The sequence below is a fragment of the Oleiagrimonas citrea genome (assembly GCF_012395255.1).
In the GTDB taxonomy this organism is placed as follows: domain Bacteria; phylum Pseudomonadota; class Gammaproteobacteria; order Xanthomonadales; family Rhodanobacteraceae; genus Oleiagrimonas; species Oleiagrimonas citrea.
Genome location: NZ_JAAZQD010000001.1, coordinates 686878 through 744548 on the forward strand (window position 1 = coordinate 686878; position 57671 = coordinate 744548).

Genomic DNA, 57671 nt, shown 5'->3' on the forward strand with positions numbered 1-57671 from the left:
AACCGCACATGAGAACGCTGGCCGTATTCGGCGCCACCGGCTCGATCGGCGGCAGTACCCTGGACGTGGTCGCGCGCCACCCCGACCGCTTCCGCGTCGGCGTGCTCGCCGCGCACCGCAACAGCGAGAAACTCGCGCAGCTGTGCGCGCGCTTCCGGCCGCAGTGCGCCATCCTCGCCGACCCGACCATGGAGAACGACCTGCGCAGACGTCTGGCCAGCGCCGGCGTCGAGTGCGAGGTCCAGTCGGGCATGGCCGCCATCAGCGCGGCCGCCACCGACGCACGCTACGACACTGTGGTCGCCGCCATCGTCGGCGCGGCCGGCCTCGACTCCACCCTGGCCGCCGCGCGCGCCGGCAAGCGTCTGCTGCTCGCCAACAAGGAATCCGTGGTCATGGCCGGCGCACTCCTGATGCAGGCGCTGCACGAGGGCGGCGGCGAACTGATCCCGGTCGATTCCGAGCACAACGCCATCTTCCAGTGCCTGCCGGGCGAGCGTCCGCCGCTGGCCGCGGCGGGCGTGCGCAAGCTGATCCTGACCGCCTCGGGCGGCCCGTTCCGTGGACGCACACGCCGCGATCTGCACGACATCACGCCAGACCAGGCCTGCGCGCACCCGAACTGGAGCATGGGCCGCAAGATCTCGGTCGATTCGGCGACGCTGATGAACAAGGGCCTCGAAGTCATCGAGGCGCATCATCTGTTCGGCGCCGCGCCCGACATCATCGACGTGGTAGTGCACCGGCAGAGCCTGGTGCACTCGCTGGTCGAGTACGCGGACGGCTCGGTGCTGGCGCAGCTCGGCAACCCGGACATGCGCACGGCGCTGGCGCATGCGCTGGCCTGGCCCGAGCGCATCGAGGCCGGCGTGCCGCCGCTGGACCTGGCCGCCGTCGCACAACTCGATTTCGAGCCACCCGACACCACCACCTTCCGCTGCCTCGACCTGGCCTTCCAGGCCCTGCGCGAGGGTGGCGACGCGACCACGCTCCTCAATGCCGCCAACGAAGTCGCGGTCGCGGCGTTTCTCGAAGGAACGCTGCCGTTTCTCGGCATTGCCGACGTCATCGAGCAGGTCCTTGCGGAACTGCCTGCCGAAGCCGTGGTCGATATTCAGACACTCAGGGCGCGTGATCTCAAGGCTCGCGATACGGCTCGCCGCTGCATCGGCGGACGCTGCTAAGCTACACGGATCATGCCGCACCGCGGCGTGTGCCCACTTTCTGCTGCTGATTCAAGACCCAACGACTGCATGAGCACATTTTTCGGTTCCGTCTGGTGGCTGATCGTCACCCTCGGCCTGCTGGTGACCTTCCACGAATTCGGTCACTTCTGGGTGGCGCGCCGCTGTGGCGTGAAGGTGCTGCGTTTCTCGGTCGGCTTCGGGCGCGCCATCTGGAGCCGCGTCGGTCGCGACGGCACCGAATACCGCATCGCGATGATTCCCCTGGGCGGCTACGTGAAAATGCTCGACGCACGCGAGGGTGAGGTCCCCGAGGACCAGAAGGACCAGGAATTCACCGGCAAGAGCGTCTGGAAGCGCATCGCCATCGTCGCCGCCGGCCCGGGTTTCAATCTGATCTTCGCGGTGGCCGCTTTCTGGCTGATGTTCGTGATCGGCAAACCCGACGCCGTTCCGGTACTCGCCGCGCCACCGTCGCACACGCTTGCCGCGGAAGCCGGCATCCGCAGCGGCGACCGCATCGTGGCCGTGGACGGCAACAAGGTCGTGACCTGGAGCGGCGCGCTCGATGCCATCAGCGAGGATGCGCTGCTGCGCCAGCCCGTGCGACTGGATGTGCGGCATCAGGGCGAGGTGCGAACCGTCACGCTGGCGCTGAACGAGTTGCCCGCGGATACCGCCATGCAGACGGCCTTCGACCGCATCGGCCTGTTGCCGGGCGGCATCCCGCCCGTCGTCGGCAAACTGGTGCAGGACGGCGCGGCGGCGAAAGCAGGCATCCAGAGTGGCGACCGAATTCTCAGCATCGACGACACGCCGGTCCACTACTTCACCGACATCGGCACCATTCTCGACGAGCACATGAAACACGCGTCCAGCGTCGAGATCGCCATCCGTCGGCAGGACCGCACACTGAAGCTGGCCCTGACGCCGAAGCATGTGATCGATGACGGCAAGGACGTGTGGCGACTGGGGGTCTACAATGCTCCGGCCAAGCAGGAAACCGCCATCCTCCGTTACGGTCCGATCGCCGCGCTGGGTCACGCCTTCGCCACCACCTGGGACAAGACCGCGACCACGTTCCAGATGATCGGCCGCATCCTCACCGGGCAGGCCTCGGCACGCAACCTTTCCGGTGTGATCACCATCGCCCGCGTGGCCAACGCCTCGGCACAACTCGGGCTGACCTGGTTCCTGGGCTTCCTCGGACTGGTGTCGCTGAGCCTCGCCGTGATCAACCTGTTGCCGATCCCCGTCTTGGACGGCGGGCATCTGCTGTATTACCTTATCGAGCTGGTCAAGGGCAGCCCGGTCAGCGAACGCACCATGATCGCCGGCCAGTTCATCGGTCTTGCCCTGCTCGCCTGCCTGGTCGGGCTGGCTCTGTACAACGATATTCTCGGACTCTCGTCTTGAACCGAGGCCCTTATTCGCTGCGGCCTGCTGCCGCGTACTCGCGCATCACCCACTGGAATCGACGATGAAGCGTATCGCCGCCCTGATCCTGCTTGCCTCCATGACCGCCAAGGCCATGGCCATGCAGCCGTTCACGATCTCCGACATCCGCGTCGACGGCCTGCAGCGCATTGCTGCGGGCACGGTCTACAGCTACCTGCCGGTCGCCAAGGGCGACACCCTGACCGAAGCCAATGCCAAGCAGTCCATCAAGGCACTGTTCAATACCGGCTTCTTCAGCGACGTCGAGCTGGAACGCCAGGGCGACATCCTGGTCATCAAGGTCGTCGAACGGCCGTCCATCGCCAAGCTCAACATCCGCGGCAACAAGGCCATCAAGACCGACGACCTGAAGAAGGGCCTGAAGCAGATCGGCCTGACCGAGGGCGACACCTTCGACCCGCTGGCGCTGAGCCGCGTGCAGGACGAACTGATCACGCAGTACTACAACCGCGGCAAGTACAACGTCTCGGTGAAGACCCACGTCACGCACCTGGACCGCAACCGCGTCTCGCTGGACATCGTCGTGCGCGAGGGCAAGACCGCGCGCATCAAGGCCATCAACATCGTCGGCAACACGACCTTCAGCGACAAGCAGATCCGCGACAATTTCGAATCCGACACCAGCAACTGGCTGTCCTGGTACACCAAGGACGACCAGTACTCGAAGGAAAAACTCTCCGGCGATCTCAAGAAGCTCGATTCGTACTACATGAATCGCGGCTACGCGGACTTCAACATCAACTCCACGCAGGTGATGATCAGTCCGAACAAGCGCAAGATGTACATCACCGCCAACATCAAGCAGGGCGAGGTGTACAAGATTTCCGACGTGCACCTGCTGGGCAATCTGGTGCTGCCCGAGAAGACCATCCGCAAGCTGGTCTTCATGCAGAAGGGCGACACCTTCAATCGCTACCTGGTCGAGCAGAGCAAGAAGGCGATCAAGAACGTGCTGTCCAACATCGGCTACGCCTTCGCCGAAGTGCAGGTCGTGCCTAAGCTGGACAAGAAGAACCGCACCGCGGACATGACCTTCTACATCAAGCCGGGCAAGCGCGTGTACGTGCGCCGCATCAATTTCCAGGGCAACACCAAGACCCAGGATTCGGTGCTGCGCCGCGAGATGCGCCAGCCGGAAGGCGCCTGGTACTCGCAGGCCGCGATCGACGCCTCCAAGCGCCGTCTGCAGACCCTGGGCTACTTCAAGGACGACGTGAAGGTCGACACCCAGCGCGTGCCGGGCACCGACGACGAAGTGGATCTGAACGTCAAGGTCGAGGAGAAATCCTCCGGCAGCCTGATGTTCGGCGTCGGCTACTCGCAGTACTCGGGCGTGATCCTCAGCGCCTCGGTGTCGCAGAACAACTTCCTCGGCAGCGGCGACAAGTTCTCCGTGGCCGTGCAGCACAGCAGCTACTACTCGCAGATCCAGCTGGGCTACGTGAACCCGTATCTGACCGACGACGGCGTCAGCATCGGCTACAACGCCACGTACAGCAAACTGGACTACGGCAATACCGACTTCGCCAACTACACCAACAGCACCCGCTCGTTCTCGACGACCGTCGGCGTGCCGGTCAGCGAAGTCGACCGCCTGCAGTTCGGTCTGGGCCTGACCAGCAACAAGATCAATCTGTTCCCGGGCTTCTCGCCGCAGGAACTGGTCGATTACCAGAACCTGATCGGAAACAAGACCGTCCACTCCTGGACCGGAACCATCGGTTACTCGCGCGACACGCGCAATTACTACTGGGCGCCGACCACCGGCGGCGTGGAGTCCCTGTCCATCAACGCGGCCCTGCCCGGTTCCACCGTGCAGTTCTGGAAGGCCTTCTACCACGGCAACCATTACTGGCCCGTCGGCGGCGGTTTCGTGTTGCTGCTCGATGGCGAAGTCGGCTATGGCAAGACCTACGGCAAGGACAAGAAGTACGGCTTCCCGTTCTGGGAGAACTACTATGCCGGCGGCGTGCGTGACGTCCGCGGCTTCCAGGACAACACACTGGGTCCGCGCGCCTACGTCCCGGCCTACGGCTATTCGCAGCCGGTCGGCGGCGCCTTCAAGGTCAAGGGCACCGCGCAGGTGTTCCTGCCGATTCCCGCCCTGAAGGACGTCAGTACCGCCCGTGTCGCCGCCTTCGTCGACGTCGGCAACGTGTACAAGGACTACAACTCCTTCAACGCCAAGGATCTGCGCGCCTCCTACGGCCTGTCGCTGCAGTGGCAGGCGCCGATCGGTCCGCTGGTGATCAGCTTTGCGGTGCCGTTCCGCGACCAGCCGCAGGATCGCCGCTACGAGGAACGCCTGCAGTTCACCTTCGGCAACCAGTTCTGAGCGTTGCCGGCATGATCCCGTATGGCCGTCCCGGCGTTCCCGGAGCGGCCTCACGGGCAATCCGGGCCGCCAGGTCGTAGAATCCGACAGGATCGGATCCGTCGCGTTCGCGGTTTTCGCGCCCAACGCGGTCGTTCCGGGCACGTCATTCGACCACTGGTCCATTGCATAGCCGCTCGGCGGCAGGGGAGCACCGTGTGAGCCGTTACACACTGGCCGAACTGGCCGAACGTTTCGACGTGCAGGTACAGGGCGACGCCGAGACTCTCATCGAAGGCGTCGGCACGCTGGCCTCGTCCGGGCCGGGCCAGCTGACTTTCCTGGCCAACAGCCGCTATACCGCGCAGATGCGCGAAACCGGCGCCTCCGCGGTGGTTCTCGACGCGGATTCGGCGGACGAATGCCCGACCCCCGCCCTGATCGCACGCGACCCGTATCTCGCCTTCGCCAAGATCGCCGCCCTGTTCGAGAAACGTGCCGCGGCCGAACCCGGCATCCACCCGACCGCCGTGGTTTCGCCCAGCGCCGAAGTGGCCGAGACCGCCTGCATCGGGCCGTACTGCGTCATCGAGGACAACGCGCGCGTCGAGGACGGCGCGGTACTCGGTCCCTACTGCATGGTCGGCCCGGACTGCGTGATCGGCGCGCAGTCGCGACTGGTCGCCCGCGTGACCCTGGTCATTCGCGTGCGCCTCGGCCGACGCGTGCTGGTGCATCCGGGCGTGGTGATCGGCGCGGACGGCTTCGGCATCGCCGTCGATGCCGGGCACTGGACCAAGGTGCCGCAGCTCGGCGGCGTGCGCATCGGCGACGACTGCGAAATCGGCGCCAACACCACCATCGACCGCGGCGCCCTGGAAGACACCGTGCTGGCCGAAGACGTGCGTCTGGACAACCAGATCCAGATCGCCCACAACGTGCAGATCGGCGCACACACCGCCATGGCCGGTTGCAGCGCGGTGGCCGGCAGCGCGAAAATCGGCAGCTGGTGCCTGGTCGGCGGCGACGCCGGCATCCTCGGGCATCTGGAAGTGACCGATCGGGTTACCATTACCTCCAAGAGTCTGGTGACGCATTCGATTCGCGAACCAGGCGAATATTCATCCGGCGTGCCGCTGCAGGAAAACCGCCTGTGGCGACGCAACGCCGCACGTTTCAAGAAACTGGACGAGTACGCGCGCCGCCTCACGGCGCTGGAAAGGAAAGATCATGACTGACGCCATCAAGTTGCCGGTGAACGTGGAGCAGATCCAGGAGCTCCTACCGCACCGCTATCCCTTCCTTCTGGTCGATCGCGTGATCGAACTGGAGCCCGGCGAGCGCGTTGTCGCGATCAAGAACGTCTCCATGAACGAGCCGTTCTTCCAGGGCCACTTCCCCAACCATCCGGTCATGCCCGGCGTGCTGGTGATCGAAGCGATGGCCCAGGCCGCAGGCACCCTGATCATGCTCAGCAACCAGAGCAACTCGGACACCAATCCCCTTTTCTACCTGGCCAAGGTCGACAAGGCACGCTTCTCCGCCAAGGTGGTGCCGGGCGACCAGCTGCGTCTGGAAGTGCGCCTGAAGCGTATGCTGCGAGGCATGGGCCTGTTCGAGGCTCGCGCGGTAGTGGACGGCAACGAAGTGGCCAGTTGCGAACTGATGTGCGCCGGTCGCGCCGAGTGAGGTCAATGCGATGATTCACGCCAGTGCCCAGATCGACCCCAAGGCCCGCCTCGCCGACAATGTCCAGGTCGGTGCGTTCAGCGTCATCGGCGCGGACGTGGAAATCGGCGCAGGCACGGTCATCGGACCGCACGTGGTCATCGAAGGCCCCACCCGCATCGGCGAAGGCAACCACATCCACTCGTTCGCCTCGATCGGCGGCGACGCCCAGGACAAGAAGTACCACGGCGAGCGCACCGAACTGATCATCGGCGACAACAACGTCTTCCGCGAATTCGTCACCATTAATCGCGGCACGGGCGACGGCGGCGGCGCGACCCGCATCGGCAACGACAATTGGTTCCTGGCCTACGTGCATATTGCCCACGACTGCCAGGTCGGCAACCACACCGTGTTCTCCAACAACGCCTCGCTGGCGGGACACGTGGAAGTCGGCGACTGGGTCATCATGGCCGGATTCAGCGGCGTGCATCAGTTCTGCAAGATCGGTGATCACGCCTTCGTCGGCATGGGCTGCCTGGTCGGTGCCGACGTGCCGCCCTTCGTCATCATGGGCAAGCAGGAGCACGGCCGGCCGCGCGGCATCAACAGCGAAGGTCTGAAGCGCCGCGGCTTCGAGCCGGAACGCATCGCCACCATCCGGCGCGCCTACCGCACGCTGTACATGGCGGGCCTGCCGCTGGCCGAAGCGCGCGAGCGATTGAACGAACAGGCCGGCTCCAGCGAGGATGTGCAAGCCATGCTCGACTTCATTGACAGCAGCGAACGCTCGCTGAAGCGCTGAACTTCCCGCCGAACTCGGCGGCGGCTCGATGAACCCTTTCCAACATGCGCTTTCGTCGCGCGCGACGAAAGCGCCGATGTCCCGTATTCTCTGGCGGATGAGCGAAGCACTCCCCGAATCCCGAACCGAGGCGGCCGCACCGACCATCGCATTGATCGCCGGCGAAGCCTCGGGTGACCAGCTCGGCGGCGCATTGATCCAGGCCCTGCGGCAACGCTATCCGAACGCACGCATCGTCGGCGTCGGCGGTCCGCGCATGCACGACGCAGGCTTCGAGGCCTGGCGCGATATCCACGAGCTCTCGGTGATGGGCTTCCTGGAAGTGCTCAAGCACCTGCCGCGACTGCTGAAGCTGCGCCGCGACCTGATCCGGCGCATCGCTGCGCTGCGTCCGGACGTGGTCGTCGGTATCGACGCCCCGGATTTCAATCTGGGCCTCGAACGCGCGCTGAAGCGCCGCGGGCTGCGCACCGTGCACTATGTCAGCCCCTCGGTCTGGGCCTGGCGCGAGAAACGCGCGGAAAAGATCGGACAGAGCGCCGATCGCGTGCTGTGCCTGTTCCCGATGGAACCGGAGATCTACGCGCGTCACGGCGTCGACGCCCGCTTCGTCGGCCACCCACTGGCCGACCGTTTCCCACTGGTTGCCGATCGTCACGGCGCACGCGAAACACTCGATCTGGCGCAGAACATCCCGGTTCTGGCCGTGCTTCCTGGCAGCCGAGCCTCCGAAGTGGAGCGGCTCGGGCAGGTCTTTCTTGACGCCGCCGCGCGCGTGGCGCAGTCCATCCCCGGCCTGCGCATCGTCGTGCCGGCCGCCAACGCGCGCTGTCGCGAGGTGCTGCAGCGTCTGATCTCGCTGGCACCCAATGCTCCCCTGACCCTGCTGGACGGCCAGGCGCACGAAGCCATGCTCGCCGCCGACGTGGTGCTGCTGGCCTCGGGTACGGCGACGCTGGAAGCCATGCTGGCCAAGCGACCGATGGTGGTCGGCTATCGCGTCGCGCCGATGACCTACCGTTTCGTGCAGGCGCTGAAACTGATCAAGACCGACACCTTCGCGCTGCCCAATATCCTGGCCGGCCAGCGTCTGGTGCCGGAACTGATGCAGGATGACTGCACCGTCGACAAGGTCACCGAGGCCGTTCTCGCGTTGTTCCGCGACAGCCAGCGCCGCGGCAATATCGTCGCCGCCTTCGAAGCGCTGCACCGCGAACTCAATGGCCACCATGACGGCAGCGCCGCGGAACAGGCGGCCGAGACCATCGCCGAACTGCTGCCCGACACGGCGCACGCGCGCTGACATGCCACGCCGCCGCCCCGTCAGCGCGCGCCTGGATCGCGATTTGCGCATCGCCGGCGTCGACGAGGCCGGTCGCGGGCCGCTGGCTGGTCCGGTCGTCGTCGCGGCCGTGATTCTCGACCCGGCACGAACGATTCGCGGTCTCGACGATTCCAAGCAGCTCAGCGAGACGCGTCGCGAAACGCTCTACGAGCGCATCGTGGAACGCGCGCTGGCCTGGCGCATCGTGTTCGTCGAATGCCCGCAGATCGACCGCATCAACATCTACCAGGCCACCATGCAGGGCATGCGCGAGGCGGCCTGCGGCCTCGATCCGACCGCCGAATACGTGCTCGTGGACGGCAACAAGGTGCCTCCGGGACTGTCCTGCGAGGCACAGGCCATCGTCGGTGGCGATGGCCTCGAACCTAGCATCGGCGCCGCATCGATCCTGGCCAAGGTCGCCCGCGACCGGCACATGCAGGCGCTGGACGAGCGCTATCCCGGCTACGGCTTCGCCCGCCACAAGGGCTACGGCGTTCCCGAGCACCTCGATGCGCTGCAGCGGCTGGGCCCCTGTCCCGAACACCGTCGCAGCTTCGCACCAGTGCGAAAACTACTGGAACCCGGCCTGTTCGACGCGTGACTTGCGCCCTATTCCATGGCGCCGCGATCGGAGTACAGTGGACCTACGGACCGAGGTTTACGCCGCACGCGGCACCTACGGGACCAGGAAGCCGCGGCGGCTCCACACGAGGAGCCTGGCCATGAATGTTTCCGATTCTCGCCAACCCGCATCCGCTGCATCCCACCCTTTGAATCTGCGTGAGCTCGCGCCGCAGCTGCGCGACATGCTCGCCGACGAAGACTGGCTGCCCGCCTGCCAGGATCTGACCAAGCTGGACGAACTGCTGTACCGCATCGACACCGATCCGCAATGCGGCGACGAAGCGCCCGACCCCGACGTCGCGCTGCTGATCGCGGCGCACCAGGATTTCTGCCATTTCCGCCGCGCCATGGCGGCTCGCCTCAACATCCCCGACGACAAGCCGCTGCACATTACCCCCGACGAATGGCTGCAGCTGCGTCTGCGACACGGAACCACGCCCGAAAGTCTGCGCCCGTACGCCAAATACCGGTCGGAAGGCGACGATCGCTTCCACATCGTCGACTGAAGCTCGCCTGCACGCCCCGCATCGGATGCTTGTCCACCATTCCGCGCATCGCTAGGGTACGATCTGCGGCGCGCCGGCCCCGAACTGGATGCGCTTTCGTCGAACGGAAGCGGTCAACGCGCCGCCGAAGCACTACACTGTCAGGAAGCTCCCAGCGCGCGTCGCGATGCCCAGCCGTTTCGTCCATCTGCATACCCACAGCGAATTCTCGCTGGTCGACTCGACCATCCGCGTCAAGGCGCTGGTCGAGTCCTGCGCGCGCGCGGACATGCCCGCCGTCGCCCTGACCGACGACAGCAATCTGTTCGCCCTGGTGAAGTTCTACCGCGCGGCCTACAACGCGGGCGTCAAACCGGTAGCCGGCTGCGACCTGTGGGTCACCGAGCCGGACGATCCGCGTCCCTGGCGCCTGACGCTGCTATGCCAGCACGAGAAGGGCTACCGCAATCTGTGCCGGCTGGTCTCGCGCGCCTGGCTGGAAGGCCAGCACGGCGGTCGCGCCATGATCGAATCGGGCTGGCTGCAGCAATCCGGTGAGGGCCTGATCGCCGTCGCCGGACGCGAGAGCCTGTTCGCGCGCAGCGTCGCCAGCGGCGGGCCGGAAGCGGCGCGCGCGCCGCTGGACCGTATGCGCGCGCTGTTCGACGAACGCCTGTACCTGGAACTGACCCGCACGCACCGCGACGACGAACCTGCCTGGAACCAGTCCGCGCTGCATCTGGCTGGCGAGCTGGACCTTCCGGTCATCGCCAGCAACGACGTGCGCTTCCTGCGCCGTGAGGACTTCGAGGCCCACGAGGCACGCGTGTGCATCCGCCAGGGACGCGTGCTGGCCGACCCGCGCCGTCCGCGCGACTACAGCGAAGAGCAGTTCCTGAAGCCGCCCGAGGCCATGGAAGCGCTGTTCGAGGACGTGCCCGAGGCGCTGGACAACACGCTGGAGCTGGCCAAACGCTGCAACCTCGAACTGAATTTCGGCACCTACTACCTGCCCGCCTTCCCGGTGCCCGAGGAGCACGACCTCGACAGCTTCATCCGCGCCGAGGCGCGCGCCGGCCTGGATCAGCGCCTGGAGACGCATCCGCTGGCACCCGGCCACACGCGCGAAGACTACGACGCGCGCCTGGAGCGCGAGCTCGACGTCATCATCTCGATGGGTTTCCCCGGCTACTTCCTGATCGTGGCCGACTTCATCCAGTGGGCCAAGGACCACGACATCCCGGTCGGACCCGGCCGCGGCTCGGGCGCCGGCTCGCTGGTGGCCTGGGCGCTGAAGATCACCGACCTGGATCCGCTGCCCTACGACCTGCTGTTCGAGCGCTTCCTCAACCCCGAACGCGTGTCGATGCCCGACTTCGACATCGACTTCTGCATGGACCGCCGCGACGAGGTCATCGACTACGTCGCGCGCAAGTACGGCCGCGACAAGGTCAGCCAGATCATCACCTACGGCACCATGGCCGCGAAGGCCGTGGTGCGCGATTCCGGCCGCGTGCTGGGCATGGGCTACGGCCATGTCGATGGCATCGCCAAGCTGATCCCCAACACGCTGGGCATCAGCCTGAACGACGCCTTGGGGCGCTCGGAAAAATCCAAGGCCAACTCGGACCTGATGTCCACCGAGTTGGTGCAGCGCTACGAGAACGAGGACGAAGTCCGCGAACTCATCGACCTGGCACTGAAGCTGGAGGATCTGACCCGCAACGCCGGCAAGCACGCCGGCGGCGTGGTCATTGCGCCCACCCCGCTGACCGACTTCTCGCCGCTGTACGCCGAAGAAGGCGGTGGCGGCGTGGTCACCCAGTTCGACAAGAACGACGTCGAGGACGTCGGCCTGGTGAAGTTCGACTTTCTCGGCCTGCGCACGCTGACCATCATCGATTGGGCAGTGAAGGCGATCAACGTGCGTCGCAAAGCGGCCGGCGAGGAACCGCTGGACCTGACCCAGCTGCCGCTGGACGACGCCGAAACCTATGCCCTGTTCGCACGCGGCGATACCGTGGCCGTGTTCCAGTTCGAATCGCGCGGTATGCGCGAACTGCTCAAGCGTGCGCAGCCGGACACCTTCGAGGACATCATCGCGCTGGCTGCGCTGTTCCGTCCCGGTCCGCTGGGTTCGGGGATGGACCGCGACTGGACCGACCGCAAGCACGGACTGGCCGAGGTCACCTACCCGCATCCGCTGCTGGAGCCGGTGCTCAAGCCCACCTACGGCGTCATCGTCTACCAGGAACAGGTGATGCAGATCGCCCAGGTCCTGGCCGGCTATTCGCTGGGCGGCGCCGATCTGCTGCGCCGCGCGATGGGCAAGAAGAAGCCCGAGGAGATGGCCAAGCAGCGCGCCATCTTCGAAGAGGGTGCGGCCAAGAACAACATCGACGCGCAGGTCGCGACCTCGATCTTCGACCTGATGGAGAAATTCGCCGAGTACGGCTTCAACAAGTCGCATTCGGCCGCCTACGCGCTGGTCGCCTACCAGACCGCCTGGCTGAAGCGACACTACCCCGCCGAGTTCATGGCCGCGACGCTGTCGTCGGATATGGACAACACCGACAAGGTGGTCAACTTCCTCGACGAGTGCAAGGCCATCGGCCTCACCGTCCTGCCGCCCGACGTCAACGCCTCGGTGTACAAGTTCGAGGCCGTCGAGCCGCGCGTGGTGCGCTACGGCATCGGCGCGATCAAGGGCGTCGGCGAAGGCATCTGCCAGGCCATCGTGGCCGAACGCGAACAGGGCGGCCGCTACACCGACCTGGCCGACTTCTGCCGCCGCGTCGCGCCGGGCAAGCTCAACAAGCGCGTGCTGGAAGCGCTGACCCTGTCCGGCGCGCTGGACACCCTGGCGCCCACCCGCGCCAGTCTGATGCTGCAGCTGCCGGAGGCAATGAAAGCCGCCGAGCAGCACCTGCGCAACCTCGACGCCGGCCAGCACGACATCTTCGGCGGCGGAGGCGGCGCAGCAGCGACCGTGCAGGTCGAACTGCGCGAAGCGCCCGAATGGCCGTTGGAACAGTTGCTCAGCGGCGAGCGCGATACCCTGGGGCACTATCTCTCGGGCCACCCCACGGACCCGTGGAAGAGCGTGCTGGCGCAACTCGCCACCTGCCCGCTGGAGGAGATTCCCGAACGCTACCAGCCACCGCAGTCGTTCGGCGGCGGCGAGGACGGCGGCAACCGCTTTCGTCGCGGCAAGGGCACCCCGTGGGTCGTGGCCGGCATCGTCACCGCCGTACGCCGACGCGGCGAAACCGCTGCCTTCGTACGCCTGGAGGACGCCGGCGGCGCGGTCGAATTGAGCTTCTTCCGCGAAGCGCTGAACGAATACGCGCCGCTGCTGGTGCGCGACGCGCTGCTGGTGGTCGAGGGCGACCTGTCCATCGACGACTTCTCCGGTGGTTACCAGGTCCGCGCACGCCAGGTGTGGGGCCTGAACGACGCCTGCGAACGGCTGGCGCGCCTCCTGCGCGTGCGCGTGAACGGCATCGACGCCGGCTTCATCGACGACCTGAAGAACGCACTGGGCGAGTACCGGGGCGGCCCCACGCCGCTGGTGCTGACCGGCTATCGCAACGGCGTCGGCCAGGCCGACATCGAACTGGGCCAGGCCTGGCGCGTGCGCGCCCAACCCGACCTGCTGCGCACGCTGCGCGGCCTGCCGGGCGTGCTGGATGCCGAACTGCGCCTGTCGCGGCCCAATCCAGGCGGGAACTGAGTCGCACTTGCGTGCTGCGACCTCCTGTCGCAGACCGGTCCGGTCCAGCTATACTTCGAGCTTTACACAGTCGAACATGCGCCGAATGAACGCGAACTTCCTCGATTTCGAACAACCGATCGCCGAACTGGATGCGAAGATCGAAGAGCTTCGCCACGCCAGCCATGGACAGGCGTTCGACATCGACGAGGAAGTCGCGCGCCTGCGCGGCAAGCTCAAGACCAAGACTGCGGAGATCTTCAAGAATCTCACGCCGTGGCAGGTCTGCCAGATCTCGCGCCATCCGATGCGTCCCTACACGCTCGACTACATCGATGTGATGTGCGAGGAGTTCCACGAACTGGCCGGCGACCGCACCTACGCCGACGATGGCGCCATCGTCGGCGGCCTGGGCCGTATCAACGGCCGCTCGGTGATGATCATCGGCCATCAGAAGGCCCGCGACACCAAGGGCAAGATCCGCCGCAACTTCGGCATGCCGCGTCCGGAGGGCTACCGCAAGGCGTTGCGCCTGATGCAGCTGGCCGAGCGCTTCGACATTCCGCTGCTGACCCTGATCGACACCATGGGTGCCTACCCCGGCGTCGGTGCCGAGGAACGCGGCCAGAGCGAAGCCATCGCTCGCAACCTGCTGGAAATGGCCGAACTGAAGGTGCCGGTCGTGTGCACCGTGATCGGCGAGGGCGGCTCCGGCGGCGCGCTGGCCATCGGCGTCGGCGACCGCATCAACATGCTGCAGTACTCGACCTACTCGGTCATCACGCCGGAAGGCTGCGCCTCGATCCTGTGGAAAAGCGCGGAGAAGGCCAAGATCGCCGCCGAGGCGCTGCAGATGACCGCACAGCAGCTGATGGAGCTGGGCCTGATCGACAAGATCCTGCGCGAACCACTGGGCGGCGCACACCGCAACCCGCACGGCACCGGCATCCGCCTGAAGACCATGCTGCTCAACCAGCTGGACGAACTCGAGGGCCTGTCGACCCAGGACCTGCTCGAGAAGCGCTACCAGCGCCTGCGCAGCTTCGGCGCCTACAGCGGCGCGTGAGCGACACCAGAGTGGCCGTTGCCTGCATCGGCCATATCAACCTGCGCGCATCGGAAACCATGATCGAACGCCTGCGTGCGTTCTACCGCGAGGTCGTCGGCCTGCGCGAAGGCCCTCGCCCGCACTTCCGTTCCGGCTCCCGCGGCTACTGGCTGTACGCCGGAGACCGCGATGTGATGCATCTGACCATCGACCCTCACGACGCCGACGTCGCCCCGCCGCGTGACACGGCCTTCAACCATATCGCCTTTGCCTGCCGCGGCCTGTCCGACACCCTGCTTCGCCTGCGCGAAGCAGGCATCGACTTCGTCGTCGATCAGGTCGACGCGTTGCAGCAAGTCCAGCTGTTTCTGACAGACCCCGCCGGTACCGCGGTCGAACTGACCTTCACCGCCGAACCGCTGCCCGTCTGAGCCGACCCGCGTCGCCCCACGCGCCGCGGCAACGCGTTACCATCGCCCCAACGCCGTCACGGAACCGACCCATGGCTCAATCCCGACTGGCCGTCCTCATCGACGCCGACAATGCCCAACCGGCCATCGCCGAAGGTCTGCTGGCCGAAATCGCCAAGTACGGCACCGCACACGTCAAGCGCATCTACGGCGACTGGACCGGCACCCACCTGAAGGGCTGGAAGGACACGCTGCTGACGCACTCGATCCAGCCGATCCAGCAGTTCGGCTACACGCGCGGCAAGAACGCTACCGACTCGGCGATGATCATCGACGCCATGGACCTGCTCTACACCGAGCGCTTCGACGGTTTCTGCATCGTCTCCAGCGACAGCGACTTCACGCGTCTGGCCTCGCGCATCCGCGAATCGGGCCTGACCGTGTATGGGTTCGGCGAACGCAAGACACCGAATCCATTCGTGGCCGCCTGCGACAAATTCATCTACACCGAAGTGCTGGTGCCGGGGACGGAAGACGACTCGGACGGCCCGGTCAAGCGCATGACAGGGAGCGAGCTGCGCAAGGACAACCGGCTGGTCAATCTGGTGCGCAACGCCATCGAGGCCGCCTCCGACGACAGCGGGTGGGCCGGCCTCGGTCCGGTCGGCCAGATCATCAGCAAGCAGTCGCCCGAATTCGACGCGCGCAACTACGGCTACCCCAAGCTCAGCGAGCTGGTCGCGGGGATCGGCCTGTTCGAGACCGAGACACGGACGGTCGGCAACGGCAAGGCGCTCTACGTGCGCCGCAAGCCCGCGCGCAAGCGCGGGTAGCTCAGGCCTTGCGGGGCCGCACCTCGAACGGTCGCATCATCTCGTTGGCCGCGTGTTCGAGGATGTGGCAGTGCCACACGTAGCGCCCGGCATAGCCGTCGAACGGCACGATGATGCGCGTGACCATGCCACCGTGCGCCTGCGCCACGTCCTTCCAGCCGAGCTCGTTCGGCGCTGGCGCCTGCGGTGCACCGGTGTAGCGTAGCGTGCCGCGGCTGCGGTAGGCGAAGCTGTCGAAACGGCGGCGTTCCAGGATCTGGAAACGCACCATGTGCAGATGGATCGGATGCGAGTCGTCGGTCAGATTGATGAGGTTCCAGATCTCGACGTCGCCCAGCCGCGGCGTCTCGGTCACCTTTTCGTGCCAGTACTTGCCGTCGAGCAGCATCTTCATCGGCAGTCCGGACAGATGCTCGTACTCGTTGAGCGTGAGGTTGCGTTCGCGCACGGCCTGCGATGCGGCGAGACGGGGCACATCGCGCAAGACATCCGGTACGACACTGTCGTCACGACGACCGCTGTCAGCCACGCGGAACTGCACGATGCCGTGCGGATCGCCATCGTTGGTCAGACGCACATCCTTGCCCGCCAGCGGCGCGAAATCGACAATCAGATCGGCGCGCTCGGCCGGCGCCAGCACCAGTTGCTCCACATCCACGGGCGCGTGCAACAGCCCCTGATCGCTACCGATCTGGACCAACGGACGGCCGTCCGACAGACGCAGCCGGAAGAACCGGCCGTTGGCCGCATTGACCACGCGAAGACGATAGCGGCGCGGCTCGACCTGCATGTAGGGAAGCAGCTTGCCATTGACCAGCACAGCATTGCCGAACACCTCCGGCACCCATGGCGACTTCGGGTTTTCCGACACGGGATAATGCAGCTGTCCTTTCGCGGTGATCAGTCGATCGCACAGCACCAGCGGCAGTTCGTGCTCGCCGCGTGGAAGCCGCAGAGCGTCCTCGTGGGCGTCGCGAACCAGGCACATGCCCATCATGCCGGCATAGTGGTTCAGGCGCGCCACACCCATGGCGTGATCGTGGTACCACAGCGTCGCGGCTTCCTGGTTCAGCGGATAGCGGTAGGTCTGCGACTGACCCGGCACACGGGTGTCCGTCGGCCAGCCGTCGCTGTCCGGCGGCGTGCGGCCGCCATGCACATGCGTCACGGTGCGCACGTCGGGCTGGCCCTTGTTCGAGCCCATCAGGGTGTGGTCGACCGGCAGGAAGTGCTTCGCCGGCAGCGCGTTGACCCACTCCACCGTCATGCCCTGCCCGGCACGCACGTCCAGCGTCGGCCCCGGCATGCTGTCGCCGTAGACCCACAGCCGCGCCGGCGGCAGGTCGCGATGCAGCTTCGCATGCACCTGACGTTGCACGATGCGGTAGTGCGGCACCGCTGCGCCGTCAATGCGCGCGATCCGTTCCGGGTGCGGCACCGGCGGAATCGGCAGCGGATCGACGAACGCGTGCAACGTACGCGGATCGATCAGCGTCGGAGCGGACGCGGTGGCTGCAACCGCCGCACGAGCCCGCAGCCATGGTGCGGCGCCGGCCAACAGACCCGCTTGCAGGAAATGACGACGAGTCAGTGGCATCCCGGACTCCGTGCGAATTCGAAACGGTGGCCCGCGCGGCATGCGCAGCGCGGGCCTCTCTTCATGCGTTCTGTCTGACTCCGGTCAGCCGTGCCGATCGTGCATCGGCGGACGGCCCGCATCGGGACCGACCGGCTGGCCCGTCTGCGGATCAAGGAACAGACGACGCATGTGCGGATGACGGAAATCGAACAGCCCCATCATCGAACCGGCGCGCGCATCGAACGAACCCTGACCGATACGCTGGCCATGCAGCCAGTTGTCTTCGATGAAGCGCGTGATCGAGGTCTGGTCGAGTACGGCATGGTCGACATAGTTTTCGCGCGCCCACGGCGAGATCACCAGCAGCGGCAAACGCGGACCGTGACCGCAACGCCCCATTGCGTGCCGGGTCGACGGATCGACGCCCGGCAGGATGTCGCCGCTGCCGCACACGCCCTGCCCGTCGAGCGCGTCCTGGTCGCCACGCGAGGCGTTGACGATCGGCGAACGCTGGTGGTCATACCAACCGTCGGAATCGTCGTACGCGATCACCACGGCCGTGTCGCGCCACTCCGGACGGGCCTGCAGGAAGTTCAGCACCTTCACCAAGAAGGTCTGCTCGTCCAGCGGATCGGAATAACCGGCATGACCGTCCTGGTACGCCGGCGCCTTCAGGAACGTCACCGCCGGGAAATTGCCGGCGCGCACTGCGGCGAAGAAGTCATGCGTGTCGTACTGGTGATTCGCTGCATCACCGGCACGGCCGATCATGCGCACGGACGTCGGTCGCACGTGCTCCGGATTGGCCGTGGAGGCGTAGTACTGGAACGGCTCGTGGTGCGGAATGTAGTCGACCTGGGTGACGTGGGTGACGTCCGAGGTGGTCGTGCGCTGGCAGCCGGCGCTGCCGTCGGCGTTGGTGCGGGTCAGGTCGAAGCCGCCCTCGAACCAGCCCCAGCTGACATCGCCCATGCTGAGCAGGTCGCCGATGTTGCGGCTGCCCATGCGCACCTGGTTGCGGGTCGGCGAGGAACAGACGTCGCCAATCGGATCGGCGTCGGCGATCAGGGTCAGGCCTCCGTTGCCGTCGTCGGTCTCGTCACCGGTGCCGTTGAGGTGTTCCACGACGCCGTTGGTCTGCCCCGAGACCAGGTTGATCGCGCCGGGCGTCGACGGGCCGAACGTGGTGCCGTACGCGTTGTCGCTCATCGCAAAGCGCTGGGCGTAGTTCCAAAGGGCTGTGACGGTGTTGCCGTCGAAGTAGCCCATCACCAGTCCCTTGGTGTTGTCCGGCGCTTCGGTGCCGGGCGGCGGGCCGCTGCGACCGGTGGCGAACGGGAAGCGATCCATCTTGCCGCCGTTGAAGGCGACCTGCTCGGCCAGGTAGTTGTGATCCTGGTCGGCCGTCGCCGCCTGGCTGCGGTCCAGCCGGTACGGATTGACCGCGCCGTCGCCATTGACCGGGTTGGACGCGTTCGGGTTGTGATGCAGCAGCGCGTCATCCAGACCATTGATGGTCGGCGTGTCCGGTCGCGCATGGAACGCCGGCTCGCCCGCTGGGTTCTCCGCGTGGGGGTAGGTGCCGAAATAGTGATCGAAGGACACGTTCTCCTGGAAGATCACCACCAGATGCTTGATCGGCGTGGCGGTGCGCAGGTGGCGCGCGTCGAGACGATGCCGGTGCACGGCACCGTGGGACAGGGCGACCGTCAGCGACGACAGCGCCGCCAGTCCGGCCGATACGCATCCCACGAGCAACTTGCTTGCCATGAGAGATAAACCTCCTTGGTTGGGAACGGGATCGTGCGATCCCGGATCGAGGTTTCCCGGATACCCCCTCATGGAAGCTTCTCCTTTGAACATGACATGCCGATGATGTGGACGACGGATCGCCGCCGCGAACGGTAAACTGTGCATCGAATCACAGCCGCGCACGAACCGCCAGCGATGCCGTCCACTCTGCCGCAACTGCTCGACGCCGCCTGGTCGCGGACCGGAGACACGCCGCTGTGCGTGGGCTTCAGCGGCGGTCGCGATTCGGTCGCGCTGCTGCACGCCCTGGCGGCCGTTCGACGCGCCGGACGCGCACTCCGCGCCGTGCATGTGAACCATGCCCTGCACCCGGAGAGCGACCGCTGGGCCGCGTCCTGCGCGCAGCAGTGCGCCCGCCTGGACGTTCCGCTGGAAACGTTCATTGTACAAGTACAGGCACGCGGCGAGGGCATCGAGGCGGCTGCGCGCGAAGCGCGCTATGCAGCCCTTGCCGAAACGCTGCGCGAGGGCGAGTGTCTGGTGACGGCGCACCACCGCGAGGATCAGGCTGAGACCGTGCTGCTGAAACTGCTGCGCGGAGCGGGTCCCCACGGTTTGGGCGGCATGCGCGAGCAACGCCCACTCGGGCGTGGCCTGCTGTGGCGGCCGCTGCTTTCAACCCCACGCGAACAGCTTCACGCCTATGCCCGCGCCCAGGGACTGACCGGCATCAACGACCCTGCGAACGACGACACCCGCTACGCGCGCAGCTATCTGCGCAACGACATCCTGCCGCGCCTGCACGCGCACTGGCCCGAAGCGGGCCGCGCGCTCGCGCTCGCGGCTGCGCTGCAACGCGAACAGGCCGATTTCCTCGATCACCACGCGACCGAGGCGCTGGCCGAACTGCAACGCACCGAGGACGGCACGCTGGACGCCCACGGCTGGGTTGCGCTGCATCCGGCGCTGCGCAACTGCGTGCTGGAAAGCTGGCTGCATACCCGATCCCTGCCCGCGCCGACCGGCGCGCAGCGGCACGAGCTGGAACGCCAGATCCGCGAAGCCGCGCCCGACCGGGTGCCGCGCGTGGCCTGGCCGGGCGCGGAGGTGCGCGTCTGGCGCGGCCGCCTGCATGCCCTGCAACCACAGCCTGAAGCGCCCGAAGGCTGGTCCGCCCTGTGGCATGGCGATACGGTCCGCCTGCCCGACGCGAGCACGCTGCACTGGCGCGGTTCGCTGGCAGACACACCTTCCGCACCGACGATCCGCGTCTCCGTGAATCGTCGCGGCCTGCGCATCAAGCCCCTGGGCGACCGCCATACCCGCGCCCTGCGCGACCTGTTCCAGCGCGCGGGCGTACCGCCCTGGGAACGCACGCGCTGCCCGATCCTGCACGACGAGCACGGCACGCTGCTCGCCGTCGCCGATCTGTGGAGCACGGAAGCCGGCGCCGCCCTGTTCAGGAAACACGGCATGTGGCCGCACTGGCAGCGTTGAAACTGAACATCCGCGCATTCCGGGCGCGCCGATTCAGCCTGCATACGATGTCGCCCCCGTTTCATGAATCCCGGACTCCCGCTGGAGAACGAGCATGAAGACAACCTCGCGCCTGTTGGCACTGATCGCCATCCCGGCGCTGCTACTCGGCACCGCGAGCCTGGCCATGGCCGACCCGCCGCCGTGGGCGCCGGCGCACGGCTACCGCGCCAAGCATCACTATGTGTACTACCCGAACGGCGAGATCTACTACGCGCCCGAACGCCGCATGTGGTTCTGGCTGTCCGGGGACGACTGGCAGGCCGGTGTCACCCTGCCCTCGGCGCTGCGCGCCTACGTCCGCGTCGGCGGCGTGAACATCGACCTCGACGCCACGCGTCCATACGAGCGCCACACGTATGTCGTCAACCGCTACGGCGGACACCAGGTGCGCTGGCACCACCGCGACCGGTACGAACGCCGCCATCGCTACGACCGCGATGACCAGGATCGCGACGATCGCCACGGACACCACCGATATTGATCGACCGGGACCTGTCCAACCGCGCCGGATCCGCGACGGCGGGGCCGGCGCAATTGATTCGGGGACGGAGCTGCGCTAGCGTTTGCGCCCATGGCAAAGCCCCCCGCAAGCGAAACCCCGCCCGACCAGATCGAACGCTTCGAGCATTCGCTCAACGAACTCGAACAACTGGTCGGCCGCATGGAAGACGGCGAACTCTCGCTGGACGAGTCGCTGCAGTCCTTCGAACGCGGCGTCGCGCTCTACCGTGACTGCGAAAGCGCCCTGAAGCAGGCTCAGCTGCGCGTCAGCAAACTGCTCGATCCCGAAGACCCCGACAGCGCCGAACCTCTTGAACCCGAATCCCCCTGAACACGCGGTCGAGCTGCAAACGCTCACCGCGCGCGCCAACCGGGCGCTGGAGCGACTGTTTCCCGCCCCCGAGACCGACGACGTACTGCAGGACGCCATGCGCTATGCCGTGCTCGGCGGCGGCAAGCGCCTGCGTCCACTGCTGACCTACGCGGCCGGCCAGGCGGTCGGCGACGATGGTCCGGCGCTGGACGCGCCCGCCTGCGCCGTCGAACTGATCCACGCCTATTCGCTGGTGCACGACGATCTTCCAGCGATGGACGACGACGATCTGCGCCGCGGCCAGCCCACCTGCCACATCGCCTATGGTGAAGCCATGGCGATCCTCGCGGGCGATGCGCTACAGGCGCTGGCATTCGAACTGCTGGCGCGCGACACACGGGAAATCGTCAGCGATGCCAAACGCGTGGAGATGCTGCGCGTGCTCGGCTCCGCCTGCGGTGCACAGGGCATGGCCGGCGGCCAGGCCGTCGACCTGACGGCGACTGGAAAACGTCTGGACCTAGCCGCGCTGGAACGTATGCATGCGCTGAAGACCGGCGCGCTGATACGCGCCTCGGTACGCCTCGGTGCACTGGCCGGCGGCTGCGACGATGCGGAGACGCTGCAAGCCCTGGACCGCTATGCGCACGCCGTCGGACTCGCCTTCCAGGTCCGCGACGACCTGCTGGATGTGGAGGCGGACACCGAGGCGCTGGGCAAGACCGCCGGCAAGGATGCTGCGCAGGAGAAATCCACCTTTCCCGCCCTGCTCGGCATGCAGGCCTCGCGGGAACGCCTGCGCGAACTGACCGCGCAGGCGGAAGAAGCCATCGCCTTCCTCGGCGAACCCGCCGCCCTGCTGGCGACGCTGGCGCGCTACGCCGCCGAGCGCGGGAACTGACCGCTCCCGCACCGACAACCGCTCCGTCTTACTTGACCAGGCGGAGCGTCCACGGATAGCGGTAGTACACGCCCTCGTTGGCCTTGATCGTGGCAATGATCACGAAGACCAGCGCGACGAGCGGGATGATCCAGACCAGCAGGAAGCCGATCAGCACCAGCATCAGCAGGAAGCTGGCCAGCATGGCCAGCGCCACGGTGATCTGGAAGTTCAGTGCTTCTTTCCCCTGATCGTCGACGAACGGCATGGTGTCCTTCTTGATCAGCCAGATCACCAGTGGCCCGATGATGTTGCCGAACGGAATCACCAGCCCGACGAAGGCGGAAAGGTGCGCGAACATCGCCCATTGACGCTGTTCGGAACTGACCGCTGCCGTATTGTCGCCGGAAGCGGGTTCGGCCGCAGGCGGCGGAGCCGGAGGCGGCGTCGGGGGCATCTGATCGGATGGGGTGTTCATGGCAGTCCTCTCCTCCTGAAGGGCATGCGCTCACTCTCCCCAGCGCTCGACCGGGTGTCAAGAGATGAAAGTCACACCGGTTGCGTCACTCGCCGGCGACCGTCATCCGATCGACCAGGATCGATCCGGTCAGGGTCGTCGAACGCGAATCCACGTCGGCACCGACGGCGCGAATGCCTGCAAACATGTCGCGCAGATTCGCCGCAATGGTGATTTCCTGCACCGGATAGGCAATCTCGCCGTTCTCGACCCAGAAACCGGCCGCACCGCGCGAATAGTCTCCGGTGAGAAGCGAAACGCCCTGCCCCATGACCTCGGTCAGCAACAAGCCGGTCCCCAGGCGTGCGAGCATGGCCTGGAAATCGTCTTCGCCATGGCCTACGACAAGGTTGGTGGGACCGCCCGCGTTGCCGGTGCTGGACAGACCAAGCTTGCGCGCTGCATACGAGCCGAGCAGATAGCGTTGCAACACGCCTTCGCGAATCACGGCGGACGCCGTGGTCGCTACGCCCTCGGCGTCGAAATTCGACGACCCCTGACCGCGCAGCAGGTGCGGCTGTTCCTCGATGGAGAACCAGGACGGCAAGATCGCGCGGCCCACATGATCGAGAAGAAAGCTGGCGCGACGGTACAGCGGACCGCCGCTGGCTGCACTGATCAGGTGCCCGATCAGTCCGCGCGCGACATTCGGTGCGAACAGCACCGGGCATTGCCGGGTCGACAGAGTGCGCGCCCCGCAGCGTGCCAGCGTGCGCCGGGCCGCTTCGCGCCCCAGTGCCTCGACGTCCATCCACTGCTCGATGCTGCGCGCGCTGTCGTACCAGTAGTCGCGCTGCATGTCGCCGCCTGAACCGGCGATCAGCGAGCACGACATGGTGTGGCGCGTGGCCGATTCGCGTCCGACGAATCCGTGCGAGTTGGCGTATACGCCGAGACTGGAGCCCGTCGTCACCGAAGCCCCTTCGGAATTGGTGATGCCCGATACGGCACGACCGGCGTCCTCGATGCGCACGCCGATCGCGATGAGTTCGTCGACGGTCGGCTGCCAGGGATGCCACAGATCCAGGTCCGGGAATTCCGTCGCCATGCGATCGGCGTCGGCGAGACCGGCACAGGCATCCTCCTCGGTGTAGCGCGCGATGGCGCAGGCCTGGTCGATGGTCGCCTGGATCGACTCGGCGCGCAGATCGGCCGTGCTTGCCGATCCCTTCCGCTTGCCGAAATACACCGTCAGACCGAAACCGCGGTCCTGGGTGCGTTCGACCGTTTCGGCCTCACCCAGACGAACGTTGACGTTCAGTCCGGTATCGACGCTGGCCGAGACCTCGGCCTGGCTTGCGCCGGCCGCCTTGGCCCGGGTGATAACGTCCTCGGCCAGCGTGGACAGTCGATCGAGTTCAGCGGCAGCGTGGGACTGCAGGACGACGTCGTTCATGGGCACTCCTCGGGGTCCAAGTCGGGCATTGTCTCACGAAGCACCATCGCATCGCCTCGTGCACCGATGCGCACGATGCGGGACAATGGCACCCGACTCTCATCGAACTTTTTCCGTGAACACTGGCGAACACGATTCACTCGATTCCCAAGACGACCTCGGCCCCAGCCGCAGCCAACGGCGGCGGGATGCGCTGGCGGTGCTGGCGCTGGCCGAGCAACTGGTCGCCCTGACGCCCAACCGCCTCGGCCAGATCGAACTGCCCGACGACGTGCGCGCCGAGATCGCCCATGTGCGCGGCATCCGCGCGCATGGTGCACGCAAGCGGCAGATGGCCTACCTGGCCAAGCTGATGCGCCGCCATGACGAGGATGCCTTCGCAGCGGCACAGGCCGCGCTGGGCGAGAACCACGAGCGTCGCCGCCAGGAGCATGCCGCTCTGCAGCGTCTGGAAACCCTGCGCGAACGCCTGCTCGACCAGGGTGACGACGCCCTCGGCGAACTGATCGCGCAGTATCCTCAAATCGACCGTCAGCACCTGCGCTCTCTGATTCGCCAGGCCCGTATCGAACGTGACGCGAACAAGCCGCCGCGCGCCTACCGCGATCTCTTCCGCGCGTTGCGCGAGTGGACCGGCGAAGACCATTCCTGAACCACTGAAACAGCGTCCGATAAAACGCCAGGCCCCACCTGGCGTTCCGACTCAGGCAGATCTCCGCACTCCATCGCTGCCGGTATCGCCTCTTAGCCAACCTGCAAAAAAGAAGGCGCGCGTCTCGCGACGCGCGCCTTCCATCTTAGTTGCGAACCGTATTACAGGCTCGAATTCAGCGCACTGACGTTGATGCTGCCGAAGCCGCTGGCAAAATCCCAGCCAGCCGTGGCCGTCTCGCCGCCGTTACTGCCCGACGTCACGTCGTGATAAACGCTGGTCGACACCGTGTACAGGTGCGGACCGGCGAAGCCCAGGCCCGGATGCGAGGCCAGCATACGCGCCCACGTCGCCGCGAACAGCGGAGCTGCCAGGCTGGTGCCGCCATACTGCGCGTTGCTGCCGTTGACGATGATGATCGAACCGGAGTTCGGATCGGCGTCGAAGGCCACGTCGGCCACGTCACGCATGCTGTCGCCCTGCGTCTGCCAGCTCGGCTTCGGCTCGACCGTGCTCGGGCTGCCGCCGGCGTCGGCCCACAGGGTCTCGTCGGCCCAGTTGCCCGAGGAGGTGGTGCCCAGCGTGGTGCCGCTGACCGCGATCACGTTCGGCGAACTGGCCGGATAGCTCGGCGTGGTGCCCTTCGGGCCACCGCCAGAGCATTCGTTGGAACCGCTGTCGCCGGTGGAGATCGAGAACGTCTGGCCCTGGGCGACGCCCATCGCCAGAATCTGATCGTCGGCGGCCATCGAGCCGTCCTGATAAGCCGAGGTCTCGCACTCGCCCAGGGAAACGTTCACGACCTGAGCCTGATCGTCGCTGACGGCCTTGTTGAAGGCCGCGGTCAGATCGCTGTTGCTGAGCGAGGTGGCTGCGTAGAAGATCAGCTTGTTGACGCCACCCGACATCGCGAGGATGTCCTGGCTGTCCAGATCCCACTCCGCCGTACCGCTGGTGTCGGTGCCCTGCGCGCCCGGATACACGACCTGCACGCTCGGCGTGGCCAGACCGTTGGTGGTGACGAACTGGTTCAGATCCTGCAGGGTGGCGCTCATGTCGCCGTCGGAAATGATGCCGACATTGATCGAGGTCGCCGCCGGCGTGCTGCCGACGTTGTAGATGGTCGGGAACTCGGTCGGGTTGTGACCGGTCACCGTACCGGTGGTGCTACCGCCGCCACCCGGCTTGCCCTTGAACATCACGTGCGGACGCGCCGCCGTCTGCAGACCGATGACCGACAGCACGGAACCGGCGATGGACGACGGCACCTGCGCAGCACTGGTGTTGGCGATGGCGTTGCGACCATGCGGCGTGGTCACCGAAACCAGCGAAGTGTTGAACGCGGACTGCGCGCGCGCGGCATCGCCGTCGGCCGAGACCAGCATGCGGTTCGCCGAGACGCTGATGTTGGTGAAACCCTGGCCCTTCAGATAATCGACCACCGACTGCACCTGCGCGCTGGTCGGGGCAAATTCATTGATGACATCCTGTGCGCTCATCGGCGCATGCGCGGTGGCGGCCAACTTCTGCAGCTCGGCCTGATTGCGCGCCTTCAGTGCGATGGTGACATGCACCGGGGTATCCAGCGCAGCGGCGCCGTGGACCTTGCTTCCCGTCGCCAATACATGGGCGTGCGTGTTCGTGGCGGCCCAATGTGCCGAACCGGCCCAGGCCGGCACCACCGCGGTGAGTGCCAGCGCAGCCCCCATGGCCAGATTCAACGAAGCTTTCTTCATACGCATGAAACATTCCTCCAGAATACTTTGCAGCAATACGAACGAATGACCCTTGCCAGATCACGGCAAGAGTTCGAATAGGCAGTCCCCGGGTCCTTTTGAAATAGTGCTCCTGGCATGGCAAAAACGCCGCATTGCGGCATCGGCCATGAACCGGAACCTCACCCTGAGTCCAAACCTAGCATGTACTCAGGGCGAGGATAGGCACGTTTTCGGCAAAAAACGGAGGGCGGTGACAAGCCCCCCTCGCATAAATCCACTTGCCTGGTGATACACCACAGGCAGGATCGCTCGCCGGCAACCATCGGCGCGAATGGAAATAATCTTTTCTTATAAGAAGCTCATTGCGTGAGTGCGCAATAAGCCTTTTCAGGAAGCCGTACCGCCCACGGTCATGGCGTCCACGCGCAGCGTCGGCTGTCCAACGCCGACCGGCACGCCCTGACCTTCCTTGCCACACACGCCGATCCCCTCGTCGAGCGCGAGGTCGTTGCCGATCATGGAGACCCGGTTCAACACCTCCGGTCCGGACCCGATCAACGTTGCCCCCTTGACCGGCCGCGTGACCTTGCCGTCCTCGATCAGGTACGCCTCGGCCGCGGAGAACACGAACTTGCCGCTGGTGATATCCACCTGCCCGCCGCCAAAATTGACCGCGTACAGCCCACGCTTCACCGAACGGATGATTTCTTCGGGATCGTGCGAGCCGGCACGCATGTAGGTATTGGTCATGCGCGGCATGGGCAAATGAGCGAACGATTCGCGCCGCCCGTTTCCAGTCGGCTCCATCCCCATCAGACGCGCATTGAGCTTGTCCTGCATGTACCCGACCAGGATGCCGTCCTCGATCAGAGTGGTGCAGTTCGTCGGCGTCCCTTCGTCGTCGATACTGAGCGAGCCGCGACGACCCGCCAGCGTGCCATCGTCGACAACGGTCACACCGGGGGCCGCCACGCGCTCGCCGATGCGTCCGGAGAACGCGGAACTTCCTTTGCGATTGAAGTCGCCCTCCAGGCCGTGCCCGACGGCTTCATGCAGCAGGACTCCCGGCCAGCCCGGCCCCAACACCACCGGCATGCTGCCCGCGGGTGCATCGACCGCCTCCAGATTGACCAGCGCCTGACGCACAGCTTCAGAGGCCCAGCGCTGTGCGTTGCCGTTTTCCAGCAACTGCCCGTAGTCGTAGCGACCGCCGCCACCGGCCATGCCCTGCTCGCGGCGGCCATCCTGCTCGGCGATCACCTGCACGTTGAGGCGCACCAGCGGACGCACATCCGCGGCCAGGGTGCCATCGGACGCCGCCACCAGCACGGTATCGAGCGTGCCGGCCAGGGATACCACCACCTGACGCACCCGCGTATCGATGCTGCGCGCATAGGCGTCGACCTCGCGCAGCACGCGGATCTTCTCCTCGTTGGGCAGACTGTCGACGGGATCCACGGCGGGGTACAGGGCCTTGGCCGTCTGCACGGCCAGCCGACGCCCCTGCCCGGAACCGCTGGACGCGATCGCGCGCGCAGCACCGGCGGCTTCCAGCAATTGCGGCATGACAATGTCATCGACGTAGGCGAAACCCGTCTTCTCGCCACTGATCGCACGCACGCCCACACCCTGCTCGATACTGTGGTTGCCGTCCCGGACAATGCCGTCCTCGAGCACCCACGATTCACTGCGGGCATGCTGGAAATACAGGTCCGCGGCATCCACCGACGGCGCCATCAGGCGTGCGAAGACTCGATCCAGATCGTTGACACTCAAGCCTCCGGGCGTCAGCAAACGATGTTCGGCGAGAGACAGCGAAGCCTGCGTCATGACGGATTCCGTGCGTAAAGGTACAGATCAGATGGGGGCGATGTTCGCCGCGCGAAAGACCATTGTAGTCCGCAAGACGGCGCTGACCACCCTGCGGCTTAGCGCCGACCAGCGCTGGTTGCCGATGCAGGGACGGATGGAGAGGAGCCTGATGCTGCAGGCCGGGATGATGCACTCGCGCCATCCGAAACGGCCGGAGCAGCTGTGCCGGGCTCCGAAACAGCCGACGCAGAGGACGACCTGGCCGGAACCGCTCGTGCTGCGGTCTTCTCGAGCAAGGTGATCTTCGGCTTGTCCCAGTTCCCAGTGAGACTGTAGCGCGCACTGGCGGCCTTGTTCAGCCCTCGTCCCAGCAGCCCCTGCACGGCCAACCCCGCGGCTGCGCCGACGGGACCGCCGGCCAGCGCGCCGACCACCGGCAGGCTGTTGCCAATATGCGGCACCACCAGAATGCGCTGGTCATAGGTCTTGTCGCGCAGGTTCGTCGCGCCGGTGATGCGGATGTCGGCGGCAGGTCCCTTCAGTTGCAGGTCGTCGGTTCGCGCGAAACCATCGGCCAGCCGGAAACGTCCCTTGATCGAATCGAAACCGAACCCCTTGCCGAAGACATCGCCGAAATCCAGCGAGAGGCGACGCGGCAACTCGGTCAGCGCCATCAGTCCGAACAAACGGCCGACCCCGGGTTGCACCTCCGGGATGCGCCCTTTGCTGACTTCCACATCGAGCGTGCCATCCATGCGCTGCAACGCCAGCGAGGATGGTTCACCCGGCCATGCCGCCTGCAGATGGGCGCGTGTGCGACCGCCCTCGAACAATCCGCCGAACCCCAGCGCGTTGAGCAGACTGCCCAGATTCTCGGCACCGAAATCGATGGTCATGTTCGTGTGGCTGTTCGTGGCGCTACCCACCCAGTCGCCGCTGCCCATGATCTGCACGTCGCTGTTATGCGTGCGCAACTGGTCGATGTGCATGCCCTTGGCCGTCGGCCAGCTCTCAAAGCGCGCGTCGCCCAGGTGCGCCTTGCCCAACCGCAGATCGCCGACCGAAACGTGCAGCGGCGGCACCTCGGCCGGCGCGATGCCGGTATCGGCGTAGTTCACACTCGGCGGGGCCACGCTGGCCGCCGAAGCCGGCGCGGCCGCCTGCGTCGAAGCCGCAGCGTTCGTCGCCGATTCGTCGGGCCAGTACAGGCGATCCAGCCGCGCCAGCACACCGCGCTTGGCCAGATCGCTCGTCGGCAATGTCAGGCTGCCCTTGGCCTGCGGACCGTCCACCTGCATCAGGATCTGCCCGGTCTGCGGCGTCAGGCGCAGACGCAGGTCGTCGAAGGTCGCGCCGAACACGCGCGCATGCGTGGCAGTGACATCCACACTGTCCAGCGAAGGACCGCGCTGCCCGTCCTGGCCGCGCGCAGCGAGCGCACGCTGCAGCCAGCCGGACACGTCCAGATCATCGCCATGCCCGCGCACCCGTATGCCGCTGCTCGGCAAGGTCGTCGGCTGCGTGGCGCCGAGCGCGACCGAGAGCGCGAGCGGGCCGCCGTCGTCGGTGGGCAACTTGGCCCAGGCCTGCGCCTTGTCGCCGAGCGACACGCGCAGATCGCCCCCGCTGAGCGGCAGGCGCAGATTCAAATCCAACGGCAGCGTCGCCTGCGCCGGCTTGTTCAACGGCGCCGGCAAGTCCAATGCCACGCCCTGCAGCGAGGACTCGACATGCAGCGTCTGGCGCATGTCCTGGGCATCCGTCCGGGCAATGTCGAAACCGATGTCGAAGTCGGCGTCGCCCTTGGCCACGTCTGCCAGTTCCTGCAGGGACGGCCGTCCCTGCACCAGTGTGGCGATGTCGTAATGACCGTGCATAGTCACGCTGACCGGCCGCGACGGATCGCCCGTCGCACCACTGCCGAGGGCGAGATCCAGCCGCGAAGGCACACCGTTGAATTGTGCCTGCAGCCCACGCCCGCGAAGTCCGTGACCATCGAAACGCAACGCTCCGGTCAGCTTGCCCAGGCGCAGGCCCCAATCGGGGTTGTTCACATCCACACCGCGGATGCGCGCGGTGCCGGCGAGCGTGAAGTCCTTGGCGGTATCGAACGGCAGCACCAGGCTGAAATCGAAATCGCCGCGACCGCCCAGCTTCAGCTGCTTGAGCGCCGAGGCCTGCTCGGACGCGATCGGACTGTTGCGGGCAAAGTCCAGCATGCTGGCTCCGCTACCCGCCCCCTCGACGCTGAGCACCAGCTCGGCATCGCTGAACTGCGGAATCGAGGCCACGGCGACCCCGACCTTGTTGCCACGCGACTGGCCCGCATCCGCGCGCACCAGCATGCCGTCGTCGACGAAGCTGGCGATGGCGTGTACGCCCTCCGCACGCGGCCACTTGTCGTTGTAGCGCAGAACCAGATCGCGAATGTCGCCGCGCGCCTCGAAGCGCCCTTCGTGATGATGGAAGGGCCAGTCCTTCAGATCACCGCGAAGAACCGCCTCGGCATGCGTCAGCTGCCCGGAAACCAGCGAGCTATCCAGCCACTTCACGGTGCCCGCCGGCATCGCGTTGACCGGCCAGAACTGCTTGGCGGCCGGGATGGCGGTCTTGCCCAGCGCCACATACAGATCCACGAACGGTTTGCCGCCCGCATGCGGGATCTGCACCTCGCCGCGCGCCTGCCCCCCGAACCCCGGCCCAGCGAACGTGAACTTGCCCGTCCCCACGTGCCAGGCGCGTTCGCTGCGCCAGATCGCCACATCGCCCTGCAACCGCTGGAAATCGATCGGTTTGCGGAAGGTTCCCGGCATGCGCAGCGTGGCATGCTGCGCCGGAAGCTCGAGCAGCAGCGCCTCCGCGTCACCGAACAGCCGTCCGCGCAAGGGGCCGATGCCCGGCTTGCCGCCCCCCGGAGCCAGCGTCAATGCCGAGAAACCCGCATCGACGGCCTGGATCCCGCCACCGGCCGTCCAGCGCAGCGTCGCCGCGTCGACCATGCCGGCCGGGTGCGCGGCAAGCAACCACTTCGCCAGCGAGGGCGGCAAGGATGGCACTTGCGCGACCAGCGGCAGCAGGGTCGCCAACTCGAGCTTCTGCGCTCGCGCACGTACCGTGCGCGCCGAGCCGGTTCCGTCCACCAGAATGCGTGCTGCCGCATCATCCGCCCCGGCATAGCGGATGCGCATGCCGTCGGCGTCGCGGTCGAAGCCGAACAATCCCTGCACGTGCGCCAGCCGCGTGCGCCCCGCCGGACCGTGCATGTCCAGACCGCGCAGATTCACACGCGCGGTCTGCGACACGACACGCGCATGCTTCCACTGCAACCAAAACTGCAAGCTGCCGCGACCGGCGCTCACACCGTAACCGCCGACCTCCACGCCGGACATCAGCGAGCCCAGATCGACCTTGTCACCGCCGACATAAACCGTGCCGCTGTCCGCATCGAGATCCATGCGCCCGACCACGCCCAGCCCGGACCCGACGCCGAGGCGCCGCACCCGTCCGGCGAAACGCAGCGACTGCCCGTTGTTGCTGACCCGCAGTGCGTCCGACCGCAGATGCCAGTCGCGCTGCGTACGCGCATCGTGGATATTCATCTGCAGGCGATCCAGCGACAGACTGCCCGGCAGCTGCCCGAGATCGAGCTTCTGCTGCGCACCGGCGCCTTCGGCGGAGCCGAAACCCGCTACGCTCCAGACGCCATCCGCGCCGCGGTTCAGATCCAACCGCACATCGACCAGCCGCAGGTTGACCAGACGGCGACCGGGAATCAGCAAGGCGCCGAAATCCAGTTTCACATCGGCGACGGGCAGGCGCAGCGGCACGCCATGGCGACCGCCGATACGCACATCGTGCAGCACCAGAAGAGGGCCGGAGGCCTGCCAGTGCCCCTCCATCGAGGCGAACCGCACCGGCTGGTGCAGCCGTTCGCTCAGCATCGTGGCCACCCGGTCCGGGTACCGCGCCGCCAGCGGCAGCAGCACCTGCACCAACCCGATCAGCACAGCCAGTGCGATCAGCCCGATACAGATCAGACCTCCGATCACGAAACGCAGCCGGCGCAAGCGTTGCCGCCAGGTCTTGTTCACCGTGCACCTACCTGCCGTTTCGGGCACGGATGCACTGGCGAGCGCTCAGAGCAGAACCACATCGAACCGTTCCTGCGCGTAGTGATCCTCGGCCTGGAAAGTGATCGTCTTGCCGATGAACTCTTCCAGCTCGGCGACGCCGACCGACTCTTCTTCCAGAATGCGGTCGACCACGACCGGACTGGCCAGCACCATCAGTTTCTCGGCATCAAACTGGCGCACGGCGCGGGTGATCTCGCGGAAGATCTCGTAGGTCACCGTCTCCGGCGTCTTCAACGTGCCACGGCCATTGCAGACAGGACACGGTTCGCACAGCTGGTATTCCAGGCTCTTGGTGGTGCGCTTGCGCGTCATCTCCACCAGACCCAGCGCCGACATCGGATACACCGTGGTCTTGGCGTGATCGCGCGCCAGCGCCTTCTCCAGCGTGCGCAGTACCTGTCGCTTGTGCTCCTCGTCGACCATGTCGATGAAGTCGATGATGATGATGCCGCCAAGATTGCGCAGCCGCAGCTGGCGCGCCGCCGCCTGCGCGGCTTCCAGGTTGGTGCGGTAGACCGTCTCTTCCAGATTGCGCGAACCGAGGTAGGCACCGGTGTTGACGTCAATGGTGGTCATCGCCTCGGTCTGGTCGACCACCAGGTGACCGCCGGACTTCAGCGGCACCTCGCGACGCAGAGCGCGCTGGATCTCGTCCTCGGCACCGTACAGGTCGAAGATCGGCCGTTCGCCGTCGTAGTGTTCGATGCGCTCGTCCAGTTCGGGCATGAACTTGTGCACGAACTTGCAGACCTTGTCGTAGGTCTCGCGCGAATCCACGCGCACCTTCTCGATGCCCTCGTGCAGCAGGTCGCGCAACGCGCGCAGCGGCAGCGAGAGCTCCTCGTAGACGCGCTCACCAACCTTGCTGCTGGCGATGTTCTCCTGCACCACACGCCAGACCTTGCCCAGGTAGGTCACGTCAAAGGCCAACGCGGTCGCGGACTGGCCCTCGGCATTGGTGCGCACGATGTAGCCCAGCGGATCTTCGCCGATCAGGCTGCCGAGAGTCTCCTTCAGGCGTTGCCGTTCGTCCTCGTCCTCGATGCGCACCGACACGCCCAGGGTCTTGGCATAGGGCAGCAACACCAGATAGCGCGAGGGAATCGAAAGGTGCGCGGAAAGACGCGCGCCCTTGCTGCTGATGGGATCGCGGATGACCTGCACCACGATCTCCTGGCCCTCGTGAACCAGACCGGAAATGGGCGGCGTGCCGCCGTTGCCGTTGCTCTGCGCAGGCGCGCCGTCACCGTTGCCATTTCCGGCAGAAACCGCCGGACGCACAATGTCCGAAGCGTGCAGGAATGCCGCCCGCTCCAGCCCGATGTCGACAAACGCCGCCTGCATGCCGGGCATGACGCGCTGCACGCGCCCCTTGTAGACATTGCCGACATACCCGCGGCGCGACGCGCGCTCCAGGTACACCTCCTGCATCATGCCGTTTTCGACCACCGCCACCCGGGTCTCCCGGGGCGTTACGTTGATCAGAATCTCTTCACTCACCGACTCAACTCCCTCCGTGATGCATCGTTATAGCCGGTGCATATGGAACCTGTCGACGCATGCGCGCCTTCGCGGGCCGAGACCGCGAAACAACGCACGTCCCGCCTCCGATGATGCCTGCGATACCTATTCAGACCCCTTTCGCGGAATACGGTTCCGACGCTGCGCTCATGCACGTCCAGACGCCCACAGGCCCGCCGCACTCAACATCACCGCTGTTTCGTGCAGCGGTAGACCCATCACCGCCGAATAGCTTCCGGAGAGATATTCAACATAGGCCGCAGCACGCCCCTGAATGGCGTAACCACCTGCTTTACCGAAAGATTCACCGGTCTCGACGTAGGCATCGATCTCCTTTTCGGACATGCTCGCCAGTCGCACATGAGAGATACAGGTCGCCGATTCCTCGCGCTCGGCGTGCACCAGCCAGACACTGGAAATCACGCGATGCGTGACGCCGGCCAGTCGCTTCAGCATGCCGCACGCCTGCGCAGGCGTCTCGGGCTTCCCGAACACCTCATCGCCGAGCACGACCTCGGTATCCGAGCCCAGCACCCAGGCATCGTCCTCATCGAGTGCATCCCGCCCCGCGCAGGCCTTGTCGCGCGCCACACGGCGCACGTAGTCCTCGGGTGACTCATGATCGGCGCGCACTTCGGGCACATCGACCCGGACAACGCGGAACGTCGCGCCGATCTGTTCGAGCAGCTGCCGTCGACGCGGTGATTGGGAAGCCAGATAAAGCATCCGGTCAGCATACTGAGCGCGGCGCATGCACACCAGAAAGAACTGCTAATCTTCAGGCTGGGGAGTGAAAAGAGGTCATTGGGGATGCGCATTCCGGAAAAAACCGTCCTGGGAGTCAGCGGTGCACTGCTGATCCTGTCCACCGCCCAGAACCTTGTCGGCCTGCTCGACGGCGCCACCACGGCGAAGATCCACGCGCTGGCCGCGGCACAGACACACGATTCCGGCGCGTTCGTGTTCGGCTATGAGAGCGGCCTCGGACTGATTGTCCTGGTCAAGCTTCTGTGCGGTGCGGCATTGCTCGCCCTGTTGCTGCGACGCACTCGCGAGCACTGACGCCCACCCGGCCGTCCTAATCGATCAGGCGCGATGATACGGGTGCCCTGCAGCGATCATCGCCGCCCGATAGAGCTGTTCAACCAGCACCAGCCGCACCAGCATGTGCGGCAACGTCAACGCTCCCAGCGACCAACGCTGGTCGGCACGCTCCAGCACCGCCGGGGCATGGCCGTCGGGGCCGCCGATCAGGAACGCCAGATCGCGTCCGCTCATGCGCCAGTCCGCCAGGCGCTCGGCCAGCTGCTCGCTGGACCAGACCTTTCCGCGCCCGTCGAGAGCCACCACATGCGTGTCGCGCGGCAACGCCGCCAGCACCGCCTTGGCCTCGTCCTCCATGGCCCGCTGCACGTCGCGCCCCTTGCCACGCGCGCCAGGCCGGATCTCGACCAGCTCCAGGGGTAGCTCGCGCGAGAGCCGCTTGGCGTATTCGGCAAATCCCTCGCTCACCCATGAGGGCATGCGCTCGCCGACGGAAATGATGCGTGTATGCATGGGCGCGTCCCGGAATGCGGGTCAAGACGGCGGAGCGAATGCCAGGCATCCGCTCCGGGACCGCGGCAGCGCGCGCCGCAGCCGTTCGCGCACGTGCGGCGCACCGCGCCGCACGTGCCTCTTCGCTCAGTCGGCCTGGCGCTGCGCCTCGGGCGCTTCGTCGTCATCCTCGAGGCCGTCACCGACCGTCCACAGGCGTTCCAGCCCGTAGAATTCGCGGATGCGCGGCAGCATGACGTGGATGATGATGTCGCCCAGATCGACCAGCACCCATTCGGCTTCGTCCTGTCCTTCCACGCCGAGCGGCAGCACGCCCGCCTGCTTGGCGAACTTGACCACTTCATCGGCGATGGACTTGACGTGCCGGCTGGACGTGCCGGAAGCGATGATCAGCAGGTCGGCGATGGAGGTCTTGCCGCGAACGTCGATCTCGACGACATCCTTGGCCTTGAGATCCTCCAGCGCGGCAACGACGCGGTTGCGCAGCAGCTGATCGGAGGGGTGGGCGGAAACGGTGGCTTGAGCGGATGGTTGGCTTGCAGACAAGTGGTTTACACCTCGGTCAGACGCGCCGGCCGGCGCGTTCGCCCGCAGTATACCGCCAGCCGCGGACAACCGTGTTTCAGTCGCGATAGACGTTCAGGAGCGCCGGATCGCGCAGCAGCGCTTCCGGCAGCAGATAGCGCGGCACGCGACCGGCGGCCAGTTGTGCGCGAATGGCGCTGGCGGAGATGTCCAGCGCGGTTACGGGCACGTCAATCACGAAGCCCTGCGGAGCGCCACGCAGACGTTCGCAGTCCTCAATGCGTCGCGGCTCCACGGCCTCGCGCAGCGCCGCGCTGTGCTCGGAACGCAGGCCCGGACGCGTCAGGACGCCGATATGCGCCAGCTCGAACAGCTGCTTCCAGCGGTCCCAGCGGTCCAGTCCGGCGAAGGCATCGGCCCCCACCAGCAACACCAGCGACCGCTGCGCGCCCAGCTCGGCGCGCAGATCACGCAAGGTATCGACACTGTAGGACGGCCCCTCGCGCAGCAATTCGCGCGTATCGATGTGCAGCCGGTCCTGACCTTCCAGCGCGGCGCGCAGCAAGGCCTCGCGCTGTGCGGCACTGGCGCGGGTCGGGGGACGATGCGGAGGTACCCGCGCCGGCATCATGCGCACGTCGGCATCCAGGTACTCGGCCGCTTCCCACGCCGCACGCAGGTGACCCAGATGCACCGGATCGAAGGTGCCGCCGAAGATCGCGACCGGCTTCATGCGCTCGCCAGCGCTCGCGCACCGCGCGGATCGGCGATGCGCGCGACCAGCCGCTGCATCTCGCGCCACGGGTCGCCACCCTCGCGCCCCTTGGTCATGCGGTCGATCCGGGCCGCCTGGGCCAGGCAAGCCTGCCAGTGCTCGCGTGGAGCACGCCGAAGCGCCTGTCGGAATAGCTGTTCGCGCGCCTGCCACAGACGCTCGGCGCGAGCCTGCGCGGCAAAATCCGGGGCCGTAGCCAACCGCAATGCGATCTGCAGCTGGCTGACCAGCCAGCCCAGCATCGGAATCAGCTCCTCGCCCTCGGCCTGCAGTCCGCGCATCACGCGCAGCGCTCGGGCCGCATCGCCGCCGAAGGCGGCATCGCTGAGCCGGAAGATATCGTAGCGCGCGCTGTCGGCAACCAGACTCTCCATGGTCGCGGCATCCATGCGCCCACCGCTGTGCAGCAGCGCCAGTTTGTCGACCTCCTGCGCCGCGGCAAGCAGATTGCCCTCGACGCGCTCGGCCAACAGGGACAGTGCCGCCGTTTCGGCCTGAATGCCGTGCCGCGCCAGGCGCGCGCCGATCCAGGCCGGCATCTCGTGCGGCCGCGGCGGCCAGAACACGACCTGCACGCCAGCCTTGTCCAGCGCCTTGCTCCACGCACCCTCGTGCTTCTTCGACCAGGTCACGCAGGTCACCAGCAGCACCGTGTCCGGCGGAGGGTTTTCGCAATAGGCGGTCAGCGCCTTGCTGCCGTCGCGTCCGGGCTTGCCGGTGGGCAGACGCAGGTCGAGCATGCGTCGACTGGCAAACAGCGACATGCCGGCTCCGGCGCGTGCCAGATCGTCCCAGTCGAACCCGGACTCGACGCTCAGCACTTCCCGTTCCGTGTAGCCGAGTTCACGCGCCCGGGCGCGCAGCGCATCAGCCGCTTCCAGCACCAACATCTCTTCGCCCACCAGCAGGTAGACCGGCTGCAGGGTGTCGGCCTTGAGCTGTTGCGGCCAGCGGGCGGCGGGTACGGGCATGCGGTGCGGAATCAGTTCACGGCGGACGCCGCGCCGGCCGGCATGGCCGACGCCGACGCGGCAGGGACGGCAGCGGTCGCGCGCTCAGCCGCGGCGCGCAGATGGAACTGCACGGCCTGCACGGCGTCGCTGACCAGACTGCTGCGTATCTCCTCGGTCTGCGCCTCGGTCCCGATCGGCTGTCTCGCATCGTAGGTGAACTCGCGCGAGAGCCGGATCGTCTGCAGCGGCACCAGCACCCTGCCCTGGCTGTCAGTTACATTGAAACGCACCTCGTAGCGCACGGCGTACTCGCCCACGCGCGCTCGGCCCGTGAACGTCAGCGCATTGCGGCGAAAACGCGCGACCGGCACCCGGAATTCGGCCACGCCGGGGCCGGACTCGTCGACCAGCGTCGCCCCCGCGCTCTCCAGTGTGCGCGCCAGTTCGCGCTGCAGGTCACCGCTGCCGTTCACGGTCAAGTGGATCTTGTCCATGCCCGGCGGCAGCTGCGCGCCGCGGCGCAGATGGAAACCGCACGCACTCAGCAGGAGCAATACTCCGGCACACAGGGAAACACGCAACCAGCGCTTATCCATCTTCAGCCCACCACGATGTTGACGATCTTGCCGGGCACGACGATCACCTTGCGCACGGTCTTGCCCTCAGTGAAGGCTTGCACACCCGGCAGGTCCTGCGCCAGTCGCTCGATGTCTTCGCGCGACGCATCCACCGCCACGTCGATCGTGCCGCGCAGCTTGCCGTTGACCTGCACCGCCAGCGTCACGGCATCGCGCTTGAGCGCGTCCTCGTCGACCTGCGGCCAGGGCTGATCCTCGATCAGCGATTCCGGATGCCCCAGCAGCTGCCACAGCGCATGACTGGTGTGCGGCGTAATCGGATTGAGCAGCAGCACCATCGCCTGCAGCGCCTCGCCGCGCACGGCGCGTCCCTGCTCGCTGTCGTCACCAAACTTGTTGACGTGGTTGAGCAGTTCCATCAGCGCGGCAATGGCCGTGTTGAAGCTCTGGCGGCGACCGTAGTCGTCGCCGACCTTGCGGATGGTCTCGTGCGTCAGGCGGCGGAGTTCCTTCTGCGCGCGATCCAGCGATACCGGATCAACGGCCACCGCGGCGCCCTGCCCGGCATGCGCCGCGACCTCGCGCCAGAACCGGCGCAGGAAGCGTGCCATGCCCTCGACGCCGGCCTCGTTCCACTCCAGCGACTGCTCCGGCGGCGCGGCGAACATCGAGAACAGGCGCACGGTGTCGGCGCCGTACTTGTCGATCATCACCTGCGGATCGACGCCGTTGTTCTTCGACTTCGACATCTTCTCGATGCCGCCGATGGTCACCGGCTCGCCGTCGCTTTTCAGCACCGCGCCACTGACGTGGCCCTTCTCATCGCGCTGCACTTCGACCTCGGCCGGGTTGAACCACAGCTTCGAACCGTCGTCCTGCTCGCGACAGAACGTCTCGGCGACAACCATGCCCTGGCACAGCAACCGCTTGGCCGGCTCGTCCGAATGCACCAGCCCGGTGTCGCGCATCAGCTTGTGATAGAAGCGGAAGTACAGCAGATGCAGAATGGCGTGCTCGATGCCGCCGATGTACTGATCCACCGGCAGCCAGTAATCGGCGCGCTCGTCGACCTGGGTGGCAGCGCCCGGACTGGTGTAGCGCGCGTAGTACCAGCTCGATTCCATGAAGGTGTCGAACGTGTCGGTCTCGCGCTCGGCCGGACCACCGCACTTCGGGCACGTCGTCTTGCGCCAGTCCGGATCGGACTTGATCGGCGACTTCACGCCGGTGAAGGCGACATCTTCCGGCAACCGCACCGGCAACTGGTCTTCGGGCACCGGAACCGCGTCGCAAGTTGGGCAGTACACGATAGGAATCGGGCAGCCCCAGTAGCGCTGGCGACTGACGCCCCAATCGCGCAGACGCCAGTTGACCTTGCGCGCACCGCGGCCGTCGGCTTCCAGTTTCGCCGCGATGGCGTCGAAGGCGCCCTGGAAATTCAGTCCATCGAAATCGCCGGAGTTGACCAGCGTGCCGTGCTCGGTGAACGCCTCGACCTCGAGCACGCGATGCTCGAACGCTTCCACCACGCGCACGGCAGTGCTGGCGTCGTAGGCATCGGTGTGGGTGCCGCGCAGGGCATTGCGCAACGGATCGGCGCCGACGCCGGCGGCCAGATCGTGCTGGAGTTCCTTCAGGGCGTCGACCACGCCGCCGTCGACCACCACCATCTTGATCGGCAGCCCGTACTGCTGCGCGAACTCGTGATCGCGTTCGTCATGACCGGGCACCGCCATCACCGCGCCGGTGCCGTAGCCCATCAGCACGAAGTTGGCGACCCAGACCGGCAGCTTCTCGCCGGTCAGCGGATGCACGACCTCCAGGCCGGTATCCATACCGCGCTTTTCCTGCGTCTCCAGCTCGGCCTCGGACGTGCCGCCCTGGCGGCAGGTCTCGATGAATTCGGCCAGCTTGGCGTTGTCCTTCGCCGCCTGCATCGCCAGCGGATGCTCGGCGGCGACGGCGACGTAGGTCGCGCCCATCAAGGTGTCGGGGCGCGTGGTGAAGACGGTCAGGGAGTCGTCGCCGCCGGCCACGTCGAAACGGATCTCCAGCCCCTCGGAGCGGCCAATCCAGTTGCGCTGCATGGTCTTGACCGCATCCGGCCAGCCTTCCAGCGTGTCCAGGCCGTCCAGCAACTCCTGCGCGTAGTCGGTGATCTTCAGGAACCACTGCGGAATCTCGCGCTTCTCGACCAGCGCGCCGGTGCGCCAGCCGCGGCCGTCGATGACCTGCTCGTTGGCCAGCACGGTCTGATCGACCGGGTCCCAGTTCACCACCGAATTCTTGCGGTAGGCCAGACCCTTCTCGAACAGGCGCACGAACATGCGCTGCTCGTGCACATAGTAGTCCGGATCGCAGGTGGCGAACTCGCGCGACCAGTCGTAGGCAAAGCCCATGCGTGCGAACTGCCCCTTCATGTGGGCAATGTTGGAACGGGTCCATTTCGCCGGCGCGGTCTTGTGCTTGATCGCGGCGTTCTCGGCCGGCAGTCCGAACGCGTCCCAGCCCATCGGCTGCAGCACGTTGCGGCCCTGCATGCGCTGGAAGCGACTGATGACGTCGCCGATGGTGTAGTTGCGCACATGCCCCATGTGCAGCGCACCGGACGGATACGGCAGCATCGAGAGGCAGTAGAACTTCTCTTTCGAGGCGTCCTCGCTCACCTCGAAGGCGTGCGTGCGGTTCCAGAAGTCCTGAGCGGCGGTTTCCACCGCCTGCGGTTCGTAGGTGTCGGACATACCGTTGATCTTCGAAAAAGGCGGCGCGCAGCGGACTGCGACAGGACCGTGCAGCGTACCGCAGCGCCCAGGGAGCGCCAAGCCTGTCGGTGCGCGCAGCGCCTCGCCATGCGCTTTTCGGCACGCCCTCGGAACCCGGAATCAGGTGCGCGGTTCGCGTCCCGGGATCACGGCGGCAAGCGCGTTACTGCGGACAATCCGGCACGCCGCCCGCGGCCAGTGCGCGCACGGCACCGGCGATGCGGTCGGACAGGGCCGCCAAGGCCTGCTGGTGGCCATGCACCAGCGCGGCGTAGCCGTCGGCGACCGGCTCCTTCAGCGAGCTGCTGCAGCTGAGCGTTTCGCCGTGCCCACCGCGTTCGCGCACGCTCCAGGCAGCGTCGATCTGGGCGTACCGCCCGACCACGGACTCGAAACGGCGCACATCCAACTTGATGCGGTAGACCTTGCCGGTATCCGCCTGCGGCAGACCGTAGACGTCCACAGCATCGAGATCGCGCGCCAACCGATCGGAGACCGCCGTGCGAATCTGATCGCCCAGCGGACCGATCCACTGCTCACCCTCGAGCAGGGCTACCCGATCATCACTCTGCCGCACCACCATCTGCGGCTGGTCGATCTGGGCCGGAATGGTGACCGGCAGCACGGCGATCCGGTAGTCCGCAGGCGTAACGACGGACTTCGCCGTCGTCTGCGGCACCAGCGTGTAGAACTGCGTCGGCGCCGAGGCGCATGCCGTCAGAAGCAGCAGCACGGCGACACCGGGCAAATGGCGCATGCGCAGACTCATGGCTGTTTCTCCTTGTTCGTCGGCGCCAGATTCGTCGGCGCGGGCGGCGCTTCCGGCGGCGGCGCGTTATTGCGCTTGCCGCGCAGCAGCGCCTCGGGGTGACGCCCCAGGTAGTCGGTCAGCACGCGCAGCGAGCGCGCCGCGCGCTGCACCTGCAGCAGGGTCTGGCCCAAGTTCTGCTGCAGCGGCGAATCGCCGGACAAGCTTCCATCCAGCGAACGCAGTGTGGTCTGCGCCTGCTTCAGCGTCTCGCTCGCCTGCGGCGCCAGCTTGCCGTTGAACTGCTTCAGCAGCGCATCGATGCCCTGCAGGCTCTGATCCAGATGCTGACCGATGCGATCGAACGGCACCTTGTCCAGGCGATCGGCGATGTGCGCGACCTGCTCCTGGATGCGGTCGAAGCTGCCCGGCACCGTGGGCACGCGCAGCGGCCGCTGCTTCGGATCGAGCACCTTGCGCGCCTCGTTGGGGAAGAAGTCCAGCGCCACGTAGAGCTGCCCGGTGAGCAGATTGCCGCTGCGCAGCTGCGCGCGCAGTCCGTGCTTGACCAACACCGCCAGCCCCAGCCCGGGATTCTTCTCGTACGCATCGCCGATGCGCTTGGCGAACTGCTCGTGGGCGCGGCCCAGACGCTGCGGATAGATCACCGCCGTGACATCGACCGGGAAGCGCTTCTTCACCGGATCGTATTCGACGCTGATGCGCTTGACCTCACCGAGCGAAATCCCCTCGAAATCGACCGGCGCTCCCTTGGACAGGCCGCGCACCGACTGGTGGAAGCGCATGTGCAGCCACAGCGGAGGTCCGTCCGGCGGCTGCATCGCCTTGTCACGCGTGTCGAACAATTCGAAGCGGGTTCCCGCCACGGCACGTTCGCTGTGGCGGATGTACCCCGGCGCCTGGAAGGCGATGCCGCCGGCGACCACCGTGGCCAGGGACTCGGTGTTGACCTTCAGCCCGCCCGCATCGACGGCGACGTTGACGCCGCTGGCGTTCCAGAAACGGCTCTCTTTGCTCACGTAGCGATCGTACGGCGCATCGATGAACACCTGCAGCTGCACACCCTTGCCGTCCTCGTCGAGGCGGTAGCTGACCACCCGTCCGACCTGGATGCGTCGGAAGTACACCGGCGAACCGATGTCCAGCGACCCCAGATCGTCGCTGTTCAGCGTGAACGTGCTGCCCGGCTCGCCGTGCGTCAGCGGCGGCGGCGTCTCCAGCCCCTTGAATCTCCGGCGATCGTCGTGCCGCTTGCCATTTTCGGTGTCGGCGCCGATGTAGGCACCGGACAGCAGCGTGCTCAATCCAGACACGCCGCCCAGCCCGACCCGCGGCCGGACCACCCAGAAGCGGCTGCCTTCGCTGGCGAAATAGTCGTAGCGCTTTTCCAGATCCACGTGCACCAGGACGGTGCTGCGGTCCTGGCTTAGCGTCACGGTGTGGACCTTGCCGATCACCACATTCTTGAACTTGACCTCGGTCTTGCCGGGTTCGATGCCCTCGGCGGTCTTGAAGCTGATGGTGATCGCCGGACCTTCCGACAAGTAGGCGTGCACCACCAGCGACAGACCGATCACCGCGGCCACCACCGGCACCAGCCAGATCAGCGGCAGCTGCCAGCGCCGACGCCGGGCGATTTCCGGGGACGGCAGATGCTCGGAGTCCCCGTACGGCTCACGCTCGGTCATGCTCGGCTTCCTGTGATTTCTTTTCGTCTTCGGTCACGGCGTGGTCCCAGATCAACCGCGGGTCGAAACTCATCGAGGCCAGCATGGTAAGCACAACCACCAAGCCGAAGTACACCACGCCCGGCCCCGGGTCGACCTGGGTCAGCTGGAAGCGCACCAGCGCCACCAGCAGCGTGACCACGAACACGTCCAGCATCGACCAGTATCCGATGCCCTCGACCAGCCGGAACAGATGCGCCCGCCCGCGCGTGCGCCAGGCCTTGCGGCGCTGCACGCTGATCAGCAACACCAGCAGTGCGGCGAACTTCAGCAACGGCACCATAATCGAGGCCACGAACACGATCACCGCCAGATCCCATGACCCGGCGCGCCACAGTTCGGCCACACCGCTGAGAATGGTGTTGCTCTCTTTCCCGAACAGCGAGCCGGTGAGCATGATCGGCAGCACGTTGGCCGGAATGTAGAGGATCATCGCCGCGATCAGTAGCGCCCAGCAGCGCGCCAGGCTGTTCGGCTTGCGCCGATGCAGGCGCGCGCCGCACCGCGCGCAGCAGATGTCTCCATGCACGTGCTGGCAGAGCTGCCCGCAACAGTGGCAGGCGATGATGCCCAGCTCGCCGGCCGTGGGAATGTGCGCCTCGCTCATCCGCAGCACTCCCGTTTCAGCACCCAGATGCGGCGCACGTCGAACGACGCGACCAGCGCCAGGAGCACCGTCAGGGCCGCGAATGCCCAGATACCCGGCTGCAGGACCACCTCGAAGATGTCGCCCACTTTCACCACGGCGACCAGCGTTCCCAGCATGAACACCTCGATCATGCTCCACGGGCGAATCGCATGCAGCATGCGCATGATGTGGATGAAACCCGGCGGACGCCGTCCCACACGGAGGAAGCCCAGCACCCAGGCGAACAGCAGCACCTGCATCATCGGAAAGAAGAACAGCATCAGCGCGGCCAGCACCGACACCACGCCGATGCCGTCGTGCCAGGTCGTGATGATGGCCTTCCACAGCGTGGCCGAACTGGTATGCCCGTTCAGCTCCAGGGTCACGATCGGCCAGATGTTGGCGATCAGGAACGTGATCGCCGCCGCCAGCGCCAGCGCGAACATGCTGTCCAGACTCAGCCATGGCCGGCGATACAGCACCGCCTGGCAGCGCACGCAGCGCGCGACCTCGCCCCGCTCGAGATCGTGCTTGCGGTGCACGGCATCGCAATGCTCGCAGATCACCAGTGTGTGAACGGCCGAATCCATGCCGCGATTATCCAACAAGCGCATGCGCGCTGCGCTGAACACATGGCGTATGCATCGCCATCCGCCGATGCGTTACCTTGATGTAGGCCATTTTCGCCCCGATCTGTTGGCTCATCCCATTCTCCCGGAGCTCCCGTGAGCACGAACGCACACGTTTTCGACGTCACCCCAGACAATTTCGAGACCGAAGTCCTGCAGGCATCCTCGCAGACACCGATCCTGATCGACTTCTGGGCCACCTGGTGCGGCCCGTGCAAGGCGCTGGGGCCGTTGCTGGAGAAACTCGCCGCCGAATACAACGGCGCCTTCCGGCTGGCCAAGATCGACGTCGACGCCAACCAGGAACTGGCGGCCATGTTCGGCATCCGCAGCGTGCCGACCGTGGCGTTGATCCAGGACGGTCGCCCGGTCGACGGTTTCGCCGGGGCGCTGCCGGAAGGCCAGCTGCGCGAATTCCTGTCCAAGCATGTCGAGCCGGCCTCGCTAATCGAGACCCCGGATGACTTGGATAGCGACGCGCCGGAGAGCACAACCGAATCCGCCGCCGACGCCGTGCAGCGCATCCGTGCCGAAATGGCCGCGCGTCCCGACGACGAGAGCCTGAAGCTCGATCTCGCCCTGGCGCAGCTGCGCGCCGGCGATTTCGACGCGGCGCGTGCCGCGCTCGACGCCCTGCCCGCCAACCTCGCCACCGACGACCGCACTGCCCGGCTTCGTGGCCAGTTGCAGTTGGCCGAGGCTCTCGACGACGCCCCGGATGCCGACGCCCTGCGCCAGCGCATCGAAGCCGATCCCGAGGACTGGTCGGCACGCGACCTGCTGGGCGTACGCCTGACGCTGGGCGACGCGCCGGCCGAAGGGCTCGACCAGTTTCTGCACATCCTTCGGCATCAGCGCGACTGGAACGAGGGTCTGGCACGCCAGCGTCTGCTGGCCGCGTTCCAGATTCTCGAGGACAGCGCACTGGTCGGCGACTATCGCCGGCGCATGGCTTCGATCCTGTTCTGAAGCCTCACGCCCGCACGCGCCGCGCACAGGCACGGCGCGTGATGACTCCATGCCATCCAGCCAGCCCCTTCGCACAGATCGAAGCCAAGGTGACAAGAAACCATACGCAAGGGTATGGTGAGCATTCCTTTACGCCTGATCGATCCGCATGCGCGCCCGCACTCTTCGTCACCTGCTCAACTTCTGGCCCCCGTTCCTGTTCAACGGCATCCGTGTGCGCGAAGTGAGCGAAGACTGGAGCGAGGCTCGGGTCACGCTGAAACTGCGTCCGTGGAACCGCAACTATGTCGGCACCCAGTTCGGCGGCAACCTGTTCGCCATGACCGATCCGTTCTGGATGCTGCTGACGATGCACCGCCTGGGCCGCGACTACTACGTGTGGGACAAGGCCGGCGCCATCGAATTCATCGCCCCGGGCCGCAGCGACGTGCATGCCCATTTCCAGCTGCTCCCGGACACCGTCGAGGCATTGCGTGCCGAAGCCGCGGACGGTGGCAAGGTGCTGCGATGGTTCGAAGTGGACGTCACGGACAACGATGGCGAACTGGTGGCGCGGGTGCGCAAGCAACTGTACGTTCGCCGCAAACCGCACGCGCGCCGAGCCGCATCGGACGCGACGACACCCGACCAGCCTTGAAGTACGCCGCATGCGACCGCTTCGCGCACACTGTCCGGGCACTCAGGCATGCTCCTGCAAGCGTCGCTGATATGCCTACAATGGACCACCCTCGTGCCGAGTGCCGAAGATGCGTCCGCTGCGCTTCAAACGCTATCTGCTGACCGGTCTGCTGACCTTCCTGCCGCTGTGGGTGACCTGGCTGGTGTTCTCGTTCGTGCTGGGCCTGCTGGCCAGCCTCGGCACACCGCTGGTCAATGCTGTGCTCAATGCGGTGGGCCTGGTCGCACCGCATCTCGCGCAGGCGCTGAACGTGCGCTGGATACTGAACATCCTCGCTCTGCTGCTCACGGTCGTCTCCCTGTATCTACTCGGCTTGCTGGCCAGCCGCGTGATCGGCCAGCGCATGCTCAGCGCCTTCGACACCCTGCTCGAACGCATTCCCCTGGTGCAGACCATCTACGGCGGCACCAAGAAGCTGATGAACGTTCTGCAGACGCGCCCGGACCAGGTGCAGCGCGTGGTGCTGGTGGATTTCCCGCGCGAAGGCATGAAAGTGGTGGGTTTCGTCACCCGAGTCATGCGCGAGGAAGGCAGCAATCGCGAAATGGCAGCGGTATACATCCCGACCACGCCCAATCCCACCGGCGGCTACCTCGAAGTCGTGCCCGTCGACCAGCTCACGCCGACCGACTGGACCATGGATCAGGCCATGGCCTTCATCATCTCCGGCGGCGCCGTCGCGCCGGACACGCTGCCGGGTCTCTCGGATGCACAGAAGAAGGCCCGAAGCACCGTTCCGCCAAGCGTTTCCTGAGGCCTGAAACGACGGCCGCGCGCCGTGCACCCCTGACCTTCGACACTGTATGCTCACGTGACTTTTGCCCTAGTCTGGACAACAGGAATGCGTGCCATTGCGGGGGCATTGCGCACCGCATTCACCCTCGACTGTCCTACCCGCATTGATCCGGAGGAGAACCCCTAGATGAACAAGCACATGCTGAAACCGCTGGCGCTGGCCGTGAGCCTGACGCTGGCCGCCACCGCCTGCAGCAAGGGCGGCGACGACAGCGCCAAGAACGCCGCGCCCGCCAAGGCCTCGACCGCTGCGATGATGTCCAACGCGCCCGCCAGCGCCTCCACCGCCCCGGTATTCAACATCGCGGACCTGGACAAGAACATCAACGCCTGCACCGATTTCAACGGCTTCGTCAACGCGAAGTGGGTGAAGGCCAACCCGATCCCGGCCGACCAGACCTCCTGGGGTTCGTTCAACGAACTGCGCGAGAAGAGCCTGAAAGACCAGCACCAGCTGGTCGACGACGCCGCCAAGAATGCCGACAGCGCGCCGGCCGGTTCCATCGAGCAGAAGATCGGCTGGCTGTACAGCTCGGCCATGAACATGGACGCGCGCAACAAGGCCGGCTTCGATCCGATCAAGCCAGACCTGGCCTCGATCGACGCCATCCAGTCGCGCAAGGATCTTCAGCCGTGGCTGGACAAGGCCTTCGCCAAGGGTGACGGCCGCGTGTTCAGCTTCGGCTCCGACGCCGACTTCAAGAACGCCAAGCAGCAGATCGCATACACCTTCCAGAGCGGACTGGGCCTGCCGACACCGGCCTACTACACCAAGTCCGAGCACAAGGACGTCCGCGAAGCCTACGTCAAGTACCTGGGCAAGCTGTTCGAACTGACCGGCGACAAGCCGGCCGAGGCGAAGAAGCAGGCCGAACTGGCGATGAAGTTCGAGACCGACCTGGCCAAGCATTCGGTGCCGCGCGTCGAACTGCGCAACCCGAAGAACCAGTACCACTTCGTGTCCGTGGCCGAAGCCAACAAGGTCACGCCGCACTTCAACTGGAACACCTTCTTCAGCTCGCAGGGCGTGACCGTCGACAAGGGCTTCTCCCTGTCCCAGCCGAAGTTCTTCAAGGAATTCGATCACCTGCTGGCCACCGCCCCGATGAATGAGTGGAAGGCCTACCTGAAGGCGCACGCCATCTCCGGTGCCGCCAGCGCGCTGTCCGAACCGTTCGTCGACGCCCGTTTCGACTTCTACGGCAAGACCCTCAGCGGCCAGCCGCAGCAGCGTCCGCAGTGGAAGCGCTCGCTGAGCGCGGTCAACGGTTCCATGGGTCAGGCCCTGGGTCAGCTGTACGTGAAGAAGTACTTCCCGCCGGAAGCCAAGGAGCGCGCCGACCAGCTGGTGCACAACGTGCTGGCTGCCCTGAAGCACCGCATCCAGAACCTGGACTGGATGAGTCCTGAGACCAAGCAGAAAGCGCTGCAGAAACTGTCCATGATCCTGCCCAAGATCGGCTACCCCGAGAACTGGCGCAGCTGGGACGGCCTGAAGATCTCCAAGGACAACTACTACGCCAACCTCGAGGCGGCGCAGAAGTTCAACTACGACTACGACATCGCCAAGATCGGCAAGCCCACGGACCGCAAGGAATGGGGCATGACCCCGCAGACGGTCAACGCCTACTACAACCCGACCGACAACACGATCAACTTCCCGGCCGCGATCCTGCAGCCGCCGTTCTTCTACGCGCACGGTGACGACGCGATCAACTATGGCGGCATCGGCGCGGTGATCGGTCACGAGTCCAGCCACGGCTTCGACGACCAGGGCAGCCAGTTCGATGGCAGCGGCAACCTGCACAACTGGTGGACCAAGGCCGACCGCAAAGCCTTCGACGCGCGTACCCACAAGCTGGTCCAGCAGTTCGATGGCTACGTGCCGCTGAAGGACCACCCGAAACTGCACGTCAACGGCAAGCTGACCCTGGGCGAGAACATCGCCGATCTGGGTGGCCTGAACATCGCCTACGACGCCCTGCAGATGGCGATGAAGAACCATCCGAAGGAAGCCAGCGAGAAGATCGACGGCTACACCGAAGACCAGCGCTTCTTCCTGAACTGGGCCCGCGTGTGGCGTGGCGAGATTCGTCCGAAGCGCCAGATGGTGCTGCTGAACGCCGATCCGCATGCGCCGATGAAGTTCCGTGCCATCGGTGCGCCGTCCAACATGCCGGCCTTCGCCAAGGCGTTCCAGTGCAAGCCCGGCGACAAGATGGTGCGTCCGGCCGACAAGCGCGTGAAGATCTGGTAAGACCCGCGTTCCGTGGCACTCCGCCACGGTATGCACTCAGGGCGCCGCATTCGTGCGGCGCCCTTTTTTGTGTCCAGACATGCGCCGTAGCCGCAGCCATCCGAGCGCAATCGCGCACAGCGCAGCCTGCGTCCTATCGCACAACCACATATTAATGTTGCGAATCATTCTCATTGCTACTATATTTTGCTTACGCAGGCGACGGCCCGACCGCTGCCCTGCCCCGAAACCAATCACCTGCCTGCTTCAGCCGGATGCGCTTGTGCGCATGCATGCCAACGTGCGGGCGCGGCGATCTCCTGCGCGAGTCGCCACGACAACAAGGATTTTCCGCATGGCTGCCATCAAGAGCCGTAAACACGCACGTTCCCAGTTCCACCCTGCCGCGCCCCGAAATACGCCGAACAGCATGACCTGCATGCTTGGCGCCCTCGCGCTCGGCCTGCCCACCCTCAGCGTCGGCGCACACGCCGCGACGCCGAAAAAGACACACGCCGACGATGCCGCCGCCATCGCGCAGGCCAAGAAGCTCCCGGGCGTCTCGGTCCGGGCCTCGCTGCTGCCCGACTATCTGGTCGACAAGTCCGCTTCGGACAAGTACACGCAGCCGCTTGTGGACACCACGCAGACACTCCAGGTCATCTCCAGCGACCTGTTCAACCAGCAGGGCGCGACCACGCTCACCGACGTGCTGCGCAACAGCCCCGGCGTGGGCACGTTCTACGTCGGCGAGAACGGCAGCACGCAGACCGGCGATGCCATCTACATGCGCGGCTTCGACAGCTCCGGCAGCATCTTCGTCGATGGCGTGCGCGATCTCGGCGCGATCTCGCGGGATGTCTTCAACATCGACCAGGTCGAAGTGCTGAAAGGCCCGGCCGGCGCCGACAACGGCCGTACCGCGCCGACCGGCGCCATCAACATGATCACCAAGCAGCCGATGGCCGCCAACGCGACCGCTGCCTCGCTGAGCTACGGCAGCGGCGACCGCAAGCGCGCCACCGTGGACTGGAACCGCCAGACCGGCGAGCACAGCGCCTTCCGCCTGAACCTGATGGGCCAACGCAGCGGCGTGCCCGGCCGCGACCGCGTCGAGAACAACCGCTGGGGCTTCGCACCGTCGCTGGCCTTCGGCCTGGACACGCCGACCCGCGTCTACATCGACTACCTGCACGTGAAGCAGGACAACGTGCCCGACGGCGGCGTGTCGACCATCGGTCTGCCCGGCTACAGCAGCCCCGATCCGGCGCGCCCCGAACTGGCGAACGCGCCCAAGGTGGACCCGAGCAATTTCTACGGCACCACTGCCGATCATGACGACGTGCGGGCGGACATGTTCACCGTGCGTGTCGAGCACGACTTCGGCGACCGCGCGACGCTGCGCAACACCACGCGCTGGGGCCGCACACGCCAGGACTATCTGCTGTCCTCGTTCATGAGCCGTGCCGAGTACCTGGACACGCCCGATCTCGCCGCCCCGTCGACCTGGACCATGCGCCGATTGCCGAACTTCCGGCATCAGGAAAACGCCATCGCGACCAACCAGACGCACCTGACCTGGACGCTGCATACCGGCGCGGTCGAGCACGACTTCAGCGCGGGCATCGAATTCACGCGCGAGGAACTGAGCACGGTGGCGCTGGGCGCGCTCGGCGACGGCAGCTGGCCCGCGGTCGGCGTGTACGATCCGAGTCCGTATGTCGGCACGCTCGACTACGGCGAGACCGGCGGCTGGAGCAAGGGTCGCACGGACACCGTGTCGGCCTATCTGTTCGACACCATGAAGTTCGGCCCGCGCTGGCAGCTCAACCTCGGCGCGCGTCTGGACCACTACACCACCGACTTCCACAGCGTCGCGCCCTGCGGCGGCCGGCGTGGCCCGGATTGTGGCGGATTGGCCGATGGCACGCCGACCACCGAACTCGATACGCGCCTGCAGGGCAACCTGCCGAACTGGAAGGTCGGCCTGCTGTACAAGCCGGCCGAGAACGGAAGCGTGTACGCCAACGTCGCCGTCTCGCAGCAGCCGCCGGGCGGCGATACCCTTGCACTCAGTTCGCGCCCGAACAATGCCGCCAACCCCGATTTCGATCCGCAGAAGGCGCATACCGTCGAACTGGGCACGAAATGGAACCTCATCGATGACCGCCTGCTGCTGACCGCAGCCGTCTACCGCACCGTGGTCACCAACCAGGTCGAACAGGACCCGGTCGACCTCCAGTACGTGCAGACCGGCCGCAAGCGCGTGCAGGGTGTGGAGCTGAGCGCGGTCGGCAAGCTCACCGAGAACTGGGCGATCAGCGCCGGCTTCACCACCATGGACGCCACCGTGACCCGCGGCGACGCCGTCGCCAACGACGGTTCCGACGATCTGGCCTACACGCCGACGCGCGCCTTCACCGCATGGACCACCTATCACCTGCCGTTCAATCTCACCCTCGGCGGCGGCGCACGCTACGCGGGTGCGCTCAAGCGCGGTCATGACGGCGCAGTCGGCACTCCGGAGTTCACCCGTTCCTACTGGGTGTTCGACGCCGTGGCCAGCTATCCGCTCAACCGGCACACGGATCTTCGCCTGAACGTGAACAATCTGCTCGACAAGCACTACGTCGCCGCCATCAACAAGAGCGGCTACCGCTACACGCCCGGCACGCCGCGCGCGGCGATGCTGACCGTCAACGTCCGCTTCTGACAGGAAGGCCGCGCCATGCTCATTCACATCCCCGGCCTTCTCACTCCCGACCAGGCGGCGTCTATGCGCCGTCGCCTGGAAGCCGCGGACTGGGCCGACGGTCGCGAGACCGTCGGCACGCAGGGCGCACAGGTCAAACGCAACCAGCAGCTGGCCGAGCATTCGCCACTGCGTCAGGAACTGGCGACCGAAGTCCTTCAGGCGCTCGGCCGCAGCCCACTGTTCCACGCCGCGGCCCTGCCGCATCGCATCCTGCCTCCGCGCTTCAACCGCTATGCCGGCGGCGGAACCTACGGCAACCACGTCGATGGCGCGGTGATGCGTCTGGACGACGGCACGCAGCTGCGCAGCGACATCGCCTGCACCCTGTTCCTGGACGAACCGGACCGCTACGACGGCGGCGAACTGATCGTCGGCGACACCTACGGCGAGCACGAAGTGAAACTGCCGGCCGGCGACATGATCGTGTACCCGGCCAGCAGCATCCACCGGGTCGCGCCGGTCACGCGCGGCGCCCGGCTGGCGGCGTTCTTCTGGGTACAGAGTCTGATCCGCGACGACCAGCGACGGCGCACGCTGCTGGAACTCGATACCGCCATCCAGACCCTCACGCACGAACAGGCCGACCGCGGCGCACTGGTACAGCTGACCGCCGTCTACCACAACCTGCTCCGCGCCTGGTCGGAGACCTGAGCGGAACGATTCGCGGCATGCCGGAACGAACGGCAGATGGCTCCCTCTGCCTGCGGTGCGCCGGACCTGGGTTCCGAAACTCCGGCCGCAACAGCGGATCGTGACGCCGTTTCAGGCCGCGGAAGCCGGCCCACTCCCGACGCGATACGAACGCATGCTTTCATCCATGCGCCCAAGCGCGGATAATTGCGGGTTTGACGAACCTGCATGTGCTGATGTTCAAACCCGGTCAACGTTGGATCTCCACCGCCGAACCCGAATTGGGGCTCGGCACCGTTCTGCGCGTCGAGGGACGCGGCGTGCAGATGTTGTTCACCAAGGCCGGTGTGTTGCGCCCCTACGCTCAGGACTCCGCGCCGCTGGTGCGCGCCGAATTCCGTGTCGGCCAGCGCGTCGCCGGCAAGGGCATCGCGTTCGTGGTCGAGCGCATCGAGGAAGAGGACGGCCTGCTGGTCTACCGCGGCGAAGGCCGCCAGCTGCATGAAGGCCAGCTGGACGACGAGCAGAGCATCTCGCAGGCCGATGAACGGCTGACTGGCGGCCGTGTCGACCCGATCGCGCAGTTCGAACTGCGCCTCGAGGCGCTGCAACGCCGCGCGGCCGCGCGCCGCTCGCCGGCCTGGGGCCTGAAGTCGGCACGCATCGACCTGATCCCGCATCAGCTTCGCGTGGCCGGCATGGCCGCCTCGCGTCCTGCGCCGCGCGTGCTGCTGGCCGACGAAGTCGGCCTGGGCAAGACCATCGAAGCCGGCATGATCGTGGCCCGTCAGATTGCCTCCGGACGCGCCACGCGCGTACTGGTGCTGCTGCCCGACGCGCTCATCAACCAGTGGTTTGTCGAACTGCTGCGCCGTTTCAATCTGGCCTTCGCCATCTTCGACGAAGAACGCTGCGAGGCCATCGAGCAAGCCGGCGACGGTCGCAATCCGTTCGAGGACGAGCAATGCGTGATCGCCGGCTTCGGTCTGTTCGACGATGCTCCCAACCGTCAGGAGCAGCTGCTGGCGGCCGGCTGGGATCTGCTGGTCGTCGACGAGGCGCATCATCTGGAGTGGTCGCCCGAGCGCGCCAGTCCACGCTACGCCATGGTCGAACAGCTGGCCGCGACCAGCGCCGGCGTCGTGCTGCTGACCGCCACGCCGGAACAGCTCGGCCGCAGCGGCCACTTCGCCCGTCTGCGCCTGCTCGATCCGGCCCGCTATCACGACCTGGACACCTATCTGCGCGAATCCGACGGATTCGTCGCCCTGTCGCACACCGCCGACAAGCTGGCCACGGGCGAAGCGCTGGAAGACGCGGAGCGCGAACTGCTCGCACAGTCGCTGCAGGACGATGACGACGCGCGCGCACTGCTGGCCGACTACCCCGACGCGGAAGGCAGCGGCGACGCCTTGCTGGACGCCCTGATCGACCGCCACGGCACCGGCCGCGTGATGTTCCGCAACCGTCGCGCCAGCGTCGGCGGCTTTCCCAAGCGCCTGCCCGACGTGCGTGTCCTGGATGCCGATACGCTGGACGAAACCGCGCGTCAGGCGCTGCTGGCCGAATTCCATGCCGACATCCAGCAGCCGCCGGCCGAACTGGAACCCGACTATGCGCTCGACCCGCGCATCGACGACCTGCTGACCCTGCTGGAAGAGTACCCGCAGGAGAAATTCCTGCTGATCTGCCGCACGCGCGCCAAGGTGCTCGCCATCGAAGAAGCCCTGCGCACACGCAGCGGCGTCGGCGTGGCGCGCTTCCACGAAGGACTCAGTCTGCTGCAGCGCGACCGCAACGCGGCCTGGTTCGCCCAGGCCGAGGGCGCGCGGCTGCTGCTGTGCTCGGAGATCGGTTCGGAAGGGCGTAACTTCCAGTTCGCCCATCATCTGGTGCTATGGGATCTGCCGCTGGACCCGGACCTTCTGGAACAGCGCATCGGTCGTCTGGACCGCATCGGCCAGAGCCGCGACATCGTGCTGCACGTGCCGGTCGTCGCCGACAGCGCACAGCATATGCTGGCGCGCTGGCACGACGAAGCCGTGAACGGTCTGCAAGAGAGCCCGGCCGACGGCCGCGAGCTGCTGCGCCGCTTCGGCGACACCCTGGTGCAACTGGCCGAATCGCACGCCCGCGACGGCGGCGGCCGCGACCAGGAACTGGACGTGCTGATCGACGAAACCCGTGCCGCGCACCAGGAACTGGCTGCCGTGATGCAGGACGGCCGCGACCGCCTGCTGGAGCTGGCCGCGCAACGTGCGCCGCAGGCCGACGCACTGGAACAGGCGCTGAGCGATGCCGACGGCGACGCCGTGCGCGATACCTTCATCCAGCGCCTGCTGGAGCACTTCGGCGTGCATATCGACGAACTCGACGCCGACAGCGTGCTGCTCGATCCCGAATATCTGGCCACCGACGCCTTCCCGGGCCTCGGCGACGGGCCGCAGTCGGCGACCTTCAGCCGTCGCGCCGCGCTGTCGCGCGAGGACCTGACGCTACTGCGCCCGGACCACCCCATGGTCGCCGGCGCCATCGATCTGCTGCTGTCCTCGGAAAGCGGCAACGCGGCCTTCCTGATCGACGGCAAGCTGCCGCCGCGCAGCGTGCTGCTGCAGGCGGTCTTCGTGCTCGAATGCATCGCCGATCGCCACCTCGACGCCGAGCGCTTCCTGCCGCCGACGCCGCTGATCGCCACCGTCGACACCCGCCTGCAGGCGCGCAACGGCTTCGAGCCGTCGGACGAAGCCCTGCAGCGCGCCGCCGAACGCAAATCGGACCTCGGCCGCTACCGCAAATTCATCGCCCAGCTGGTGCCGCCGATGCTCGAACGCGCAGAGGAAATCGCTCGGACCGAAGCCGACACGCTGGCGCAACAGGCCACGGCCGACGCTCGCGGGACGCTGGGCGAGGAACTGCAACGTCTGCGCGCACTCAAGCGGGTCAACCCCGGCGTGCGCGACGAGGAAATCGCCCAGCTTGCCGGCGAACTGGCGGCACTGGAACAGGCCTTGCCGCAGGCGCGCCTGCGCCTGGACGCCGTGCGCCTCGTGGCCAGCCCCGACTTCCTGGCCCTGCGCTGAGCACAAGCCCCCTCGCACGAAAAAGCAGAGGGGGCCAATCGAAACCGGAAGGAACCTCGACGCCAAGACAGCGCCGGGGCGAGCGCACCCATCACGTGTTGCCGGGACCGCCTGTGCGCTGAAGCTCGCGTGCCGCCATGATGACCAGACCCACGCCGCACAAACCCATGGCGGACAGGTACCAGGACGGAATCCGCCCACTCGCGACCGCGTAGATCAGGCCGGCAGCCAGCAGCGTGACCAGAGGCGTGCCCATCACCGCCAGTGCAATACCGATGAACTGACGCTTCCGGACCAATTCCACCAAGGCAGGCAAGGCGACCAGCATTCCGACAAGGACCACCAGAACCATGATGGTCATGAAGAAGCCGGCCTGCGAAAAGTCGAGCGGCCGCAGCCCTTCGATGAGCGATGCCAAAGTGATGACGGCAATGCCCAGAAACAGCGAACGGCCGGCGAACAGCGGCTTCCTGCTCCCCGGCACACCCGGTTCGCCCTGAAGCTCGATCAACTGGATCTCGAAGGTCGCCGCTAGGCTCACGGCCGAAGCCATGGAGGTGATGCCTTCGGCCTCCACGCGCTGGATCGTGCGAAGGCTGAGCCCTGATGCGATGGCCAGCTGATCCTGGGACCATCCGCGCTCGGTACGCAGTCGACGAACGGTGGAGGGCGAAATCTTCATGTCATGTTCCATGGCAAGGCTCCGGCGGCGGTTGGACCACCGGAAGTTTGCTGCTCCTGCCGGTTTACCGTGACGACACGTTGCCGCCAGTGGCCGCCGGCGGCCCGACAGACTGCCGTGGCGGCCCTGCGCGCGGCACCCGGACACGGGGTCACGTCAACGCATCAAGCGCCGCTTCGGCTTGATCGGAAACTTGCCGCGCCAGTACTGGATCAGCAGGAACCCGCCCAGCATGCCGCCCAGATGCGCGAAATGGGCGATGCCGGCCTGCGTGCCCAGCACGCCCTGGATCAGTTCGATGGCACCGTAACCGGTGACGAACATCCAGGCCGGCAGTTCGATGGGCGGGAAGATCAGCAGCAGGCGTTCGTGCGGGAACATCATGCCGAACGCCAGCAGGATGCCGAAGATCGCACCCGAGGCGCCGATGGTCGGGTAGAACCCGCCGGTGAAGAAATGCACCACGGCCAGTTGCGCCAGCGCCGCCACGATCATGCAGACGAAGTAGTAGATGACGAAGTTGCGTGTACCCAGCGTGCGCTCGATCGCACCGCCGAACAGGAACAGGCCGTACATGTTCAGCAGGATGTGCATCACGCCGCCATGCAGGAAGCCGTACGTCACCAGTTGCCAGACCTGGAAACCGACATGCACCACATTGCCGGCCGGCGTCATGCCGGTCTGTTCGGGCCCCAGCGGCCACAACGCGAAATATTGCGACAGCATCAGGCTACTGTTGTCTTTCGCCAGCAATTGCAGCA

The 57671-nt window shown here is 66.2% G+C and carries 47 protein-coding genes (1 of these 47 running past the window's edge); 26 read left to right on the top strand and 21 right to left on the bottom strand.

Going from position 1 to position 57671, the window contains the following annotated elements; genetic code table 11:
• Window positions 1–8 precede the first annotated feature (8 nt).
• The 13 genes from dxr (at window position 9) to HF690_RS03115 (ending at window position 15868) form a co-directional block, all read left to right on the top strand.
• Entirely contained in the window at window positions 9–1184 is a 1176-nt protein-coding gene (gene dxr / locus HF690_RS03055) for a 1-deoxy-D-xylulose-5-phosphate reductoisomerase (protein ID WP_168608392.1), read from the top strand.
• A gap of 69 nt (window positions 1185–1253) precedes the next feature.
• Complete coding sequence (gene rseP, locus HF690_RS03060) at window positions 1254–2600, top strand: RIP metalloprotease RseP (RefSeq protein WP_113065273.1); 1347 nt, start codon at window positions 1254–1256, stop codon at window positions 2598–2600.
• Window positions 2601–2664: 64 nt separating this feature from the next.
• The gene (gene bamA / locus HF690_RS03065) at window positions 2665–4977 is read left to right on the top strand and encodes an outer membrane protein assembly factor BamA (protein WP_168608393.1); all 2313 of its coding nucleotides are present in this window, start codon (window positions 2665–2667) and stop codon (window positions 4975–4977) included.
• A 197-nt stretch (window positions 4978–5174) separates the two neighbouring features.
• The gene (gene lpxD / locus HF690_RS03070; protein ID WP_113065275.1) at window positions 5175–6194 is read left to right on the top strand and encodes a UDP-3-O-(3-hydroxymyristoyl)glucosamine N-acyltransferase; all 1020 of its coding nucleotides are present in this window, start codon (window positions 5175–5177) and stop codon (window positions 6192–6194) included.
• Window positions 6187–6645, top strand: a complete 459-nt coding sequence (fabZ, locus tag HF690_RS03075) for a 3-hydroxyacyl-ACP dehydratase FabZ (protein WP_113065276.1) — start codon at window positions 6187–6189, stop codon at window positions 6643–6645. The genes lpxD and fabZ overlap by 8 nt, the downstream gene beginning before the upstream one ends.
• A gap of 10 nt (window positions 6646–6655) precedes the next feature.
• Window positions 6656–7429, top strand: a complete 774-nt coding sequence (gene lpxA / locus HF690_RS03080; protein WP_113065277.1) for an acyl-ACP--UDP-N-acetylglucosamine O-acyltransferase — start codon at window positions 6656–6658, stop codon at window positions 7427–7429.
• A 76-nt stretch (window positions 7430–7505) separates the two neighbouring features.
• Window positions 7506–8732 carry a lipid-A-disaccharide synthase gene (gene lpxB / locus HF690_RS03085; RefSeq protein ID WP_425495893.1) on the top strand — a complete coding sequence of 409 codons (1227 nt, stop codon included), beginning with the start codon at window positions 7506–7508 and terminating at the stop codon, window positions 8730–8732.
• 1 nt (window position 8733) lies between these two features.
• Window positions 8734–9357, top strand: a complete 624-nt coding sequence (rnhB, locus tag HF690_RS03090) for a ribonuclease HII (protein WP_113065279.1) — start codon at window positions 8734–8736, stop codon at window positions 9355–9357.
• 121 nt (window positions 9358–9478) lie between these two features.
• A complete protein-coding gene (locus HF690_RS03095) occupies window positions 9479–9886 on the top strand; it encodes a hypothetical protein (protein WP_168608394.1) in 408 nt (135 codons plus the stop codon).
• Between the two features lie 166 nt (window positions 9887–10052).
• Window positions 10053–13598 carry a DNA polymerase III subunit alpha gene (gene dnaE / locus HF690_RS03100; protein ID WP_168608395.1) on the top strand — a complete coding sequence of 1182 codons (3546 nt, stop codon included), beginning with the start codon at window positions 10053–10055 and terminating at the stop codon, window positions 13596–13598.
• Between the two features lie 85 nt (window positions 13599–13683).
• On the top strand, window positions 13684–14643 hold the full coding sequence (locus tag HF690_RS03105) for an acetyl-CoA carboxylase carboxyltransferase subunit alpha (RefSeq protein ID WP_113065282.1): 960 nt from the start codon (window positions 13684–13686) through the stop codon (window positions 14641–14643).
• Window positions 14640–15056 (top strand): VOC family protein, encoded by a 417-nt coding sequence (locus tag HF690_RS03110; protein WP_113065283.1) that lies wholly within the window; start codon window positions 14640–14642, stop codon window positions 15054–15056. Before HF690_RS03105 ends, HF690_RS03110 begins: the two co-directional genes overlap by 4 nt.
• Window positions 15057–15127: 71 nt before the next feature.
• On the top strand, window positions 15128–15868 hold the full coding sequence (locus HF690_RS03115; RefSeq protein WP_113065284.1) for an NYN domain-containing protein: 741 nt from the start codon (window positions 15128–15130) through the stop codon (window positions 15866–15868).
• Window position 15869: 1 nt separating this feature from the next.
• On the opposite strand, the gene HF690_RS03120 is transcribed toward HF690_RS03115, so the two are convergent.
• Window positions 15870–17465: a multicopper oxidase family protein gene (locus HF690_RS03120; protein WP_168608396.1), complete on the bottom strand. Its 1596-nt coding sequence runs from the start codon at window positions 17463–17465 to the stop codon at window positions 15870–15872.
• Window positions 17466–17549: 84 nt separating this feature from the next.
• On the bottom strand, window positions 17550–19217 hold the full coding sequence (locus HF690_RS03125; RefSeq protein WP_168608397.1) for a phospholipase C: 1668 nt from the start codon (window positions 19215–19217) through the stop codon (window positions 17550–17552).
• 177 nt (window positions 19218–19394) lie between these two features.
• Between HF690_RS03125 and tilS the strand changes: the two genes are divergently transcribed.
• The 4 genes from tilS (at window position 19395) to ispA (ending at window position 22453) form a co-directional block, all read left to right on the top strand.
• Window positions 19395–20696 carry a tRNA lysidine(34) synthetase TilS gene (gene tilS, locus HF690_RS03130; protein WP_168608398.1) on the top strand — a complete coding sequence of 434 codons (1302 nt, stop codon included), beginning with the start codon at window positions 19395–19397 and terminating at the stop codon, window positions 20694–20696.
• A 94-nt stretch (window positions 20697–20790) separates the two neighbouring features.
• Window positions 20791–21219 (top strand): hypothetical protein, encoded by a 429-nt coding sequence (locus HF690_RS03135; protein ID WP_113065288.1) that lies wholly within the window; start codon window positions 20791–20793, stop codon window positions 21217–21219.
• A 90-nt stretch (window positions 21220–21309) separates the two neighbouring features.
• Window positions 21310–21570: an exodeoxyribonuclease VII small subunit gene (locus tag HF690_RS03140; RefSeq protein ID WP_113065289.1), complete on the top strand. Its 261-nt coding sequence runs from the start codon at window positions 21310–21312 to the stop codon at window positions 21568–21570.
• Window positions 21551–22453: a (2E,6E)-farnesyl diphosphate synthase gene (gene ispA / locus HF690_RS03145; protein WP_113065290.1), complete on the top strand. Its 903-nt coding sequence runs from the start codon at window positions 21551–21553 to the stop codon at window positions 22451–22453. The genes HF690_RS03140 and ispA overlap by 20 nt, the downstream gene beginning before the upstream one ends.
• Before the next feature lie 28 nt (window positions 22454–22481).
• Here the strand turns inward: ispA and HF690_RS03150 are convergent, their stop codons facing one another.
• Window positions 22482–22910: a DUF4870 domain-containing protein gene (locus HF690_RS03150; RefSeq protein WP_168608399.1), complete on the bottom strand. Its 429-nt coding sequence runs from the start codon at window positions 22908–22910 to the stop codon at window positions 22482–22484.
• Window positions 22911–22995: 85 nt separating this feature from the next.
• Window positions 22996–24345 carry a metalloprotease PmbA gene (gene pmbA, locus HF690_RS03155; RefSeq protein ID WP_168608400.1) on the bottom strand — a complete coding sequence of 450 codons (1350 nt, stop codon included), beginning with the start codon at window positions 24343–24345 and terminating at the stop codon, window positions 22996–22998.
• 115 nt (window positions 24346–24460) lie between these two features.
• On the opposite strand from pmbA, the gene yjgA reads away from it, so the two are divergent.
• Entirely contained in the window at window positions 24461–24997 is a 537-nt protein-coding gene (gene yjgA, locus HF690_RS03160) for a ribosome biogenesis factor YjgA (RefSeq protein ID WP_240601808.1), read from the top strand.
• Between the two features lie 161 nt (window positions 24998–25158).
• Here yjgA and HF690_RS03165 read toward each other — a convergent pair whose 3' ends face one another.
• From HF690_RS03165 to HF690_RS03185, 5 genes are all read right to left on the bottom strand, one after another.
• Complete coding sequence (locus tag HF690_RS03165) at window positions 25159–26739, bottom strand: S53 family peptidase (RefSeq protein ID WP_113065294.1); 1581 nt, start codon at window positions 26737–26739, stop codon at window positions 25159–25161.
• Window positions 26740–27102: 363 nt separating this feature from the next.
• The gene (gene tldD / locus HF690_RS03170) at window positions 27103–28545 is read right to left on the bottom strand and encodes a metalloprotease TldD (protein WP_168608401.1); all 1443 of its coding nucleotides are present in this window, start codon (window positions 28543–28545) and stop codon (window positions 27103–27105) included.
• Window positions 28546–28643: 98 nt separating this feature from the next.
• Window positions 28644–32618 carry a YhdP family protein gene (locus tag HF690_RS03175; protein WP_168608402.1) on the bottom strand — a complete coding sequence of 1325 codons (3975 nt, stop codon included), beginning with the start codon at window positions 32616–32618 and terminating at the stop codon, window positions 28644–28646.
• A gap of 45 nt (window positions 32619–32663) precedes the next feature.
• Window positions 32664–34160: a ribonuclease G gene (rng, locus tag HF690_RS03180; protein WP_168608403.1), complete on the bottom strand. Its 1497-nt coding sequence runs from the start codon at window positions 34158–34160 to the stop codon at window positions 32664–32666.
• A 168-nt stretch (window positions 34161–34328) separates the two neighbouring features.
• The gene (locus HF690_RS03185) at window positions 34329–34907 is read right to left on the bottom strand and encodes a Maf family protein (RefSeq protein WP_113065298.1); all 579 of its coding nucleotides are present in this window, start codon (window positions 34905–34907) and stop codon (window positions 34329–34331) included.
• Window positions 34908–34991: 84 nt separating this feature from the next.
• On the opposite strand from HF690_RS03185, the gene HF690_RS03190 reads away from it, so the two are divergent.
• The gene (locus HF690_RS03190) at window positions 34992–35243 is read left to right on the top strand and encodes a hypothetical protein (protein WP_113065299.1); all 252 of its coding nucleotides are present in this window, start codon (window positions 34992–34994) and stop codon (window positions 35241–35243) included.
• A 24-nt stretch (window positions 35244–35267) separates the two neighbouring features.
• Here the strand turns inward: HF690_RS03190 and rlmH are convergent, their stop codons facing one another.
• The 10 genes from rlmH to HF690_RS03240 all read right to left on the bottom strand — a co-directional run bounded on the left by rlmH (window position 35268) and on the right by HF690_RS03240 (window position 45045).
• On the bottom strand, window positions 35268–35738 hold the full coding sequence (gene rlmH, locus HF690_RS03195; protein ID WP_113065300.1) for a 23S rRNA (pseudouridine(1915)-N(3))-methyltransferase RlmH: 471 nt from the start codon (window positions 35736–35738) through the stop codon (window positions 35268–35270).
• A 126-nt stretch (window positions 35739–35864) separates the two neighbouring features.
• The gene (rsfS, locus tag HF690_RS03200) at window positions 35865–36227 is read right to left on the bottom strand and encodes a ribosome silencing factor (RefSeq protein ID WP_240151572.1); all 363 of its coding nucleotides are present in this window, start codon (window positions 36225–36227) and stop codon (window positions 35865–35867) included.
• Window positions 36228–36360: 133 nt separating this feature from the next.
• Complete coding sequence (gene nadD / locus HF690_RS03205) at window positions 36361–36996, bottom strand: nicotinate-nucleotide adenylyltransferase (protein WP_168608405.1); 636 nt, start codon at window positions 36994–36996, stop codon at window positions 36361–36363.
• Complete coding sequence (holA, locus tag HF690_RS03210; RefSeq protein WP_168608406.1) at window positions 36993–38009, bottom strand: DNA polymerase III subunit delta; 1017 nt, start codon at window positions 38007–38009, stop codon at window positions 36993–36995. Before holA ends, nadD begins: the two co-directional genes overlap by 4 nt.
• 11 nt (window positions 38010–38020) lie before the next feature.
• Window positions 38021–38587, bottom strand: a complete 567-nt coding sequence (locus HF690_RS03215) for an LPS-assembly lipoprotein LptE (RefSeq protein WP_168608407.1) — start codon at window positions 38585–38587, stop codon at window positions 38021–38023.
• A 2-nt stretch (window positions 38588–38589) separates the two neighbouring features.
• Window positions 38590–41310, bottom strand: coding sequence for a leucine--tRNA ligase (gene leuS / locus HF690_RS03220; RefSeq protein ID WP_168608408.1), 2721 nt, complete (start codon window positions 41308–41310; stop codon window positions 38590–38592).
• A 184-nt stretch (window positions 41311–41494) separates the two neighbouring features.
• Window positions 41495–42100, bottom strand: coding sequence for a PqiC family protein (locus tag HF690_RS03225; RefSeq protein ID WP_168608409.1), 606 nt, complete (start codon window positions 42098–42100; stop codon window positions 41495–41497).
• On the bottom strand, window positions 42097–43788 hold the full coding sequence (locus HF690_RS03230) for a PqiB family protein (RefSeq protein ID WP_113065307.1): 1692 nt from the start codon (window positions 43786–43788) through the stop codon (window positions 42097–42099). The genes HF690_RS03225 and HF690_RS03230 overlap by 4 nt, the downstream gene beginning before the upstream one ends.
• Entirely contained in the window at window positions 43775–44434 is a 660-nt protein-coding gene (locus tag HF690_RS03235) for a paraquat-inducible protein A (RefSeq protein ID WP_113065308.1), read from the bottom strand. The genes HF690_RS03230 and HF690_RS03235 overlap by 14 nt, the downstream gene beginning before the upstream one ends.
• Window positions 44431–45045: a paraquat-inducible protein A gene (locus HF690_RS03240; protein ID WP_113065390.1), complete on the bottom strand. Its 615-nt coding sequence runs from the start codon at window positions 45043–45045 to the stop codon at window positions 44431–44433. Before HF690_RS03240 ends, HF690_RS03235 begins: the two co-directional genes overlap by 4 nt.
• A gap of 135 nt (window positions 45046–45180) precedes the next feature.
• Here HF690_RS03240 and trxA point away from each other — a divergent pair, with 135 nt between their 5' ends.
• From trxA to rapA, 7 genes are all read left to right on the top strand, one after another.
• Window positions 45181–46053 (top strand): thioredoxin, encoded by an 873-nt coding sequence (gene trxA / locus HF690_RS03245; protein ID WP_168608410.1) that lies wholly within the window; start codon window positions 45181–45183, stop codon window positions 46051–46053.
• Window positions 46054–46201: 148 nt separating this feature from the next.
• The gene (locus HF690_RS03250; protein WP_168608411.1) at window positions 46202–46690 is read left to right on the top strand and encodes a DUF4442 domain-containing protein; all 489 of its coding nucleotides are present in this window, start codon (window positions 46202–46204) and stop codon (window positions 46688–46690) included.
• A 109-nt stretch (window positions 46691–46799) separates the two neighbouring features.
• Window positions 46800–47486 carry a DUF502 domain-containing protein gene (locus tag HF690_RS03255; protein WP_113065391.1) on the top strand — a complete coding sequence of 229 codons (687 nt, stop codon included), beginning with the start codon at window positions 46800–46802 and terminating at the stop codon, window positions 47484–47486.
• Between the two features lie 168 nt (window positions 47487–47654).
• Window positions 47655–49784 carry a M13 family metallopeptidase gene (locus HF690_RS03260; RefSeq protein ID WP_168608412.1) on the top strand — a complete coding sequence of 710 codons (2130 nt, stop codon included), beginning with the start codon at window positions 47655–47657 and terminating at the stop codon, window positions 49782–49784.
• Window positions 49785–50118: 334 nt separating this feature from the next.
• Complete coding sequence (locus HF690_RS03265) at window positions 50119–52476, top strand: catecholate siderophore receptor Fiu (protein ID WP_168608413.1); 2358 nt, start codon at window positions 50119–50121, stop codon at window positions 52474–52476.
• Window positions 52477–52491: 15 nt separating this feature from the next.
• Window positions 52492–53169, top strand: coding sequence for a Fe2+-dependent dioxygenase (locus HF690_RS03270; RefSeq protein WP_168608414.1), 678 nt, complete (start codon window positions 52492–52494; stop codon window positions 53167–53169).
• Window positions 53170–53384: 215 nt separating this feature from the next.
• Window positions 53385–56228, top strand: a complete 2844-nt coding sequence (rapA, locus tag HF690_RS03275) for an RNA polymerase-associated protein RapA (RefSeq protein ID WP_168608533.1) — start codon at window positions 53385–53387, stop codon at window positions 56226–56228.
• A gap of 91 nt (window positions 56229–56319) precedes the next feature.
• Here rapA and HF690_RS03280 read toward each other — a convergent pair whose 3' ends face one another.
• Window positions 56320–56922 carry a helix-turn-helix domain-containing protein gene (locus HF690_RS03280; RefSeq protein ID WP_205300785.1) on the bottom strand — a complete coding sequence of 201 codons (603 nt, stop codon included), beginning with the start codon at window positions 56920–56922 and terminating at the stop codon, window positions 56320–56322.
• Window positions 56923–57066: 144 nt separating this feature from the next.
• Window positions 57067–57671 carry the 3' portion of a rhomboid family intramembrane serine protease gene (locus tag HF690_RS03285; protein ID WP_113065314.1) on the bottom strand. 61 nt of this gene lie beyond the right edge of the window, so only the last 605 of its 666 coding nucleotides appear in the window; its start codon lies off the right edge, out of view; it ends in the stop codon at window positions 57067–57069.

Bases quoted from the DNA above. Each gene is read 5' to 3' on its own strand.
- dxr (WP_168608392.1), top strand. From the start codon at position 9: ATGAGAACGCTGGCCGTATTCGGCGCCACCGGCTCGATCGGCGGCAGT.
- rseP (WP_113065273.1), top strand. From the start codon at position 1,254: ATGAGCACATTTTTCGGTTCCGTCTGGTGGCTGATCGTCACCCTCGGC.
- bamA (WP_168608393.1), top strand. From the start codon at position 2,665: ATGAAGCGTATCGCCGCCCTGATCCTGCTTGCCTCCATGACCGCCAAG.
- fabZ (WP_113065276.1), top strand. From the start codon at position 6,187: ATGACTGACGCCATCAAGTTGCCGGTGAACGTGGAGCAGATCCAGGAG.
- lpxA (WP_113065277.1), top strand. From the start codon at position 6,656: ATGATTCACGCCAGTGCCCAGATCGACCCCAAGGCCCGCCTCGCCGAC.
- lpxB (WP_425495893.1), top strand. From the start codon at position 7,506: ATGTCCCGTATTCTCTGGCGGATGAGCGAAGCACTCCCCGAATCCCGA.
- rnhB (WP_113065279.1), top strand. From the start codon at position 8,734: ATGCCACGCCGCCGCCCCGTCAGCGCGCGCCTGGATCGCGATTTGCGC.
- HF690_RS03095 (WP_168608394.1), top strand. From the start codon at position 9,479: ATGAATGTTTCCGATTCTCGCCAACCCGCATCCGCTGCATCCCACCCT.
- dnaE (WP_168608395.1), top strand. From the start codon at position 10,053: ATGCCCAGCCGTTTCGTCCATCTGCATACCCACAGCGAATTCTCGCTG.
- HF690_RS03105 (WP_113065282.1), top strand. From the start codon at position 13,684: ATGAACGCGAACTTCCTCGATTTCGAACAACCGATCGCCGAACTGGAT.
- HF690_RS03115 (WP_113065284.1), top strand. From the start codon at position 15,128: ATGGCTCAATCCCGACTGGCCGTCCTCATCGACGCCGACAATGCCCAA.
- HF690_RS03120 (WP_168608396.1), bottom strand. From the start codon at position 17,465: ATGCCACTGACTCGTCGTCATTTCCTGCAAGCGGGTCTGTTGGCCGGC.
- HF690_RS03125 (WP_168608397.1), bottom strand. From the start codon at position 19,217: ATGGCAAGCAAGTTGCTCGTGGGATGCGTATCGGCCGGACTGGCGGCG.
- tilS (WP_168608398.1), top strand. From the start codon at position 19,395: ATGCCGTCCACTCTGCCGCAACTGCTCGACGCCGCCTGGTCGCGGACC.
- HF690_RS03135 (WP_113065288.1), top strand. From the start codon at position 20,791: ATGAAGACAACCTCGCGCCTGTTGGCACTGATCGCCATCCCGGCGCTG.
- HF690_RS03140 (WP_113065289.1), top strand. From the start codon at position 21,310: ATGGCAAAGCCCCCCGCAAGCGAAACCCCGCCCGACCAGATCGAACGC.
- HF690_RS03150 (WP_168608399.1), bottom strand. From the start codon at position 22,910: ATGAACACCCCATCCGATCAGATGCCCCCGACGCCGCCTCCGGCTCCG.
- pmbA (WP_168608400.1), bottom strand. From the start codon at position 24,345: ATGAACGACGTCGTCCTGCAGTCCCACGCTGCCGCTGAACTCGATCGA.
- HF690_RS03165 (WP_113065294.1), bottom strand. From the start codon at position 26,739: ATGCGTATGAAGAAAGCTTCGTTGAATCTGGCCATGGGGGCTGCGCTG.
- tldD (WP_168608401.1), bottom strand. From the start codon at position 28,545: ATGACGCAGGCTTCGCTGTCTCTCGCCGAACATCGTTTGCTGACGCCC.
- HF690_RS03185 (WP_113065298.1), bottom strand. From the start codon at position 34,907: ATGCTTTATCTGGCTTCCCAATCACCGCGTCGACGGCAGCTGCTCGAA.
- HF690_RS03190 (WP_113065299.1), top strand. From the start codon at position 34,992: ATGCGCATTCCGGAAAAAACCGTCCTGGGAGTCAGCGGTGCACTGCTG.
- rlmH (WP_113065300.1), bottom strand. From the start codon at position 35,738: ATGCATACACGCATCATTTCCGTCGGCGAGCGCATGCCCTCATGGGTG.
- nadD (WP_168608405.1), bottom strand. From the start codon at position 36,996: ATGAAGCCGGTCGCGATCTTCGGCGGCACCTTCGATCCGGTGCATCTG.
- holA (WP_168608406.1), bottom strand. From the start codon at position 38,009: ATGCCCGTACCCGCCGCCCGCTGGCCGCAACAGCTCAAGGCCGACACC.
- HF690_RS03215 (WP_168608407.1), bottom strand. From the start codon at position 38,587: ATGGATAAGCGCTGGTTGCGTGTTTCCCTGTGTGCCGGAGTATTGCTC.
- leuS (WP_168608408.1), bottom strand. From the start codon at position 41,310: ATGTCCGACACCTACGAACCGCAGGCGGTGGAAACCGCCGCTCAGGAC.
- HF690_RS03225 (WP_168608409.1), bottom strand. From the start codon at position 42,100: ATGAGTCTGCGCATGCGCCATTTGCCCGGTGTCGCCGTGCTGCTGCTT.
- HF690_RS03230 (WP_113065307.1), bottom strand. From the start codon at position 43,788: ATGACCGAGCGTGAGCCGTACGGGGACTCCGAGCATCTGCCGTCCCCG.
- HF690_RS03235 (WP_113065308.1), bottom strand. From the start codon at position 44,434: ATGAGCGAGGCGCACATTCCCACGGCCGGCGAGCTGGGCATCATCGCC.
- HF690_RS03240 (WP_113065390.1), bottom strand. From the start codon at position 45,045: ATGGATTCGGCCGTTCACACACTGGTGATCTGCGAGCATTGCGATGCC.
- HF690_RS03250 (WP_168608411.1), top strand. From the start codon at position 46,202: ATGCGCGCCCGCACTCTTCGTCACCTGCTCAACTTCTGGCCCCCGTTC.
- HF690_RS03255 (WP_113065391.1), top strand. From the start codon at position 46,800: ATGCGTCCGCTGCGCTTCAAACGCTATCTGCTGACCGGTCTGCTGACC.
- HF690_RS03260 (WP_168608412.1), top strand. From the start codon at position 47,655: ATGAACAAGCACATGCTGAAACCGCTGGCGCTGGCCGTGAGCCTGACG.
- HF690_RS03265 (WP_168608413.1), top strand. From the start codon at position 50,119: ATGGCTGCCATCAAGAGCCGTAAACACGCACGTTCCCAGTTCCACCCT.
- HF690_RS03270 (WP_168608414.1), top strand. From the start codon at position 52,492: ATGCTCATTCACATCCCCGGCCTTCTCACTCCCGACCAGGCGGCGTCT.
- rapA (WP_168608533.1), top strand. From the start codon at position 53,385: ATGTTCAAACCCGGTCAACGTTGGATCTCCACCGCCGAACCCGAATTG.
- HF690_RS03280 (WP_205300785.1), bottom strand. From the start codon at position 56,922: ATGGAACATGACATGAAGATTTCGCCCTCCACCGTTCGTCGACTGCGT.